The organism is Nocardia araoensis NBRC 100135 (assembly GCF_000308435.1).
GTDB lineage: Bacteria > Actinomycetota > Actinomycetes > Mycobacteriales > Mycobacteriaceae > Nocardia > Nocardia araoensis.
Genome location: NZ_BAFR01000056.1, coordinates 1 through 47,974, shown reverse-complemented (window position 1 = coordinate 47,974; position 47,974 = coordinate 1). Strand labels below are relative to the sequence as shown.

Annotated in this window: 47 protein-coding genes and 1 tRNA gene; 14 read left to right on the top strand and 34 right to left on the bottom strand. The window is 68.4% G+C overall.

Going from position 1 to position 47,974, the window contains the following annotated elements; all coding sequences use genetic code 11:
* Positions 1–929 (bottom strand): MFS transporter (locus tag ON21_RS07910; RefSeq protein ID WP_039796831.1); only part of this gene is annotated, 929 nt, incomplete at its 3' end.
* A 695-nt stretch (positions 930–1,624) separates the two neighbouring features.
* Positions 1,625–1,697, bottom strand: a tRNA-Asn gene (locus tag ON21_RS07905).
* Positions 1,698–1,899: 202 nt separating this feature from the next.
* Here ON21_RS07905 and ON21_RS07900 point away from each other — a divergent pair.
* Entirely contained in the window at positions 1,900–2,145 is a 246-nt protein-coding gene (locus tag ON21_RS07900) for a hypothetical protein (protein WP_039796811.1), read from the top strand.
* Between the two features lie 64 nt (positions 2,146–2,209).
* Here ON21_RS07900 and dnaG read toward each other — a convergent pair whose 3' ends face one another.
* The 3 genes from dnaG to ON21_RS07885 all read right to left on the bottom strand — a co-directional run bounded on the left by dnaG (position 2,210) and on the right by ON21_RS07885 (position 6,126).
* Positions 2,210–4,129: a DNA primase gene (gene dnaG, locus ON21_RS07895; RefSeq protein ID WP_039796809.1), complete on the bottom strand. Its 1,920-nt coding sequence runs from the start codon at positions 4,127–4,129 to the stop codon at positions 2,210–2,212.
* A 96-nt stretch (positions 4,130–4,225) separates the two neighbouring features.
* Positions 4,226–4,975, bottom strand: coding sequence for a Mut7-C RNAse domain-containing protein (locus ON21_RS07890; RefSeq protein WP_039796808.1), 750 nt, complete (start codon positions 4,973–4,975; stop codon positions 4,226–4,228).
* Positions 4,972–6,126: an FIST signal transduction protein gene (locus ON21_RS07885; protein WP_039796807.1), complete on the bottom strand. Its 1,155-nt coding sequence runs from the start codon at positions 6,124–6,126 to the stop codon at positions 4,972–4,974. The genes ON21_RS07890 and ON21_RS07885 overlap by 4 nt, the downstream gene beginning before the upstream one ends.
* Before the next feature lie 2,520 nt (positions 6,127–8,646).
* Here ON21_RS07885 and ON21_RS38240 point away from each other — a divergent pair.
* Positions 8,647–9,219: a hypothetical protein gene (locus tag ON21_RS38240; protein WP_157170754.1), complete on the top strand. Its 573-nt coding sequence runs from the start codon at positions 8,647–8,649 to the stop codon at positions 9,217–9,219.
* Between the two features lie 219 nt (positions 9,220–9,438).
* On the opposite strand, the gene ON21_RS07875 is transcribed toward ON21_RS38240, so the two are convergent.
* From ON21_RS07875 to ON21_RS07865, 3 genes are all read right to left on the bottom strand, one after another.
* Positions 9,439–10,698, bottom strand: a complete 1,260-nt coding sequence (locus tag ON21_RS07875; protein ID WP_039796805.1) for a deoxyguanosinetriphosphate triphosphohydrolase — start codon at positions 10,696–10,698, stop codon at positions 9,439–9,441.
* Positions 10,699–10,703: 5 nt separating this feature from the next.
* A complete protein-coding gene (locus ON21_RS07870) occupies positions 10,704–11,384 on the bottom strand; it encodes a YdcF family protein (protein WP_051020454.1) in 681 nt (226 codons plus the stop codon).
* A gap of 70 nt (positions 11,385–11,454) precedes the next feature.
* Positions 11,455–12,132 (bottom strand): MBL fold metallo-hydrolase, encoded by a 678-nt coding sequence (locus ON21_RS07865; protein WP_039796804.1) that lies wholly within the window; start codon positions 12,130–12,132, stop codon positions 11,455–11,457.
* A gap of 30 nt (positions 12,133–12,162) precedes the next feature.
* On the opposite strand from ON21_RS07865, the gene ON21_RS07860 reads away from it, so the two are divergent.
* A complete protein-coding gene (locus tag ON21_RS07860) occupies positions 12,163–14,136 on the top strand; it encodes a TPM domain-containing protein (protein WP_051020456.1) in 1,974 nt (657 codons plus the stop codon).
* Positions 14,137–14,189: 53 nt separating this feature from the next.
* Here ON21_RS07860 and ON21_RS07855 read toward each other — a convergent pair whose 3' ends face one another.
* Entirely contained in the window at positions 14,190–15,452 is a 1,263-nt protein-coding gene (locus ON21_RS07855) for a phthiocerol/phthiodiolone dimycocerosyl transferase family protein (RefSeq protein WP_245562503.1), read from the bottom strand.
* Positions 15,453–15,518: 66 nt separating this feature from the next.
* Here ON21_RS07855 and ON21_RS07850 point away from each other — a divergent pair, with 66 nt between their 5' ends.
* Both ON21_RS07850 and ON21_RS07845 read left to right on the top strand, forming a co-directional pair.
* Complete coding sequence (locus ON21_RS07850) at positions 15,519–16,127, top strand: TenA family protein (RefSeq protein WP_039796827.1); 609 nt, start codon at positions 15,519–15,521, stop codon at positions 16,125–16,127.
* 284 nt (positions 16,128–16,411) lie between these two features.
* Positions 16,412–16,798, top strand: coding sequence for a DUF1707 domain-containing protein (locus ON21_RS07845; RefSeq protein WP_051020453.1), 387 nt, complete (start codon positions 16,412–16,414; stop codon positions 16,796–16,798).
* 49 nt (positions 16,799–16,847) lie between these two features.
* Here ON21_RS07845 and ON21_RS07840 read toward each other — a convergent pair whose 3' ends face one another.
* A complete protein-coding gene (locus tag ON21_RS07840; protein WP_039796826.1) occupies positions 16,848–18,239 on the bottom strand; it encodes a glycine--tRNA ligase in 1,392 nt (463 codons plus the stop codon).
* Between the two features lie 195 nt (positions 18,240–18,434).
* On the opposite strand from ON21_RS07840, the gene ON21_RS07835 reads away from it, so the two are divergent.
* From ON21_RS07835 to ON21_RS07825, 3 genes are all read left to right on the top strand, one after another.
* Complete coding sequence (locus tag ON21_RS07835; RefSeq protein ID WP_039796803.1) at positions 18,435–18,785, top strand: ArsR/SmtB family transcription factor; 351 nt, start codon at positions 18,435–18,437, stop codon at positions 18,783–18,785.
* Between the two features lie 3 nt (positions 18,786–18,788).
* On the top strand, positions 18,789–19,223 hold the full coding sequence (locus tag ON21_RS07830; protein ID WP_039796802.1) for a Fur family transcriptional regulator: 435 nt from the start codon (positions 18,789–18,791) through the stop codon (positions 19,221–19,223).
* Positions 19,224–19,350: 127 nt separating this feature from the next.
* Entirely contained in the window at positions 19,351–20,310 is a 960-nt protein-coding gene (locus ON21_RS07825; RefSeq protein WP_157170753.1) for a hypothetical protein, read from the top strand.
* A gap of 97 nt (positions 20,311–20,407) precedes the next feature.
* On the opposite strand, the gene ON21_RS07820 is transcribed toward ON21_RS07825, so the two are convergent.
* A complete protein-coding gene (locus ON21_RS07820; RefSeq protein WP_039796800.1) occupies positions 20,408–21,379 on the bottom strand; it encodes a hypothetical protein in 972 nt (323 codons plus the stop codon).
* A 104-nt stretch (positions 21,380–21,483) separates the two neighbouring features.
* Here ON21_RS07820 and ON21_RS07815 point away from each other — a divergent pair, with 104 nt between their 5' ends.
* Complete coding sequence (locus ON21_RS07815) at positions 21,484–22,089, top strand: TetR/AcrR family transcriptional regulator (protein ID WP_039796799.1); 606 nt, start codon at positions 21,484–21,486, stop codon at positions 22,087–22,089.
* A gap of 16 nt (positions 22,090–22,105) precedes the next feature.
* Here the strand turns inward: ON21_RS07815 and ON21_RS07810 are convergent, their stop codons facing one another.
* From ON21_RS07810 to ON21_RS07785, 6 genes are all read right to left on the bottom strand, one after another.
* Positions 22,106–22,711, bottom strand: coding sequence for a response regulator transcription factor (locus ON21_RS07810; protein ID WP_039796798.1), 606 nt, complete (start codon positions 22,709–22,711; stop codon positions 22,106–22,108).
* A 12-nt stretch (positions 22,712–22,723) separates the two neighbouring features.
* On the bottom strand, positions 22,724–23,908 hold the full coding sequence (locus ON21_RS07805; RefSeq protein WP_051020452.1) for a sensor histidine kinase: 1,185 nt from the start codon (positions 23,906–23,908) through the stop codon (positions 22,724–22,726).
* Between the two features lie 234 nt (positions 23,909–24,142).
* Entirely contained in the window at positions 24,143–24,916 is a 774-nt protein-coding gene (locus ON21_RS07800) for an ABC transporter permease (RefSeq protein WP_039796797.1), read from the bottom strand.
* Between the two features lies 1 nt (position 24,917).
* Positions 24,918–25,859, bottom strand: a complete 942-nt coding sequence (locus ON21_RS07795; RefSeq protein ID WP_051020451.1) for an ABC transporter ATP-binding protein — start codon at positions 25,857–25,859, stop codon at positions 24,918–24,920.
* Between the two features lie 76 nt (positions 25,860–25,935).
* On the bottom strand, positions 25,936–26,346 hold the full coding sequence (locus tag ON21_RS07790) for a YbjN domain-containing protein (protein WP_039796823.1): 411 nt from the start codon (positions 26,344–26,346) through the stop codon (positions 25,936–25,938).
* Between the two features lie 14 nt (positions 26,347–26,360).
* Positions 26,361–27,170, bottom strand: a complete 810-nt coding sequence (locus tag ON21_RS07785) for an isoprenyl transferase (protein WP_174372144.1) — start codon at positions 27,168–27,170, stop codon at positions 26,361–26,363.
* A gap of 130 nt (positions 27,171–27,300) precedes the next feature.
* Here ON21_RS07785 and ON21_RS07780 point away from each other — a divergent pair, with 130 nt between their 5' ends.
* On the top strand, positions 27,301–27,681 hold the full coding sequence (locus ON21_RS07780; protein WP_051020450.1) for an Aca2/YdiL-like domain-containing protein: 381 nt from the start codon (positions 27,301–27,303) through the stop codon (positions 27,679–27,681).
* Positions 27,682–27,836: 155 nt separating this feature from the next.
* Here the strand turns inward: ON21_RS07780 and recO are convergent, their stop codons facing one another.
* The 5 genes from recO to ON21_RS07755 all read right to left on the bottom strand — a co-directional run bounded on the left by recO (position 27,837) and on the right by ON21_RS07755 (position 31,172).
* Complete coding sequence (gene recO / locus ON21_RS07775; protein ID WP_039796796.1) at positions 27,837–28,610, bottom strand: DNA repair protein RecO; 774 nt, start codon at positions 28,608–28,610, stop codon at positions 27,837–27,839.
* Between the two features lie 372 nt (positions 28,611–28,982).
* The gene (locus tag ON21_RS07770; RefSeq protein WP_039796795.1) at positions 28,983–29,183 is read right to left on the bottom strand and encodes a DUF6186 family protein; all 201 of its coding nucleotides are present in this window, start codon (positions 29,181–29,183) and stop codon (positions 28,983–28,985) included.
* Positions 29,180–29,593, bottom strand: coding sequence for a hypothetical protein (locus tag ON21_RS07765; RefSeq protein WP_157170752.1), 414 nt, complete (start codon positions 29,591–29,593; stop codon positions 29,180–29,182). Before ON21_RS07765 ends, ON21_RS07770 begins: the two co-directional genes overlap by 4 nt.
* A 120-nt stretch (positions 29,594–29,713) precedes the next feature.
* A complete protein-coding gene (locus ON21_RS07760; RefSeq protein ID WP_039796793.1) occupies positions 29,714–30,319 on the bottom strand; it encodes a TetR/AcrR family transcriptional regulator in 606 nt (201 codons plus the stop codon).
* A complete protein-coding gene (locus ON21_RS07755; RefSeq protein ID WP_039796792.1) occupies positions 30,306–31,172 on the bottom strand; it encodes an alpha/beta fold hydrolase in 867 nt (288 codons plus the stop codon). Before ON21_RS07755 ends, ON21_RS07760 begins: the two co-directional genes overlap by 14 nt.
* Before the next feature lie 213 nt (positions 31,173–31,385).
* Between ON21_RS07755 and ON21_RS07750 the strand changes: the two genes are divergently transcribed.
* Positions 31,386–32,813: an amidase gene (locus ON21_RS07750; protein WP_039796791.1), complete on the top strand. Its 1,428-nt coding sequence runs from the start codon at positions 31,386–31,388 to the stop codon at positions 32,811–32,813.
* Positions 32,814–32,981: 168 nt separating this feature from the next.
* Positions 32,982–33,446 (top strand): NUDIX hydrolase, encoded by a 465-nt coding sequence (locus tag ON21_RS07745; RefSeq protein ID WP_039796820.1) that lies wholly within the window; start codon positions 32,982–32,984, stop codon positions 33,444–33,446.
* On the opposite strand, the gene ON21_RS07740 is transcribed toward ON21_RS07745, so the two are convergent.
* The 4 genes from ON21_RS07740 to ON21_RS07725 are packed head-to-tail and all read right to left on the bottom strand — an operon-like array spanning position 33,443 to position 37,181.
* On the bottom strand, positions 33,443–34,915 hold the full coding sequence (locus ON21_RS07740) for a B12-binding domain-containing radical SAM protein (protein ID WP_039796790.1): 1,473 nt from the start codon (positions 34,913–34,915) through the stop codon (positions 33,443–33,445). The genes ON21_RS07745 and ON21_RS07740 overlap by 4 nt on opposite strands.
* On the bottom strand, positions 34,884–35,681 hold the full coding sequence (locus ON21_RS39920; protein WP_245562502.1) for a DNA glycosylase family protein: 798 nt from the start codon (positions 35,679–35,681) through the stop codon (positions 34,884–34,886). The genes ON21_RS07740 and ON21_RS39920 overlap by 32 nt, the downstream gene beginning before the upstream one ends.
* A 54-nt stretch (positions 35,682–35,735) precedes the next feature.
* The gene (gene tmk / locus ON21_RS35655; RefSeq protein WP_051020449.1) at positions 35,736–36,698 is read right to left on the bottom strand and encodes a dTMP kinase; all 963 of its coding nucleotides are present in this window, start codon (positions 36,696–36,698) and stop codon (positions 35,736–35,738) included.
* Between the two features lie 3 nt (positions 36,699–36,701).
* Positions 36,702–37,181: a hypothetical protein gene (locus ON21_RS07725; RefSeq protein WP_051020448.1), complete on the bottom strand. Its 480-nt coding sequence runs from the start codon at positions 37,179–37,181 to the stop codon at positions 36,702–36,704.
* Between the two features lie 227 nt (positions 37,182–37,408).
* Between ON21_RS07725 and ON21_RS07720 the strand changes: the two genes are divergently transcribed.
* A complete protein-coding gene (locus ON21_RS07720) occupies positions 37,409–38,752 on the top strand; it encodes a helix-turn-helix domain-containing protein (RefSeq protein WP_039796789.1) in 1,344 nt (447 codons plus the stop codon).
* Here ON21_RS07720 and ON21_RS07715 read toward each other — a convergent pair.
* From ON21_RS07715 to ON21_RS07680, 8 genes are all read right to left on the bottom strand, one after another.
* On the bottom strand, positions 38,725–39,282 hold the full coding sequence (locus tag ON21_RS07715) for a GNAT family N-acetyltransferase (protein WP_051020447.1): 558 nt from the start codon (positions 39,280–39,282) through the stop codon (positions 38,725–38,727). The genes ON21_RS07720 and ON21_RS07715 overlap by 28 nt on opposite strands.
* Positions 39,283–39,438: 156 nt before the next feature.
* On the bottom strand, positions 39,439–41,001 hold the full coding sequence (locus ON21_RS39585; protein WP_245562501.1) for a serine hydrolase domain-containing protein: 1,563 nt from the start codon (positions 40,999–41,001) through the stop codon (positions 39,439–39,441).
* Between the two features lie 149 nt (positions 41,002–41,150).
* Positions 41,151–42,068, bottom strand: a complete 918-nt coding sequence (gene era, locus ON21_RS07705; RefSeq protein ID WP_039796788.1) for a GTPase Era — start codon at positions 42,066–42,068, stop codon at positions 41,151–41,153.
* Entirely contained in the window at positions 42,061–42,447 is a 387-nt protein-coding gene (locus ON21_RS07700) for a cytidine deaminase-like protein (protein ID WP_039796787.1), read from the bottom strand. Before ON21_RS07700 ends, era begins: the two co-directional genes overlap by 8 nt.
* Complete coding sequence (locus ON21_RS07695) at positions 42,444–43,808, bottom strand: hemolysin family protein (RefSeq protein ID WP_039796785.1); 1,365 nt, start codon at positions 43,806–43,808, stop codon at positions 42,444–42,446. The genes ON21_RS07700 and ON21_RS07695 overlap by 4 nt, the downstream gene beginning before the upstream one ends.
* Positions 43,805–44,359 (bottom strand): rRNA maturation RNase YbeY, encoded by a 555-nt coding sequence (gene ybeY / locus ON21_RS07690; protein ID WP_039796783.1) that lies wholly within the window; start codon positions 44,357–44,359, stop codon positions 43,805–43,807. Before ybeY ends, ON21_RS07695 begins: the two co-directional genes overlap by 4 nt.
* Before the next feature lie 62 nt (positions 44,360–44,421).
* A complete protein-coding gene (locus tag ON21_RS07685) occupies positions 44,422–45,483 on the bottom strand; it encodes a PhoH family protein (protein WP_039796813.1) in 1,062 nt (353 codons plus the stop codon).
* A 154-nt stretch (positions 45,484–45,637) separates the two neighbouring features.
* Positions 45,638–46,540 carry a LysR family transcriptional regulator gene (locus ON21_RS07680; RefSeq protein ID WP_039796781.1) on the bottom strand — a complete coding sequence of 301 codons (903 nt, stop codon included), beginning with the start codon at positions 46,538–46,540 and terminating at the stop codon, positions 45,638–45,640.
* Between the two features lie 99 nt (positions 46,541–46,639).
* Here ON21_RS07680 and ON21_RS07675 point away from each other — a divergent pair, with 99 nt between their 5' ends.
* Entirely contained in the window at positions 46,640–47,890 is a 1,251-nt protein-coding gene (locus ON21_RS07675; protein ID WP_083880459.1) for an MFS transporter, read from the top strand.
* Positions 47,891–47,974 lie beyond the last annotated feature (84 nt).

Here is a 47,974-nt window from a genome sequence, read left to right as displayed (position 1 = left end):
AGCAAGCCGGTGGCCAACGGGCTCAGGCCACGCAGGTTCTGCAGATACAGCGGCAGCAGGATCATCGACCCGAGCATGGCCATGAACGCCACCGACATCAGAATCAGCGCCTTGGCGTAGATGCCGGACAGCAGGACGCGCAGGTCGAGCAGCGGAGTGCCGGTGCGCTGCAGGCGCAACTGACGCCACACGAACCCCGCGATCAGCGCCGAACCCGCGGCGACGATCAGCCCCGGCTCGGTCAGGTTGTCGCTCTCGAAGCGGCTGAGCCCGAACACCAGCCCGCCGAACCCGAGCGCCGCCAATGCCACGCTGGCCACATCGATCTGCCCCGCTTGCGGTTCACCGACGTTCTCCAGCTGCCGCAGTCCCAGCCAGGCGATCACACCCGCGATCGGCAGCACCAGCACGAAAAGCCAACGCCACGACCCGATCTGCAGCACCGCACCGGAGATCACCGGACCCATCGCGGGCGCCACCGAAATCGCAAGGGTGACATTGCCCATCACCCTGCCCCGGTCGTGCTCGGCCACCACCGTCATCAGAGTGGTCATCAACAGCGGCATCATCACCGCGGTGCCGAAGGCCTGGACGATCCGGCCGAGCAGCAGCACGGCGAACGACGGCGCGATCGCCGACAACGCGGTGCCCGCCAGGAAGACGCCCATCGCCGCGGCGTACGCCTGCCGGGTCGAAACGCGCTGCAGGAACCAGCCGGTGGTCGGGATGACCGCCGCCATCGTCAGCATGAACGCCGTCGACACCCACTGCGCGGCCCGGTCGGTGATCGCCAGATCCTCCATCAAGCGCGGAATCGCGTTGATCATGATGGTCTCGTTGAGGATCACCACGAACGTAGCGAGCACCAGCACCCGGATGACGGTCGGTGTCCGCCCTCCCGAGGCTGGAACGGATGGTGCGGCGGACATCGGATACCTCCGGAGGCATGGGTCGTTGACAGAACATGTGGCCCGTTGCCGAGTCACCGGATCGCGTCCCGGCGCCACAGCTGTGAAGACGGTCTCGACTGCTCGAACTCATCGGGCGCGGGTCAGTATTCCGCCCGGCACCGACAGAAATCACCCGGTTTTCCTGCCGACCAGGTGCGCAATGTACTCGGAAACCACTGGTCAACTGTTCCTGCCACCAGCTGGCGAGACCGAATCGTGAGCCTGATCACTACCTCCGGACACGCCGAGACCGGCACGTTCTCGCGCTGCGGCGCGGTTGCCGGACAGCAGCACTGCGACACCTGGCGGCTCACGCTGCCCCGCTCGCATCATGAGGATGTTCCCGCACTGCGATCAAGAAGGTAGGGAATGGATTCCGGCGACTTCATTACTCGTTGAAGCGGTAAAGGAGACCCCACAGACGGTCCATCGGGCAGAATGCCGGCGGATTCTCGCTCGGCTACGGGAGGGAGTCGGGTCCGGCTCGCGTCGTGCCCAGCACTGCGAGGACCTCGAGCGGTAGCCCAACAGGGCCGGGAACAGCCGGTACCGCGCCGAAACACGCAGAAATGGACGCCGAGCGCCTTTTGAGAGACTTTCTGGACGTTTCCGGGTCCGGAAAGAATCCAGCCCCCGACCTTGCCGCAATATCCGCTGGTCAGGGGCTGTTTCTGCTCCCCCATCTGGACTCGAACCAGAAACCTGCCGATTAACAGTCGGCTGCTCTGCCAATTGAGCTATAGGGGATTGCCCTTGGCTCGTCCGGTTGGTATCGGGCGGGCCGAGGAGAAACTCTAGCGTATCGCTGGGCGGGAGCCCAAATCGCGTCGCTACCTGCTGACTTGTTCGCGAAGGCGGGGTGTCGCTACCGGGTGTCCGGATCGACAGGCGCGTGGGGCGTCGGGCAGGATGGGGGCGGCGAACTGGCAACTGGGAGGAGCACATCGAGATGCTGCGGTTGATCATCGGCGTGGCGGCCGGCTACGTACTCGGCAGTAAGGCCGGGCGGGCTCGCTACGAACAGATCAGCGCCGCGACCCGCGCGCTGACCGAGAGCCCGGTGACCCGCAAGCTCGTGCTCGTCGGCAGGCAGAAACTGGCGGACAAGCTCAGCACCCGCCCCCGCTTGGAGCCGATGGAACCGATCGATGAGCGGACCACCGTCCTGGTGCCGCACGACCAGCTGCGCCGCTGACCCCACCTATGCGCTGCTCGCACCAGCCGGGCCGTGGGTGAGAAATCAAGGGGGCTGATCGGCGCTAGGCCCCGGTGGCGAAGTCCCCGTGGTTGCCCATCGCCTGGGTGAGCAGGCTCTTGCGGTACTGCTCGAGGGCGACGAGGTCGCCGAAGAGGGCGAAGTAGGCGTCCGGCTGTTCGGTCGAGGAGACCCGCTGGAGCTTGGACTTGAGCTCGGCGATCTGCCTGCCGACCCAGGCCTCCTGGGTGCGTGCCAGCACACCCGCGACGAAGCGCGGGATGTCGGCCTCCGACTTCACCGGCAGCGGCTCGGTGGCCAGCTCGGACAGCAGTGCGCGCATGGTGAGGTCCTCGGTGCGGTCGGCGACCGAGTTGACCCATTCGGCGCCGCCGAGCCCGGCCGCCGTACCGCCCGCCTCGGCGATCAGGCCGCGAAGGACCGTGTAGGCGGGGTGGGTGAAGGCTTCGGCTTCGAGCGCGTCGAAACCGGCTCCGGCCATCGCCGGGTACTGGAGGGCGGCGGCGAGTGCCTGACGTTGCGGCAGGAGAGTGGGATCGTTCGGATTGGGCCGTGCCGCAGGATGTTCGGCGACCACCTCGCGCGGCGCGCGTGCGGGCACCGTGCCCGCACGGCCCCCGCCGTTGCGGTGCCGTTTGGCTTCTTCGCCGACCCGGCGCACCACGGTCTGGATGTCGTCCCAGCCGACCCACCCGGCCAGTTTGGTGGCGTAGGCCTTGCGCAGGGCGTTGTCCTTGATCTGCGCGACCACCGGTACCGCCCGGCGCAGTGCCTCCACCTGGCCCTCCGCGGTGTCCAGGTTGTGGTCGGCGAGCAGACCGCGAATCACGAACTCGTACAGCGGGGTGCGGCGGGCGACCAGATCGCGCACGGCGGCGTCACCGGAGTGCTGCCGCAGTTCGCACGGGTCCTGCCCGTCCGGCGCGATCGCGATGTAGGTCTGACCGGCCAGCTTCTGATCACCCGAGAAGGCCTTCACGGCCGCCGCCTGGCCTGCGGCGTCGCCGTCGAAGGTGTAGATGATCTCGCCGCGCCAGAAATTGTCGTCCATCATCAGGCGGCGCAGCAGGGCGAGATGCTCGTCGCCGAAGGCGGTGCCACAGGAGGCGACGGCGGTCTTGACTCCGGCCAGGTGCATCGCCATGACGTCGGTGTAACCCTCGACCACGACCGCCTGGTGTCCCTTGGCGATCTCGCGCTTGGCGTGATCCAGGCCGAAGAGCACCTGGGATTTCTTGTACAGCAACGTTTCCGGAGTGTTGATGTACTTGCCCGGCATGGTGTCGTCGTCGAAGAGCTTGCGCGCGCCGAAGCCGATGACGTCGCCGGACAGGTTGCGGATCGGCCACAGCAGCCGCCGGTGGAAGCGGTCGATCGGGCCACGCTGACCCTGCTTGGACAGCCCTGCCGCCTCGAGTTCCTTGAAGTCGAAACCTTTGCGGAGCAGGTGCTTGGTGAGTGTGTCCCACCCCGCCGGGGCGTAGCCGCAGCCGAAATGGTGCGCGGCCGCGGCGTCGAAGTTGCGATCGGTGAGGTATTTGCGCGCGGCTTCGGCTTCCGGCTCCCGCAACTGCGCGACGTAGAACTCGTGCGCGGCCGCGTTCGCCGCGACCAGCCTGGAACGGGTGCCGCGGTCGCGCTGCACCGAGGTGCCGCCGCCTTCGTAGTTGATCTGGTAACCGATCCGGTCGGCCAGCTGCTCGACCGACTCGACGAAACCGACGTGCTCGATCTTCTGCAGGAAGGCGAACACGTCGCCGCCCTCGCCGCAGCCGAAGCAGTGGAACAGTCCGTGATTGGGTCGCACGTGGAACGACGGCGACTTCTCGTCGTGGAACGGGCACAGGCCCTTCATGGAGTCCGCTCCGGCGCGCTTGAGCGCGACGTACTCCCCCACCACGTCTTCGATCCGGACGCGCTCGCGTATTGCCGCGATATCGCGATCAGGAAGTCGTCCGGCCACGGCAGAGAGTCTAGGCGAAGGCGGGGGCGACGCGCCCGGGCGGCTGACGCACCGCGAGTTCCGTCCGAACCTGGCCGCGAGCGGGACGGGCGCAGATCACGAGCGATCCAGTTCCGCGCGGATCGCGGCAACGGTCTCGGCCAGATTTGCCTGGTGTGAGCCTTGCCAATAGATCCGGCCGCAATCGCGGCACTGCCGGAAGGTGTCGTAGTAGCGACGGGTGAGCGGTTGGAGGCGATCCTCGACCTCGGCTTTGTCGACCTCGACGACGACGCCGCCGCAACGCAGGCAGCGGGTGAACGGATCCAGGCACGCGACGAGGTCGAGCCGCCGGATCACTTCCACGACCTGGTCGACCGGCCGATCCGACCAGATGTAGACGCCGTGCGTGACGTTGCGGCGCTTCAGCAGCCCCCGGTCACGGGTGAGCAGAATGCGGTGCTCGGCCGCGGACGCCTCGGCGAGTTCGGCGTCCTCGGCGTCCCACCGGCAATGCACGTCGAGCCCCATCAGCCGCATCAACTTGGCGAGACCGCCGAGGTTCACGTCCGCGAGAAAGCGCGGCTCGCGCAGCGGATGGGGGCGAACCAACGTCACCGGGCCGATGTCGAGGGTCTCGAAAACGGGATACGCGGTGATCCGTCCGCCGGGGCGGGGGTGATGGTCGAAGTCGACCGGTTCTCCGTCGACCAGGACCAGGTCGACCTCCGTATGCGGGATCCCCGCGGCCTCGATGACGTCTTTGACGGTCTGGTGCGGGCGGCACGGCCGTCGCAGGACGGCGTATCGCTCGCGGGGCCGCAGGAAATCGTTCAGCTCGGCGTAGACCCGGAGATCGACGCTCATTCGACGAACAGCGCCATCGACGCCGTGAATCCGTGCAGCGCGTTGCGACCCGCGATGGGCCCGATCTCGCCGGCGGCGAAGAAGCCCGCGAGCGGGATGCCGTCGAGCAAGTCCTCGATGGTCGTGGCGTCGTGGTCGGCGACACCGAACATCCGGCGGCCGCGTCCGTTGCAGGTGAACAGCAAGGCGCCTGCCGCACGTCCGGAAAGGTCGGTGCGCGCCCGCGCAAGCGCCGCCCGGAGATCGTGATCGGCTCCGATCGCGTCGCGGACCTGGAATTGGACGGTGGTGCCGACCTCCACGACCTCGCCCACCTCGATCGCGCCGCTGGCCGGATCGGCGCCGAGCAGGCCGCGGATCAGGAAGTCGCCCTGTCCTGGCTCGGCCAGATGTTCGTCGACGACGAACCCGATCTGCAGGCCGCGCGCGAGCTCTTCCTGCTGGTCGGGTGGCAGCACGGCGACGATCTGGCGCAACCGCTCGATCGGGGGCAGGCCGCCGAGCCCGGTGATCACCGTGCCGTCCGCGCCGGTGACGGTGTAGGGATACCCGATCGGACGGCAGCCCTGGGACACGATCGGCACGTTGTGCAGGCCGGGAAGGCGAACGCCGACCGCGCCCGAGGTCACCACGGCGTGGTCGCGGAACAGGCGGCTGCCTTCCGGACCGTGGCCGCCGCTCACCAACCCGCCCATCACGACGGTGCCGGGCAGATCTGTGTTCACGTACTCCAGCAGCAGATCGGCCGGGAAGGAGTAGGGGTCGGGCAGCAGCAGGTGGAAGTCGCGTGCGGCTTTGTCGAAGCGATAACCGGCGAGGAGTCCGCCGCTGGCCGTGCGAAGGAAGTCCAACTGGAAGGTTTCGGCGGCGGGCAGTCCGGAGGCCAGCCACACGGCCACCGCGGGCTCGTCCTCGATCTCGCGGCGGCCCGCCACCACCGCCTGGGCCACGCACCCGATCAGGGCGGGCACCCGGACCGTCCGGTGGACGCCGGACAGCACCTCCACGGCGTCGTCGGTGTGCGCGCGGGACGCGAGCAGCACAGCGAGCGACGGCGCATCGCCCGCGATCTCGTCGCGGGCGCGCGCCGCGGCTTCCATGCCCGCTCGCCGCGCTTCGGGCGCGGTGGAGAGCCCTACTCCGATCCGCACCCTTCCATGGTAGCCAACCTGGGGGTAGTGTGAAATACATTGCAGCACTGCACCTTTCGCAATGGTGAAACGAACTGCCCCCGCCAGCAGGCCGATGTGCAGGTGGAAGACCGAAGATCCGTCAGCTCCACGACCGGAGCGGCGGAGGTGGCGGGCAGGTTGCGAACCGATAGCTGTTGAGCGGCAGCCGCCGCATCATCCCTCTTCCCAGCCCGGAGAGGTCCGGCGAGGTGAGCGACAATAGCCGAAACCACAGTCTGTTTTCGGTCACCCGAGATCAGAATGTCGGCGAGGCCGGCGCACCGCGGCAAGACCTGATGAGGACAGGCGGGAGACATCGTGAGTCAGCCGTCGCGGATCGACACAGGCGAGCTGCGCACGATGGTATCCACCTTGGAGCGGCTCATCGCCGACGCTTCCCGGACGGTCGGCGAACTGAAGGCGGCCATCGCCTCCGCCGAAGGGCTGGTCACGGGCGACCGGCTCGACCGTGCCGAAGAACTGCCTGTCTCGGCGCCGGAGACCCGAGCGCTCCCGCCCGATTCCTCGCCCGCGCCCAAGGCGAGGCCGACGCCATGGTCCCGCAGAACTCAGGAGACGCCCTGGTCGAGGCGCGTGGTCCGACCATGTCCGACGGCGCCGGCCGCACCGGTTCTCGTGCCCGCGTCGCGCGAGATCGGCGTCCCGGCGGCAGAACTGTCCACGCCCTCACGTCGAGCGGCCGTGGGGCGCCATCCGGAAGTCGAGCCCGCAAGTCGTGCCGACACGGTCGATGAGCCGGTATCCGTCCGGCGCGCCGTTGTCGCCGACGGCCCTACCGCCGTTGCTTCGGCGTCGCTCCTGAGGACGAACCCTGGCGAACACTCCACGCCCCGCCGTCAGGTCGATGCCGCACCTGCTCGTCGAACGGATTCCCCGGACGGCTCCCCACCGGATCAGCCGACCGGCGCCGCAACCAGCGTCGAGAGCGCGGACATCCCGAAGAGGGGGACTACGCGCCACCACGTGTCGGCTCCAAGATCCGGCGCCGCAGGCGGTCTTCCGCCTCGCCCACGGATCGACAGAGCCGACGACTCGATACCGCTACCCGAGAACGCGCAGCCGGCGACCCCCGCACCCGTGCCGAACGAGTCTGCACCGGACCGGGCAACCGGTTCCACCGATACGCAGGCACCGACGAGCACCACCGCTGAGGGACACCAGCCCTCCTCGCGGCGGACCGATGCCGAAGACCACCACGAACCCAACCGACAGTCGAGCGGCACGCACCACCGGGAACCGATCCGCCCGATATATGTCACAGAAGCCTTCGCGCCGCCGCGACATATCGGTACTGCTGGTCACTCCCCGTCCACTCCGGAGACCGGCCCCTCGTCCCTTCCAGAGCCAGTCCCGCACACAGAACCGGTGCCGCCGGAACGAACCGGCATCGCCGACGAGCCCACACCCGTCGCACCGAATATCGGGGACCCGCAGGCGCCCTCGGAAGGAACCGGCGTCGACGACTCGGCACCCGACCCGCAAGCGGCCACTGCCGGGCAGGCGACACCGACACCGCAGACAGCCACCACGCGCCATCCCGAGCCCACCCGCCAGGTCGACACCACCGACCACCTCACAGCCGAACAGCAGACGACCTCAGCACCCGACCAGTCGATCGGCAGGGCCGATCTTCCCCGCCACCAACCCGCAATCGGCACCGACGAGTCGGCACACACTGCCGAGCAGGCGGCATCCGCCCCGGCGGCTACCGCACTCCGCCCACAGCCCATCCACAAGATCGACGCCACAGAGCACTCCGCGGCCGAGCAGCGGGCGGAGTCCGCACCCATCCAGCAGGCGGACGCCACTGACGAACCCGTATCGCGGCGAACAACCGAGACCGCTCCCGGCTCGGCCACCCCTCCATGGATCGACGCCCTGCGCTTTTCCTGGCTCGACCCCTCGCAGGCACACCAGTCCATCCCTGCGAGCGCTGGAACGACGGACCCCGTCCCGATCCACCGGACCGAATCTCACCCACAGACCGATGCGCCAGGCAATCGAAAGCCCGGCAGCACGGCCCACCCCGCGACCGGCCTACAGGGCGATTCCACGTTCGTTCCCCCATTCGACCGCACCGGCGCTGCCCCGCTCGACCGGCGAACCGACGAGCGTAGCCAGCCCACACTGATCGACAACAGCGCTACCGCGCACCGACCCGGACATATTCGGCAGACGGATATTCCCGACGACAATCAGGCCGACACTGCTCACGCCCCGAAACGATCGCCGCGAACAGACGGCGAGCACCCGCGCCGGCACAGCCCCGACAACTCCACCTCGGTTCACCGGAGCGATTCGGCAACTCCGCAGCGAACCGGCAGTGGAGGCGACGCACCGGTTCGGCGGACCGACCCTGCATCCGCCCGGAAGAACGGTCGCGCACCTATCGAACGCAGCGCCGCCGCACGCCGCCACACAGTAGCCGAACAGCCCGATCATCCCGACCCGGCCGAGGCGCTTCGAATCGCGCGGGAGATGTCGGCGCGGCATGGATTGGAAGTCGTCGGGTTCGACACCGCGAATATCGGTGTCCAGGTGATTCGCGAGATCGCCTCCGCTATCGACGAGCTGCTCACGAAATACCCGATGCCGCTGCGGGGCGTCGAGCTCACCGCCGACGCGGAACCTCGCCCTAGACCGGAGCGCGAACCGACGGCGGAGCAGTCGGCCGATGCGGCGATCTGGATGCTTCTCGATCGCGCCGCCTTGTCGCCGCCGCGGTCGGCTCCGGTGGAAACACGCAGGATCTTTCGTCGCCGCGGGCCTGCCGAGCGGCCGGTGTACACCGCGGTGGCGCGCGAGTTCGCGGGGGCGCTGGACGTCGCCGGTGGGTTCCGGGCCCGGCAAGAAGCTCTGCGCACCTTGATCAACGAGTCGCTGCGTGGCGGCGGCGGTGGTCTCGGTCTGCTGGATCCCGGCCGGGCCTTGATCGACGGCTTCACCGAGGTGGTGCTGCGGGGCGAGCGAGCGAGCGCGTCGGCCAAGGAATTGCACGGCGCGCTGGTGAAAATGGCCCGAGCGGAGTCCTCCGACGACCTCTCGGCGTGAAGGCGGAGGTACGCACCAACAACACAGCCGGACGTAGTCCGCCCTCAACCCGCGCATGGCCGGAGCGAAGGCGGAGGTACGCCGAAAGAACACAGCCGGACGTAGTCCGCCCTCAACCCGCGCACGGCCGGAGCGAAGGCGGAGGTACGCCGAAAGAACACAGCCGGACGTAGTCCGCCCTCAACCCCGCGCATGGCCGGAGCGAAGGCGGAGGTACGCCTAAATGTGCAACTCCCCCGCAACCCGCTCCAGCCGACTTTCGGTGTAGGAAGCGATCTGGTCGACCACGACGCGCACGCGGGCGGTGTCGTCGGTCGCGGCGTTCCAGAACGGCAGCAACAGCGGATCCAGGCTGCCGGGAGCGGTGGCGAGCAAGCGATCGGCCACCGCGAGGATGCGTTCGCGCTGGGCGGCCTGCCGTAGCCGGTGCGCCGGGTCGGACATCACGTAGCGCAGCGCGACGGTCTTCAGCAGCGCCACCTCGGCGGCGACGATGCGCGGCACCTCCAGGTCCGCGCTGTACCGGGACAGCGGCTGCGGCCCGGCCACCTCCTTCGTCGCCATGATCGCGGCGGTGGCGAAGCGGCCAACGAGCTCGCTGGTGAGGCGCTTCAGCGCGACCGAGGCGGTGAACGTGCCGTCGTATCCGGACGCCGCCGTGACCACCGGCAGTTCTGAGAGCCGTTGGGCGGCGGCGATCAGCTCGTCGGCGGCCAGCGAGTGCTGGAACTGGCCGAGCGCGGCCAGCGCGTCCTGTTCGGCGGGGTCGGCCAGCGCGCGCAGATCGATCCGGCCCGCGATGACGCCGTCCTCGACGTCGTGCACCGAGTAGGCGACGTCATCGGACCAGTCCATGATCTGGCATTCGAGGCTGCGGCGCCGGTCCGGCGCGCCCTTGCGGATCCACTCGAGACGCTCGGTGTCGACCTCGTAGGCGCCGAACTTGGTTCCGGGACCGGTTCGGCCCCAGGGATATTTGAGCGCGGCGTCGAGTGCGGCGCGGGTGAGGTTGAGGCCCGCGCTGGTGCCGTCGGACTCGAGCACCTTCGGTTCGAGGCGGGTGAGGATGCGCAGGTTCTGCGCGTTACCTTCGAACCCGCCGAAAGCGTCGGCGAAGGTGTCGAGGGCCTTTTCACCGTTGTGGCCGTAGGGCGGGTGGCCGATGTCATGGGCGAGACCGGCCAGATCGACCAGGTCCGGATCACAGCCGAGGCCGTCGGCGATGCTGCGGCCGATCTGGGCGACCTCCAGGGAGTGGGTGAGCCGGGTACGCGGAGTGTCCGCCTCGCGCGGGCCCATGACCTGAGTCTTGTCGGCCAGTCTGCGCAGCGCCGCGGAGTGCAGCACGCGGGCCCGGTCACGGGCGAATTCGGTCCGGTGGCCGGTTTCGAACTCACTGCGCGGCGGGCCGAGCCCCGCGGTCTTGGCGCCCTCGACGACGAGGCGTTCGGTGTCGTGATCGGTGTACCGGGCGCTCATCGAACTCACTGCCCCGCCGTGTAGGCGAAGTCCGCCGAGAAGTGTGTGAGCTGGTACCACAGCAGGGCGCCGGTTTCCCTGGCGATGCCGTGCGCCTGGGATTCGCGGGTGTAGACGGCGGGGCCGGTTCTGGTGGGGGCGGTCCACGCCGCCAGCCCCTCGTCGCGGGCCATGGTGCGGGTGCGCAGCGAATGCCAGGGATCGCTGACCAGCACCGCCGACGACATATCCCGCGCCCGCATCGCGGTGACCACCGCTTCGATGCTGCGCAGGGTGTCCGATCCGGTTTCCACGGCGAGGATCTTGTCGGCGGGCACGCCACGTGCCTGCAAATAGTTCTTGCCCGAGGCGGCTTCGGTGAACAGATCGCCCTCCTGTTTACCGCCCACGGTGATGACACGCGGCGCGACACCGGCCCGGAACAGCTTGTACGCCTGGTCGAGTCGCGCCTCGAATACCGAGGACGGCGTGCCGGAGTACTGCGCGGCGCCGAGCACGACGATGGCGTCGGCCTTCGTGTAGTCCTCGATGCGCGCGACCTGCCACACGCGGAAGGCGGTCCCGCCGACCAGCACCGCGCCCATGACGACGGAACCGACGACGAGCCGCCGCGCCCAGCGCAGCAACCCGGCGCCGAAGCCCTGTGGCCGGGCGGATTCGGGCGCAGGGAAGGCTCGGGTGCGCATCGTTGGCAAATTCACTCCCCAAGTCTGCCAGGAGCGGCGCAGGCCCCGGACCGGTTACCGTCAGGGGCGGTTACCAGCCGCGGTCTCGCCAGGCCGGAAGGCTGGGCCGCTCGGCGCCGAGCGTGGTGTCGTCGCCGTGGCCGGGGTAGACGACGGTGTCGTCGGGGTAGCGGTCGAAGAGCTTGGTCGACACGTCGGTGAACAGCGAGGTGAAGTCCGCCGGGGAAGTGGTGCGCCCGACGCCGCCGGGGAACAGCGAGTCGCCGGTGAACAGATGCGTACGCCCCGCCCCGTCGGTGAGCGCGAGGGTGATCGAGCCGGGCGTGTGGCCGCGCAGGTGGATGACCTCGAAGACCAGATCGCCGATGGTCACGGTGTCGCCCTCGGCCAGCAGCCGATCGGGGCGAACCGGCAGCGGGTCGGCGTCGAGCGGATGCGCCGCGGTGGGAGCTCCGGTGGCCGCGGTGGTCTCCCGCAGCGCCATCCAGTGGTCGCGGTGCTGGTGGGTGGTGACGATCAACCGGACCTGCCCGGGCGCCTCCTGCTCGACGAGGGCCGCGATGCGGGGCGCCTCGTTGGCGGCGTCGATGAGCAGGGCCGCGCCGGTGCCGGTGCACTGCACCAGGTAGCAGTTGTTGTCCATGCCGCCGACCGACATCTTGACGATGCGGGCGCCGGGGACGTCGCGCTGCTGCGGGTTCGAATCCGGTGACACGTGGCCGCTGTACGGGCGATCGATGGTGATCACGAAACGATGCTAGCGAGCTACATTCGTGCCATGTCACTGCCGTCGCGGATCCGCTTCGTTCGCCTGCTCGCGATCAGCGTCCTGGTGGCCGCGATCGCCCTGCTGGGCGCTCCGACGATCGCGGCGGAACCGCCGCTGCGGATGAACACCTATGTGGAGGATCCGGCCGGCGCGCTCGACCAGGGTCAGCTCGATCGGGTCCGCGGTGCGGTGGACCAGCTCTACGCCGACCAGCAGCTGCGGCTGTGGGTGGTGTACGTGCGCGGCTTCGACGGGCTGCAGCCGCGGGACTGGGCCGGGCGCACCGCCTCGATATCCGGCTTCGGCCAACGGGACCTGCTGCTCGCGGTCGCCACCGAGGACCGCGCGTACTGGCTGGAGGGCGAAGCGCCCCGTGAGATCAGCGATTCGGAGCTCGACGACATCCTGATCGGCAAGGTCGAGCCCGCCCTGCGGGACGGACGCTGGGCCGACGCGGGGGTCGCGACGGCCGACGGGCTGGACGCGGCCATGCGCGGCGGCGGGGTGAACGTTCGCGCCCTGTTCGTCATCGGCCTGCTGGTGGTTCTGGTGGCGGGCGGGCTCGTCTGGTACGCGCGCAAACGGCGGCGCGAACGGTCCGAGGCCGAGCTGGCGGCGGCACGGCAACTGGATCCGGAGAACACGACGGCGCTGTCCGCACTGTCGCTGGAGGCGTTGCAGGCCCGCTCACGGGAGACGCTGGTGGAGATCGACAACGCGATTCGCACCAGCGGCGAGGAACTCGAACTCGCCACCGGCGAGTTCGGCGCCACCGCCACCACGCCCTTCCGCACCGCCCTCGACAACGCGAAAGCGGCTGCTGCCCAGGCATTCGCGATCCGGCAGCGCCTGGACGACGCGATCCCGGAGACACCCGACGAACAGCGCTCGCTGCTGGTCGAGCTGATCGGCAAGGCGGGGCGCGCCGATCGCGAACTCGACGCGCAGGTAGCGGAATTCGACGCCATGCGCGATCTGCTGCTCAACGCCTCGGCTCGGCTGGACGCCCTCACCAGGGACGTCGTCGACGTGACCGCCCGGATTCCGGACTCGGAAGCTCAGCTGAGCACACTCGCCGCCACCCATCCGGCGAGTGTGCTCGCGCCGATCGAGGACAACGTGCGGATGGCCCGCGAGCGCCTCGCTTTCGCGGAGCAGAACGTCGGCGCGGGACGTTCCGCACTCGCCGAGCCGGTCGGCGAACAAGGCGGCGCGGTCGCCGCCATCCGGTCGGCCGAGGCCGCGATCGGTCAGGCTCGTTGCTTGCTCGACGCGGTCGACAACGCGTCGAGCGCCATCCAGCAGGCGCGCGACGGCCTGCCGGGTGTGCTGGACGAGTTGCGCCGCGACCTCGCCTCCGCCGCCGAGCTCGCCGACTACGGCGGACCGGAACTGGCCGCCGCCCGCACCGCCGCGCAGTCCGCACTGGAGCATGCGACGGCCACGGGTGACACCGATCCGCTGAGCGCCTTCCACGGCGCGGTCACGGCCGACGCCGATCTCGACCGTGCCGTCGCGGGGGCGACCGACCGCAAACTCGCCGCCGAGGACCTGCGACGCAGGTTCGATCGAGCGCTCACCGACGCCGGCGCCCGAATCGGTTCGGCCGCCGACTACATCAGCACCCGGCGCGGCGGCATCGACGCCGAAGCACGCACCCGCCTGTCGGAAGCACAGCGCAACCTCGACGAGGCGCAGCGGTTGAGCGCGAACGATCCCGCCGGCGCACTGCGGCACGCGCAGGCCGCGGCGGACCTGGCCGGGCGCGCGCTCCAGGCGGCGCAGGCCAGCGTGCGGGCATGGGAGGCGCAACGGGCGCCTTCCGGCATCGCCCAGACCGGGGCGGTGTTGGGCGGCATCCTGCTCGAAGGATTGCTCCGTGGGGCGGCGACGGGCGCCAGGCATTCCGGGGGCGGCTGGAGCCCCGGCTCGTACGGTGGTTCGTCCGGCTCCCGGAGAATCGGCCGCGGCGGCAGATTCTGACCTCGCCCCTGGCCCCGCCGATCGAGCGGGAGCAGGAATCGGTCCGGCACCGGTCAGCGGGCCCCGGCCGCCGATAACGCGGTCAGCTCCGCACGCACCGCCTCGGGCAGCCCGTCGGCATGCGCGCCGCCGCCGAGCACGCCGACGGTCAGCTCCCGTGCGAACGTGTAGGCCAGGAAGGTGACCGCGGCCGACGCGCCCGCGGACGGGCGAGGATGCGCCGAGACGTAGACGATCTCGTAATCGGTGAGCTCGAGATCGGCGGGCGTGTGGAATACCGGGACGACGCCGGTATTGGTCACCGCGATGTGCCCGGCCAGCGAGTGAATCCTGCTGGCGCCGTAGTAATCCGGGAAACGCAGTACGGACTGCTGCACGACGCCCTCGGACAGATCGCGGGTCAGCCGAGCCGAGATGCGTTGCGCCAATTCCACCGGACTGGCGGCCGGGTCCACCTCCGCCGCGAAGGATGCCATCCCGGCCATGTTGGTACCCGCCGAGGCGGCGACCGGCGGCTCCAGCCGATTGCGCAGGTCCACCGGGTACAGGAAGCCCAAAGACGTTGCGCCGCCGACTGTCTCACGGGCGTACGCGCGCAGCAGTGCGGCGGTGAGCAGCCCGTTGAACGTCACACCCGAGGTGCGCGCGAGATCGACGATCCGGTCGGTGGCCGCTCGGTTCAGGCGCACACGCACAGGACGGGCGAGCGTACTCGGCGCGGGTTCCGCGCTGTCGGTCGGCACGTTCCGCGCCTCCGGCGGAAGCGGTTCGGTCACGTCCTCGAATCCGGACCGCGCGGTCGCGGTGATGCCGCGGGCCGACACATACCACTCCAAGGATTGCGGAATGCCCTGTGGCGCAATATCTGTCGACCGTCCCTCGACATTGCCGGTATAGAAATCCCATAGTCGGGACAGCAGCTCTACGCAGTGGCCCGCGTCGGCGACGCTGTGGTGAGCGAACAACGTGACACGCCACTCCTCCCCGCCCGAGCCGACGACATCCAGATAGGCCAACTGCACCGCCGGATCCATCGCGGGAATGCCGATCGCCGCCAGGTCGCCCTCGCGCACGGAAACCGGGGCCCATGCCTTCTCCCGCGCGGCGAGCAGATATCCCTGCCCTTCAGCATCTTCCACGATTCTGCAGCCGATCACCGGATACGCGCACCGCAGCTGCGCGAATGCTTCCCGCAACGCCCCCACGTCGAGCACTCCCCGCACCGAAACCGACCGGCCCGTGTAGGTGCCATGCCGTACGAACCGCTGCTCCGACGGCGCCAGCACCCGAATCGAAGCGTCCTCATCCCACAACACACGGCAAGGGTGCGGCACTACCGGCGCGAGTGCAAACCGACCGGGCGGATGCGGAAGACTGCCGGTATGAGTCTCGCGGCGCGTCTGGAGCAGATCGGCCTTCCCGCGGTGGAGGAACAACTCGCCCATCCCACCGTGCTGGGTATCGCCCAGGGCACCCTGCCCGAACCGGTCTTCCGGTCCTGGCTGGAGCAGGACTACCTGTTCCTGCTCGATTACGTCCGGGTGTTCGCCCGCCTCGCCTGGCAGGCTCCGGCAGCCCATCTCGGCGACCTGGTCGACCTCGCGCACGCCACCTATCACGAGGAGCTGTCGCTGCACCGCTCGCTGGCCGCCGAGTTCGGCGCGGACCTCGACGGCGCGGTCAAAGGCGCTCCGTGCGCGGCGTACACGGCGTTCCTGCTGGACTCCGCCGCGTCCTACGGCGAAGGTCTCGCCGCGCTCTATCCGTGCATGTGGGGATACTCCACGCTCGGGGCGCGCCTGGCCGAGCACCCGCCCGCCGAACCGCGCTACCGGCGCTGGGTCGACACCTACGCCGATCCCGGTTTCGCCGCCCTCACCCGCCGCTGCGCGCAGATGATCGACGAGTCGGGGGCCGATCCGGCGCGGGCGGAAGAGCGGTTCCGCGAAGGGCTCGGGCACGAGCTGGCGTTCTGGGACGTTCCGCTCTGACCTCCGGACGGATTCCTCGGTCCGCCGATGACTCCCACGGAGTGGCTCCGTCTACCTGTACAGAGCACTGCCCCGACATCGAGGAGACCCCTATGAACCGCCCCGACGTGGCGTCACGCGAAGAATGGCTGGCCGCGCGTATCAGCTGGACAACGTCGGCCACCTCGCGCACCTGAACGCGCAGGACACCTCCTTCGCGGCCGTGTCGCGCTACGACAAGGCCCAATCCCCTTGCCACTGACGAACACACCGCGTCATCGGCCGAGTGGACCTAGTCTGACACCGTGAGTCAGGACCACGTGCGGGCCTCCGACGCCGATCGGGAGAAGATCATCGACCGGCTGCGCCTCGCGATGAACGAGGGCAGGTTGTCGCTCGCCGAATTCGACGACCGGCTGCAACAGGTGTATGCCGCCAAGACCTACGGCGAACTGACGCCGCTGCTGTCGGACCTTCCCGCGACACGGGAAGCACAGCCCGCGCGCGCCAGGGGCATCCCGCAGTGGATCACCATCATGTGGACGCCGTGGGTGTTCGTCAACGCGCTGTGCGTGGCGATCTATCTGGCCACCGGTGCGGGTTACTTCTGGCCGTTCTGGGTCGCGGTGCCGTGGGGCCTCGCGCTGCTCATCCCGACCACGATCGGAATCGTCACCCGCAAGAACGGCTGAACGGCGGCGCCCCGTGGCCGGGTCGACCACGGGGCGCCGCCGTCGGGGTTCAGGCGCCGATCAGGTGCTGGGCCAAGTAGCCCTCGACCTTGTCCAGCGCGATGCGCTCCTGGGTCATCGTGTCGCGTTCGCGGATGGTCACCGCCTGGTCGTCGAGCGTCTCGAAGTCGACGGTGATGCAGAACGGCGTGCCGATCTCGTCCTGACGGCGGTAGCGGCGGCCGATGGCGCCCGCGTCGTCGAACTCGACGTTCCAGTGCTTGCGCAGCTGCGCGGCCAGGTCTTTCGCCTTCGGCGTGAGATCGGCGTTGCGCGACAGCGGCAGCACCGCCGCCTTCACCGGCGCCAGGCGGCGGTCCAGGCGCAGCACCGTGCGGGTGTCGACGCCGCCCTTGGCGTTGGGGGCCTCGTCCTCGGCGTAGGCGTCGACCAGGAAGGCCATCAGCGAGCGGGTGAGGCCCGCCGCGGGCTCGATGACGTACGGGATGTAACGCTCGTTGGTGGTCTGGTCGAAGAAGCTCAGCTCGGTGCCGGAGTGCTCGGAGTGCGTCTTCAGGTCGAAGTCGGTGCGGTTGGCGATGCCCTCGAGCTCACCCCACTCGTTGCCCTGGAAGCCGAAGCGGTACTCGATGTCGGTGGTGCCCGCCGAGTAGTGCGAGAGCTTGTCCTTCGGGTGCACGAACAGCCGCAGGTTCTCCGCGGCGATGCCGAGATCGGTGTACCAGGAGAACCGGGTCTCGATCCAGTACTTGTACCACTCCTCGTCCTCGCCCGGCTTGACGAAGTACTCCATCTCCATCTGCTCGAACTCGCGGGTGCGGAAGATGAAGTTGCCCGGGGTGATCTCGTTGCGGAAGCTCTTGCCGATCTGCGCGATGCCGAACGGCGGCTTCTTGCGCGCGGTCGTCATCACGTTGGCGAAGTTCACGAAGATGCCCTGGGCGGTCTCCGGGCGCAGGTAGTGCAGGCCCTCCTCGGACTCGATCGGGCCGAGGAAGGTCTTGAGCATCATGTTGAAGTCGCGCGGCTCGGTCCAGCGGCCGACGGTGCCGCAGTTCGGGCACGCGACGAGCTCCATCGAGACCGTGTCCGGGTCATCGATCTTGTTCTTCAGCGCGTACGCCTCTTGCAGATGGTCCTGCCGGAAGCGGTGGTGGCAGTGGAGGCACTCGACCAGCGGGTCGTTGAACACGCCCACGTGACCGGAGGCGACCCACACCTGGCGGGGCAGGATCACCGAGGAGTCGAGACCGACGACGTCCTCGCGGCCGGTGACCATGGCGCGCCACCACTGCTTCTTGATGTTCTCCTTGAGCTCGACGCCCAGCGGCCCGTAATCCCACGCCGACTTGGTGCCTCCGTAGATCTCACCGCACGGGTACACCAGACCCCGGCGCTTGGCGAGGTTGGCAACGGTGTCCACCTTCGACTTGGGTGCCACGCGAGAATTCTCCATCCACTGCGAGTCGGATTTTTGCATTGCCCCGACACGATAGTTTTGTGTCGAGGCCGCGATCGTGCCCAGCCTATCGGCAGCACCCGCAGCGGCTTCAACCGCACGGTTCGGCGTGCCCGTTTGACATGCGCACCTGTGCATACGCAAACTGGTAATGCTTTCCATTAAGGAGTTGGTGACATGACCGCCGAGACCGCCGCGGCACCGCCGCACAACCCGTATCGGTCGCCGGGACCGGCGCCGGTACCCCCGCGAACCGTGCTGGAGGACGCGGGTGAGCTGCTGCGGGCGCTGGCCGCGCCGGTTCGGATTGCTATCGTGCTGCAGTTGCGCGAATCACCGCGGTGTGTGCACGAACTGGTCGACGCGCTCGGTGTCACGCAACCACTGGTCAGTCAGCATCTGCGTATCCTCAAGGCCGCCGGTGTCGTGCACGGTGAGCGTTCGGGTCGCGAGGTGCTCTACGAACTCGTCGACGACCATCTGGCGCACATCGTCGTCGACGCCGTCGCGCACGCCGAGGAAGGGTGATTCGTGCCAGACAACACGACCGTTCCGCAGAAACCGGTCGGCATCCGCAGCACCAGGCAGCGCAGCGCCATCGCCGCGCTGCTCGGTGACATCGATGAGTTCCGCTCCGCCCAGGACCTACACGACGAACTGCGCAAACGCGGCGAGGGCATCGGGCTCACCACGGTCTACCGGACGCTGCAGTCGCTGGCCGACGCGGGCATGGTCGACGTGCTGCGCACCGACTCCGGCGAGTCGGTCTACCGCCAGTGCTCCACCGGGCATCATCACCACTTGGTGTGCAGGCATTGCGGCCGCACCGTGGAGGTGGAGGGTCCGACGGTGGAGGCGTGGGCCGAGTCGATCGCGGGCGAGCACGGCTTCACCGAGATCAGCCACACCCTCGAGGTGTTCGGCACCTGCACGGCCTGCGGGACGGCGCGCCGCTGCGACGGGTGAGCGGCCCGATTCCCGGCGTGTCTGGTTAACGCGCCTGCGACCAGCGGAGATTCACCGGCGAGATCCTCGAAAGGCCGAGCCGATCCGGGCCCGCTACGAAGGATCCGCCATCTGCTGGGAGGGCAGCGTGTCAACGATCATCGACTCATCCGTACGCCCGGTGCGCCGCCGGGCCGTGACCGTCGCCGGGGCCGCGCTCGTCGTGGCCTCGGCGCTGTTGCTTTCGGCGTGCCAGGACGAGGACGGCACGCCGGTGGCGGCCCCGTCGACCACCGGAATCGCAGCCGAGCCGGTAGGGACGAACGGGCAGTCGACAGTCCGCACCGTGAACAAGATCGGCTGGTACGACGGATTCGACATCACCGTGGACAAGGCGACCGTGGTGCCGGACGAATACGGCGGCGCGAAGGTGCGCATCGACATCACCTACAAGAACACCACTCTCGACAACCACACGCTGAGCATCACGCCGTCACTGCTGGTCGGCAAAGAGGTGGACGGCGGCGCGATCTTCGACAGCCCGACGGTGCCCGGCAACGGCTCGGCCACCGGCACCGCGACCACGTCGGTGAAATCGGCCGAGGACGCCGAGCACCTCATCGACACGATGACCATCGTGTACGGCCAGGCCGCCGACAACCAGACCAAGATCCCGCTCGCCGCGACGGGCAAGGTGGACAGTGTCCAACCCAAGACGCTGGCCGTCACCGGCACCCTCGTGCAGGACCAGACGACCGTACAGATCACCGGCGGCCGGATGAGCCCGAGCTACACCGAGAACGAGAACGGCAAGTCCGATCTGGCACTGCGCATCAAGCTCGTCGGCGGTCCCGGCATCGCCGCGGGCGGGACCAACATCTACTACGACTACTTCACCGTCCGGACTCCCGATGGCAAGACCGTGCCCGCCGACGTCCGCGGCCCGATCAACGAGTTGCTCAACGCGAACGAGACCATCGACAACCCGAAGAACTACGTGATCTTCGTGGTTCCCTCCCCCGGCGCCGGCCCCTACACGGTGACCTACAACGCCCAGAAGCAAGAGGGCGCGGCCACGGCGCCCACACTGTCGTTCACCGTCGGCTGATTCGATCGACCGCAGCCGTTCTCACCGGAGTTCGCCCCGGCGAGAACGGCTGCGGTGGCGCAGGGCCGTTGCTCGCGGACGACCCCGTGCAGATGATTCAGCCGACCGGGACCGTGTCCCGGGCAGATGCCGGCGCCTGCGCCGGACGACCGCGCACCGCGGCCACGCCGAGCAGCGCGAGCGCGACCGCGCTCCAGACCAGCAGCACCAGCAGCGGACCGGTCGCGGCGGCGCCGTCGAAGAACGCGACCGAGCGCAGCAGCGACGCGGCGGCGCCGGGCGGCAGCAACTGGCCGACAGCGCCCCACGGCTGTGGCAGCAGCTCGGGCGCGGAGGTGGCCGCCGAGAACGGATTGCCGATCAGCAGCATGGTGAGCGCGGCGATGCCGATGCCCGCTCGCCCGATGACGGCGGCGAGGCCGACCACCGCGCCGGCGACCGCGAACGACACCAACCCCCCGATGGCCGCGAGCACCGGATACGAGCCGGGCACGACCGACAGCCAGCCCTGGATGATCGCCATGCTGAGCAGTCCGCCCGCGACGCCGAAAGTCACCAGCCCGAGTACCTTGCCCCCGATCGACGGGATCAGCAAGGCCAGGAGCACGCCCGCCGCGATGCCGGACATCACCAGCGGCAGCACCATCGCGCCGAACGCCGCGCCCCGGGGATCGTCCGAGTCGGCCGCCACCACGTCCTCGACCCGGGCGGCGGGCGCGCCGGAGAGCTGCTGCCCGATCTGCGTGAGCTGTTGTGCGACAGCAGGACTCGCCCCGGAGGCGACCAGCACACGCGGCGGCCCGTCGCCGGTGACGATCGCCCCGTAGACCTCTCGGTCCTGAATGGCGGCGCGGGCGGCGGCCTCGTCCGCGGGCGTGGTGATCTCGAAGGCGCCCGGACTGTGCTCGGCGAGCTTGCCGGTGATCATCGCGGCCTGCGGACCGGTCACGGCCAGCGGCAGGTCACGAGGCGCGATGTTCGCGGCGGGCCAGGCGAACGCGATCAGCATCAGAGCCTGGAGCAGGGTGGCGCCGAGGCCGACAGCGAACGCCCGCTGCGTGGTGTTCATGACCTTCTCCCTAAAAATCGAATGCTCGTTCTTTTTAGTTTCGTCCTACGGTCGCATGAGGCCGTGCAGTTGTCAAGAACGGATATTCGTTTTATTTTTGGCCCATGCCCCGAGTCAGCGAAGAACATCTGGAACGCCGCAGGCAGCAGATCATGGACGCCGCGCGCAGCTGCTTCGCCCGCAAGGGGTTCCACGAGACCTCCATGCAGGACGTTTTCGCGGAATCGGGGCTCTCGGCCGGTGCCGTCTACCGCTACTTCAAGAGCAAGGACGAGCTGATCACGGCGCTTGCCACGGAGACGACGGTGGCCTTGCGCATCGCCATGGACGAGGCCATCCGCCGCGATCCACTGCCCACGCCCGCCGAACTCATCACCATGATCGCCGAGGAGGTCGTGCGGCGCAGCGGGCCCGACGGGCCGGTGCGACTGGCGCCGCAAGCCTGGGCCCTGGCCCTGGTGCATCCCAGGGCGGCGGTGATGGTCCGCGAGACGATGCTCGCGATGCGCGCGCTCTGGGTGACCTACGCCGAGCGCATGCGCGACAAAGGCTGGCTACCCGCGGACGCCGACGTCGACGCCGTGGCCAAGGCGATCATCGGACTGCTGCCGGGATTCATCCTCCAGCACCTCATCCTCGGCGATCTCGACCCGCAGACGCTGGCGCTCGGCGTGCGCACCCTGCTCCCCTACGGCGAGCCCGCCCGATAGCAGGATGATCCGCCCGTCACAGCCAGCCGAGACGTTCCGCCGCGCGTACCGCTTCCGCGCGTGTGCTCGTGCCGGTCTTGCCGATCGCCGACGATAGATGGTTGCGGACAGTGCCTTCCGACAGGTGTAACCGCTTGGCGATGGCGCTCGCGGGCGCGCCGTCGGCCGCCGCGGCGAGCACCTCGCGCTCTCGTGCGGTCAGCGGGGAGGTGCCCGCCGTCAACGTTTCCGCGGCCAGGCCCGGGTCGATCACCCGCAACCCCATCTGTGCGCGCCGAACGGCGTCGGCCAATTCCCTGGCCGGAGTGTCCTTGACGACGAAACCGCTCGCGCCCGCGTCGATCGCGCGGCGCAGATAGCCGGGCCTGCCGAAGGTGGTGACCATCAGGATCCGCACGCCCGGGTGAGCGGCGTGCAGCTTCTCGGCCACCGTGATGCCGTCCATCCCGGGCATCTCGACATCCAGCAGCACCACATCGGGACCGGTCCGCGCGACCGCGTCGAGCACCTCGTCGCCGCGCCCGACCTCGCCGACCACCTCCAGGTCGTTCTCCAGCCCGAGCAGCGCGGCCAGCGCGCCGCGCACCAGGGCTTGGTCGTCCGCCAGCAACAGCCGGATCATGGCACCCGCTTCCTATTCCGGGATCGTGGCGCGAACGCGCACGCCCCCGCCCTCCGGCGTCGACAGCGTCAGTGTTCCACCCGCTGCGCGCACGCGCTCCCGCAACCCGGCCAGCCCCGAACCGGACGCGCTGTCGGCGGGGAGGCCGCGGCCGTCGTCGACCACCTCGATGGACGTCGCGGTGACGGTCACCGCGCAGCGGCCCGCGGCGCTGTGCCGGACCACGTTCGTCACCGCTTCGCGCAGCACCCAGCCCAGCAATTCGCCGGACGGGGTGTCCGGCAGGCTCGCCGGTTGCGGTAGTTCGGCGTCGATGCCCGCGGCGGCCAGTGCGGTCCGCGCATTGGCCAGTTCGCCGCGCAGCGATACTTCCCGCAGCCCGCCGACGGTCTCGCGCACCCCGGCCAGCGCTTCGCGCGCGAGCCGTTCGATGTCGGCCAGCTCGGTCCGCGCCCGGTTCGGGTCGACGTCGAGCAGCCGTTGCGCGAGTTCGGTTTTCACGGTGATGACGGTGAGCGAATGGCCGAGGATGTCGTGCACGTCCCTGGCGACTCGATTGCGCTCCTCGATGATCTCCAGTTCCGCACGCTGCCTGCGCGCCAGCTCGGCGAGCCGGTCGCCGCGCAGCCCGAGCTGTCTGGCCAGCCACACGGCCACGGGAATGAACGCGAGGTAGAACGGCGTACCGCCCAGATGCCACGCCGGCGCCGCGACCGGAGCCAGCAGCATGATCGCCATGATGGCGACAACGACAACGGCCGAGGTGCGCAGCGGAAGCACGAACACCGCGACCACCGCGACGTAGATCGCCGTGGGCAGTGCGTCCCCGCCGAGCAGCGCCCCCATCGCCGCGGACAACGCCCCCATCGCCGCCAGCAGCAGCCAAGCCCTGCGGTCGACCGGTAAGTCGTCGGGCACGCCCTCTCCGGCATACCTGCGGAACACGACGAACGCTACGACGATCAGCGCCGCGAAGGCGAGCACGCAGACCATGGCGGCCACCGCCCGCGCGTGCTCGCCTCCACTCCAGTTCCGCCTGATCGGCCCGATCAGATAGACCAGCCAGACCAGCGACATGACAGCGCCGAACCACCCCCTGCGCCGTCCATCGGGACCGAACGACTGCCAGTCGAGCATGCCGTCCACGAGACCGGCGGACCTACTCGTCCGCGCACTGCCCGAGGTCTTCACATCCATGCGCCACCCCAATTCTGCCGAGTGGGACAGAGGCGGCGGTACGCAGCTCCCCGGTCGTGGTCGATCACGGGAAGCGACGCTACCGAACCCGGTTCGCCCAAGGTTCGCACGTCCGTCAGGTCCGAGGGCTCCTGGAGTTTCTTTGCGCCTAGGCCGGGGAACGCCGTCCCACCGCACCGGCCGCGAACGGCGGAACCGGCCGTCCGGGTGGACGACCGGTTGCCCGGCCACGGTTCAGCGAGCGGTGTCACGCCGGAACAACGCGGCCGCGCCGAGCACGAAGACCGCCGACCAAACCGCGATATTGACCACCGCGGCGATGACCGACCCGCCTCCGGTGTCGCCGAACGGCAGCCGGGCCAGCGTGCCGACGCCATAGGTGGGGAACACCTTCGACACGGTCTCGAACCAGCCGTGCGGCTGGACGAACAGTCCGCCCGCGAACGACAGCCCCGCCAGCACCGGCCCGAGCAGCTGCATCACGTTCTCCGACGGCAGCAGATAGCCCACGAACAGGCCGAACGCCGCGAATACGAGCGAGCCGACCCAGGCCAGTAGGAAGCACTCCGCCCACGCGGCGGGCGTCAGGTGGGCGCCGAGCGCCGCGCCGACCGCGAACACCGCGGCCACCGAGATCAGCCCGAGCACCATCGCCACCGCGACCTTGACCGCGATGTACGCCGTCGGCCGCAGCGGTGTGAGCCGCAACTGGCGGCTCCATCCCTGCGCGCGCTCGACGGCGACCATGGCGCCGCCGCCGGTGGTGGCCACCATCGCGCCGTACACCGCCATCGACACCATGACGTAGCCGGTCACGTTGCCCGAGCCGTAGGACTGGGTCCGGTAATCGGATTGCAGTCCGAAGATGACGAAGAACAGCGGCGGCATGATCAGTGTGAAGATCAAGGTGCGCCGGTTGCGCAGCAGGCGGCGCAATTCCAACCGGAGGAAGCCGAGGCCGAAGCCGCCGAGCGCCTTCTTGGCGGGCCGGGATACGAGAGTGGTCATGTCAGTGATCTCCGGCCGTGGTCAGAGCGAGGAAGGCGGTTTCCAGATTGTGCGCGGCGATCTCCAGGTCGACCGCGGCGGTGTGGTTCAGCAGGAATCGCGCGACGACGTCGGAGTCCTTGGCGTGCACCAGGATTCGGTCACCGCGCAACTCGACGTCGTCGACGCCGGGGATCGCGAGCAACCGGGCCGGGTCGGCCCCGGGCAGCGTCGCGGCGACGGTCCGGCCCGCGGCCAGGTTCTTGATCTCGGCCGCGCTGCCGTCGGCGACGACCCGGCCCGCGCGCACCAGCACGATGCGGTCGGCGTAGGCGTCGGCCTCGTCCAGATAGTGGGTCGCGAACAGGACGGTGCGGCCGCGCCGCGAATCCTCCCGCATCGCGTTCCAGAACTCGCGCCGCCCTTCGACGTCCATGCCGGTGGTGGGCTCGTCGAGCACGATCAGATCCGGGTCCGGCAACAGCGCCAGCGCGAACCGGAGTCGCTGGCGCTGGCCGCCGGAGCACTTGCCCACCATGCGATCGGCGATCCCCGCGATGCCCGCGCGGGCGAGCACCTCCTCGACGGGGCGGGGACTCGCGTGCAGCGTGGCCACCAGCCGCACCGTCTCCGCGACGGTGAGATCCGGCAGCAAGCCACCCGATTGCAGCACCGCGGATACGCGGCCCGCGGCGACGGCTCGCTCCGGCTCCGCGCCGAAGACCGAGACGGCGCCCGAGTCCGGGCGCGCCAGGCCGAGCAGCAGGTCGATGGTGGTGGATTTCCCCGCGCCGTTCGGACCGAGGAACGCGACGATCTCCCCCGGCTCGATCACCAGGTCTAGGCCGTCGACGGCGTGCACCACGCCGGCCGGGGTGGGGAAACTCTTGCGCAGGTCGCGCAGCGCGACAGCAGGCGCATGCCGCGTCGGGCGCTGGAGCGCGGTGGTCGTTGCTGAAGTCATGCCTCTACGGTCGCGGGAAATCGGGTCCCGACCCCCGCACGGCTGTCACGACTTCGGCATGACAGATGTCATGCCCTCAGGGCAGCAGGCCCTGCCTGGCCCGGCTCGCGTTGGACAGCACCAGCAGCAGCATGGTCGTGAGCGCCTGATCGTCCAGCCCAGCGCCGGGGAAGGTGTAGCGCAGGATGACGTCGGCCAGCTTGCCGTGGCCGATCACGGTGAGCGAACCGAATTGCAGCGCGTTGTTGCGTTCGGCGACCCGCTTGTGCAGCTGTGGCTTCAGCGGGCGATCCCAGGCCAGCACGCAGGTGAGGCTCAGCACGTCCAAGCCGGGCGCCAGATTCACCGCGCGCAGCGACGAGAGGGCGCCCTCGTACTCGAAGCCCAGCGACCCTTCGGCGTCGACGCGCACGTCGATGCCGTAACTCGACAGACAGGCTCCGGCCCGTGCCTGCAACTCCCGGTCCGGGGTCACCGCCGCGTCCATCTCCGCGCCGCCGCTCACTTGGTGCCGCCGAAACGGCGGTCGCGCGCGGCGTACTGGAGGCAGGCCTCCCACAGGTTCCGGCGATCGAAATCGGGGAAAAGCGTGTCCTGGTAGACGAATTCGGCGTAGGCGGACTGCCAGAGGAGGAAGTTGGAGCTGCGGAACTCACCCGACGGGCGCAGGAACAGATCCACGTCCGGCATGTCGGGCTCGTCGAGGTATTTCGCCACCGTCGCCTCGGTGACCTTCTCCGGGTCGATCTCGCCCGCGGCCACCCGGCGCGCGATCTCCCTTGCGGCGTCGGCGATTTCGGCGCGGCCGCCGTAGTTGACGCACATGGTCAGCGTCATCACCGTGTTGTTCCTGGTGAGTTCCTCGGCGACCTCCAATTCCTTGATCACGCTGCGCCACAGGCGCGGTCGCCGCCCAGCCCAGCGCACGCGGACGCCCATCTCGTGCATCTCGTCCCGGCGCCTGCGGATCACGTCGCGGTTGAAGCCCATGAGGAAGCGCACCTCATCGGGGCTGCGCCGCCAATTCTCGGTGGAGAACGCGTAGGCCGACAACCATTTGACGCCGATCTCGATACAGCCCTCCACGGTGTCCATCAGCACCGCCTCGCCGCGCTCGTGCCCGGCGGTGCGCGGCAACCCGCGCTCCTGGGCCCAGCGCCCGTTGCCGTCCATGACGAGCGCGACATGGTTGGGCACCAGTTCCGGCGGCAACTGCGGCGGCCGAGCTCCCGACGGATGCGGCGCGGGCGGACGCACGGCGCCCGCGGGCTCGGGGTCGATCGCGGTGGCGGAGTCTCGGCGGAGGATCACGGCCTCTATCCTGCCTGATCGCCTTCGCCGCCCCCACTGCCGCGTTGCTTCCTGACGAATTCCACGGTTCCGACCGCCACCGGTGACTTATTCTTTCCCTATCGTGATACTGGGGAGGGGTTTCTCGAACGTGACCGATTTACCAGGCACCGGCACCGCGGCGGGTTTCCGGGCCACTCGTGAGTTGCTCGGTCTCCCGGTCCCGTGGTGCGCGCGGTTCTTCGCGGTCGCGGAGCGCACCGTCGAGCGGTGGGAGAAAGGGGCCTTCCAGATCCCCGACACCGTGGCCCGCGAACTCGCCGCCATCGCGGACGAGACCGAACAGGTGGTCGAGGCCATGGTCGACGCCATCGACGCCGGGGAGATCTCCCCCCGCTTGCACACCTACCGGACCAACGACGACTACTCCAAGCACGAGCCGGACACCCGCTACCCGGCCACCTGGCATCGCGCCGTCTGCGCCCGCGTCATGAACGAGCTGCCCCAGGTAGAGCTCCAGTTCGTGGAGTAAGCGGCTGCCTCGCCTCCGCTCGGCCCGGCGCGGACTGAGGACGGACTACGCCCGACAGCACTCTTTCAGCGGCTGCCTCGCCTCCGCTCGGCCCGGCGCGGACTGACGACGGACCACGCCCGACAGCACTCCTTCAGCGGCTGCCCCTCCACCACTCAACCCCGCGCGGCCACCGGCGGGGTTCGTGCGGCGGTGTCCTTGGATCGCTCGATCAACGGCAGGGTGCGCAGTTGACGTTCCAGGTGCCACTGCAAGTGCGCCGCGACCAGTCCGCTGGCCTGCCTGCGCATCGCCTCGGGCGTCGCCTCGACCTGCTCCCACTCCCCGCGCAACAACGCGACCAGCAGGTCGAGCACCCCGGGGGCGGGCGTCGCCGCACCAGGTGGACGGCAATGCACACAGACCGCGCCCCCGGCCGCGACATGGAAGGCTCGATGCGGGCCCGGTGTCGCGCACTTGGCGCATTCGTCCAACGCGGGCGCCCAGCCCGCGAAACCCATGGCGCGCAACAGGAACGCGTCCAGGATCAGTTCGTGCGGACGCTGCTTGGCCGCGATGGCGCGCAGGGCGCTCGCGGTGAGCGCGTGCAGCCTGGGCGCGGGCGCACGCTCCTCGCCCGCCAGGCGTTCGGCGGTCTCCAGTACGGCGCACGCGGTGGTGTAGCGCCCGTAGTCATCGATGATGTCGGCGGCGAACGCCTCCATCGTGTGCACCTGGGTAACGGTGTCCAAGGTGCGCCCGGGGTGCAACTGCACGTCGATGTAGGAGAACGGCTCCAACCGGGCCCCGAACCTCGACTTGGTCCGCCGCACCCCCTTGGCGACCGCGCGAACCAGTCCGTGCTGTCGCGTGAGCAGCGTGACGATGCGATCCGCCTCACCCAGCTTGTGCTGGCGAACTACTACCGCCTCGTCCCGATACAACCGCACGGAGTGAGTCTAATGCTGTGTTTGTTTGTCCAGCGCCTGCGGCGCTGGGTGTTCGCGGCCCCTTTGTGGCTCGCGTTTGCGCGGCCGCCGCTGGCGACTTCGTCGCGGACGCGGCGGCCGCGCAAACGCGAGCCGGGCCGCGAACGGAACAGGCTCGATCTCGCTTCGCTCGAAAGACGGGGTTGTGGTGCGCTGGGCGCGTCGACATGGAAGCTCACTACCTGGCGCACGGGGTAGCAGTGGCTGGCTGTCGACCCGGGGCAACTGCCGACTGCGAACTGCGGGCCTGCTCCTTCGTCGTCTACGCGGTGGCCACGCACGCGCACCGGGCCGATGTGGGCACGCATGAGCGATTCGGCGCACGCACGGGCGTCACCGGGCCAGGAAGTGCCAGCCGAGCCACGCCCACACGAACACGGCGGTGATTCTCGTCACGCGGGTGCCGGTCAGGTATGCGATCGTCTCGCCCAACGACGCGACCAGGTCCCGGCGCAGCCGCGCGACCGCCGCCGCGACCAGTGCGGCCGCCAAGAGCAGGCCGAAGCCGAGGAGGATGACGGCTCGGTCGCTCATCGCGACACCAGCCACCATCCGGCGGCCAGCCATACCAGCCATCCGGCGAGCCGCAGCGGCCATTGTTCGAGCGCCGGGTCCAGCAGTGTGGACAGTGTCGGTTGTTCGTGACTCGGCCGGTTCAGGGCGGGCTGCCGCAGAAGTGCGTAGACCTCCCACAGCGACGCCGCGACCAGCAGCGCCGACCACACGGCCACGCCGCGCGTGAGCCGGGCGGTGCGCGGGGGCCGCTCGATTCGTACGCGGAACGCCGGCACCACCGCCGCAACTGCCGCTACCGCCACCATCGCGGTCGCCTGCCAGGTGAACGGCCGGGTCGCGGCACCGCCCACAGCCAGCAGGAGTCCCACCATCAGCGGCGCCGCACGCCACCGGAGTCGATGTGCCGAGCGCGCCGGTTGCCCTGTCACATGCGCAGGATAAGACCCGAGTGGGCCGCATCGGGGCAGGCAGCTACGAACTCCCCTCGCGTGCCGTCCGGAGCCGACAGCTCTCGATCGCCGAACACGACCCGGCGCGCTCGGACCCGTTCAGCGGTCGGCGCGCAGCAGTCCTGAGATCAGGAGCAGCACCGATTGCTGGGTTTGGGCACGCGCCAGGTCGGAGTCTTCGGCGTGCGCGACGATCAGCGCCGCCTCGCTGACCACGCTGACGACCAGCTGGGCCAGAACGGAAACGGGCGCGTCGGCGATCAATCCGGCGGCGCGGGCGCGCTCGAGTTGCGCGGTGATCAGGCCGAGGCCGTGAGCTGATTCGAATTCGCGCCAAGCCTGCCAGCCGAGCACGGCGGGGGCGTCGGTGAGGGCGATCCGCAGCATCGCCGGGCGCTGGCAGATCTCGAGAAACAGGCCGAGCCCTGCCGCCATTCCGGCCATCACATCGTCGGGATCGACTGCGGCGATGGCGTTCTCGATCTCCTCGGTGATCTCGACCTCGATCTGCTCCAGCACCGCGAGGAACAGTCCGCGCTTGTCGCCGTAGTGGTGGTGCAGCGCGCCCCGGGTGACGCCTGCCTCGGTGACCAGTTCCTCCGCGGAGGTCCCCGCGAAGCCGCGTTCGGTGAACAGGCGGCGTCCCGCCTGTTCGAGCGCGGCCTTGGTCGCTCGGGAGCGGTCTTCCTGGCTACGGCGCGGCATGCAGCCGAGTGAACTCCAGAATCGATGCGGCGAGCAACTCGGGCTGGTCCTCCGGCAAGAAGGTGTAGGAATCGTCGATCAGCTTCAACTCCGCGTTCCGCAGATCGCGAGCAAGGCGTTCGGCGAACGACACCGGGAACAGCCGATCCTCCCGCGCCCAGGCCAGCAGAACCGGGAGGTCGACCTCCGCGAAGTGGCGGGCGGCCTCGAGGGTGTACCGGCGCTGCGCCGATTTCAGGAAGCGCCGCAGATCTTTCCGGATCGCGGCGGACTTGCGGCTCGGCAGCAGATAGGAGTCGACGATCTCCGGCGGAACGGGCCGCTTGGTGACCCAGCCGAAGGCCACCGGAAGCCGGTGCAGCGCGCGGATGCGCAGCAACTCGGTCAGCGGGCGCAGCGAGCCCGGGATCCTGGCCAGCAGCGGCAGCGTGGTGAACGGCTGCGGCAGGAAGCCTTCGTAGCTGTCCACCGAGGCGAGCACCACCCGGCCGACGCGGGAGCGGTCGCGGGTCAGCAACACCTGCGTGATCGCTCCGCCGGTGTCGTTGGCGACCAAGGTGACGTCGGTGAGGTCGAGGCGTTCGAGGAACGCGGCGATCAGGTCGGCCACGCCGGTCGGAGTCAACTCCGCGTCCGGGACCGGGATCTCGTGCGAGCCGAGCGGCCAGTCCGGTGTCAGGCAGCGGTACCCGGCGGCCGCGATGGCGGGCACCACCTTGCGCCAGAGGTCGGCGTTGACGAGCAGGCCGTGCACGAAGACGACCGGGGCGCCCTCCCCTGTCTCGTGGTAGCGAATGCGGCCGCCGGGCAGGTCCACTTCGTGGGTGCGGCCGAGTGCTGTGCTGGTTGCCATGGGTCCTCCCGGTAATCGCTGGTCCCGACCACTGTTACATACATACCGTATGTATGTCTAGAGCTGCGACGGATCAGCTGAAGACCGCCTTGACCGCGCCCTTCGACGTCGACTACTCCTGCTATCAGGAGCTTTTCTCATCACACACAGCGATATGGACGACTGACCAAATTGCCGCTACCGTCTGGTGGACCACGACGAGACGGAGCTCACATGACGGTGTCCGATCCCGCTCCCGCGCCCGGTGCGCCGGAACTGGGACTGGCCGAACTGGCGGCCGCCATCGCGAGTGGCGCGATCACCTCGACGACGGCGGTCGGCGGCGTCCTCGACCGGATCGACGCCGCCCAGGGCACGCTCAACGCCTTCCGGATCGTGCGCCGCGATCGGGCGCTCGCGGAGGCCGCCGACGCCGACCGGCGACTGGCGGCGGGGGAACGCCTGCCGTTGCTGGGCGTGCCCGTCGCGGTGAAGGACGACACGGATATCGCCGGCGAGCCGACCGCGTTCGGCTGCGGTGGCGACTTCGCGCCGAAAACCGAGGACGCGGAATCGGTCCGGCGCCTGCGTGCCGCCGGCGCGGTGATCGTCGGCAAGACCAATACCTGCGAACTCGGGCAGTGGCCGTTCACCAGCGCCGCGTGGTTCGGACACACGCGCAATCCGTGGGACCGCACCAGGACGCCGGGCGGGTCCTCCGGCGGAGCTTCGGCGGCCGTCGCGGCCGGATTGGTTCCCGCCGCCCTCGGTTCCGACGGCGCGGGCTCGATCCGCATCCCGGCCGCATGGACGAACCTGGTCGGCATCAAACCGCAGCGCGGACGCATCTCCACCTGGCCGGAAGCCGAAGCGTTCTATGGGCTCACCGTGAACGGGCCGTTGGCGCGCACCGTCGCGGACGCGGCGCTGCTGCTGGACGCCGCGGCCGGGCCGCACCAGGGAGATCTGCACACCCCGGAGCCGATCACCGCGTCCGACGCCGTCGGCCGGGACCCGGGGAGGCTGCGGATCGCCCTGTCGCTGCGCATCCCCTTCACCGCGACCAGGACCGCGCTGGATCCCGAGATCGAGCGAGCGGTGCGCCGCACCGCCGACACACTGCGCGCCCTCGGACACACCGTGACCGTGGCCGACCTGCACTACGGCATCCTGATCGGCGCTTCCTTCCTCCCGCGTTCGCTCGCCGGGATCCGGCGCGTGTACACCCGCATGCCCGGCCTGGAAGTCGATCCGCGCACCACCGCCAACGCCCGGATCGGACGCATGCTCGACGGCCCGGCGCTTTATGCGGCACGGCAACTGGAGCCGCTGCTGCACAAGCGAATCGGTCACTTCTTCCGTGACCACGACGTCGTCCTCTCCCCGACCACCGCCACCCCACCGCCGCGCGCCGAGGAAATCGACGGCATCGGCGTCAACGCCACCAACAACCTCATCACCGCCGCCTGCCCCTACACCTGGCCATGGAACGTCCTCGGCTGGCCGAGCATCAACGTCCCCGCGGGCTTCACCGACTCCGGCCTTCCCATCGGCGCCCAACTGATGGGCCCGGCGAACTCCGACCCCCTCCTGATCTCCTTGGCCGCCCAACTCGAATCCGAACTGAACTGGCAGCGCCACCGACCCACACCTTGGTGGTGAGACGACACCGACCAACGCTGTCCACCAGTAATTTCGGTGCGTTCACCCCGCTTCTGAGCCGCCAACTACTCGCGTAATCGCCCGCGTCGATGCCCTGGCGGGTCCGCTGGTGTGCCGATCACCGATGCCGTATGGTCTCGGCCGACCGTGCAACGCGAGGAGATGCCGATGGCCGATCGTCACCTGGTGGACGTTCACATACTGCTCGTGCGCGACGACAAGCTACTGCTGACTCAGCGTCGGGGAGATATGTTCGCAGGCAGGTGGCACCTGCCATCGGGCAAACTGGACGCGGGCGAGCCGATCACAACTGCCGCCGTCCGAGAAGCCCAAGAGGAAATCGGTGTGCTCATCGACCCGGCCGACCTCAGATTTGTTCACGCTGTCCACGCCGCCGGTTCAGGCCCGGAACCACGGCTGGGTCTGTTCCTTCAAGCACGGCGGTGGGTCGGCGAGCCGGTGAATCGGGAACCGGAGAAGTGCGCGGCCGTGCACTGGTTCCCGATCGATCACCTGCCTGATGACTTGATCGAATACCCTGCCGTCGGGATCCGCGCGTTCCTCGACGGGCGAGCGCCGTTCAGCGAGCACGGCTGGGATATACCGCACGCAGTCGCCGACATCGGCGTCTAACCGGCGGCAGCGCGCACGTGTTGGGCGTGCGCCAAGTCGACCAGTTTGGCACGGATGTAGCTGGTGGGCGCCTCCGCGAGCTGGAGATCGACCGAGAAGTTGAACTCGTCGCGGGCCAGCATCGACTCGTCGACACCCCCGCTGGTCAAGTCCACCGGCGAATAGTTCAGAAGTTGTTCCGCCTGGTAGCGACCTGTCGCCATGAGTCGATGCCATTCCGGTGTTCCGGGGTAGGGGCGAAACTCGAACACCGATGCGCGGAATCGTCCGGGCAGCTGATCGGTAGCTTCCCATAGCCGGTGGATCAGCCGCTCGGTGGCGTCGATCTCTCGGCGGGTCTCACCGGGAAATCCGAGAATGAAATATCCCTTCACGCCGATGCCGCGTTCGGCCAGCCGGGTCACCACACCGACCGCCATTTCAGGTGTAATGCGTTTGTCGATGTACTCGAGCATGCGGGCGCTGCCGGACTCGATACCGAGCGCGACTTCACGCAGACCGTTCGACGCCAATAGATCCAGCGTCGCATCGTCAGCTCGATGCAACACGTTGATCCGGCCGGTGGCATCCCAGCGCGCCCAGTCGCCGACCTGTTCGGTCGCGAAGGCACGCATCATGGTGTCGATTACGCGGCGTGCCCCGAGAAACAGATCGTCGACGAACCGGAACGCGGTGACGCTGCGCTGTTCACGAAGCCCAACCATTTCATCGATGATGTTGCGCGGGTCGCGAGTTCGGATGGTGACATCCGGGTTGGCGCTGACCGCCGCTCCGCAAAAGGAGCAGTTGTATGGGCAGCCCCGAGCACCGACCATGTTCGCTTCCCACCGCGCATGCTCGTAGTGCGGGTCCTGACACAGATAGGTCCGGTCGACGAACGGCAAGGTATCGATGTCGGGTGCGAGATAATGCGTTGCGCCCGGCACTCCACCGGTGACCGGTACTCGCATGATCGGGTCCAGCCACATTACGCCTGGTAAGCGAGATCGGTTGCGGTGATCATCGAGCAACTCGGAGACTCGGCTCTCGGCTTCGCCGAGTACCAGTGCGGCGCACCGCGTCATGCGCGGATCGGTCAGTATTCGGCGCGGCATGGCTTTGGCGTGATGCCCGCCGAGCATGACCTTGATGTCCTGGTCGAGCCCGGCGGCGATGCGGGCGCTGATCTCGTATGTGGGGGCGAGCAGGTTGAACCCCGCCCACCGTGGCTTGGTGGCATTGATGAGGTCAACCGTCTGGTCGATGCCCAAGCCATGGGCTTCGGCGTCGAGGACACCGACGTTGAATCCCTGCTGTGCGGCGTAGGTGGCGATATAGGCCATGCCCAGCACGGGAAGCGTGAAGTCGTTGACTCTGGGACGCAGACTGTAATCACGCAGTGGGGCGTTGACGAACAGCGCATCGACTGGGTGATTCGTGGCGGCTCCGGCGATCAGGTCACGGCAGGGCCACTTTGGTGAGGTCGGCATTGTTTGTCCCCCATGCGAGAGTGAGCAAGGTCCACGCGGACAACTGATTTCCCGCCAGCTTTTGCCATTGTGCCGCGAACCCGGGCTCGTCGTCATGCCACATTCGCTCCGGCGAGAGCCGCTTCGCCCAGGTGCGGACAGCTAGATCCGCGTACGGGTACACAGAGAAGTCGTTGGTGAAGTCGGCCACCGCGGCGCCAGCGGTCCATGGTCCGATCCGCGGAACCACTTGTAGGGCGTCGATCAGTGCAAGACGCTCACCGGCAGACTCCGCCATTGCAGTCCACTCCTTGCCGTGTTCGAGGTAAGCCCGAGCAGCGGCCTGAAGCGCGGGCCGTTTGAACGCGACCCCAATATCGGAGAACGTCTGATCGGGCAGTTCGAGGATCTTCTGCGGTTCCGGGAACAGCCATGCCGTGGTGTCGCCGTGACTCACCCGCTGCCCATGGGCCCGGCTGAACAACAGATACAGCTTCCGGGCCTGCCCGGCCCGAATCACCTGCCGCACAATCGCCGTAGCCAAGGCATCCCACAAGCTCGGATTCGCCAGCCGTGTGACCACGCCGGCGGCTTTCAATCCCATCAACATGTCATCGGCACCGGCTAGCGCAGCAGGATCGAACTCATCCGATCGCAACCACGCTTCGGCCGCTCCGGCATCGGTGACGATCGCGGTGTGGTGGCCGTCGGTCACGGCGCGGTAAGCCACATCATGGCTGACCTGCACCCAGCCTGGGTGGTCGAGCATCATCCGGCCGAAGATCATGCACTGCTCCCTTCAGTGGTTCGGGTTCGGTCATCATCGTCGCTTCCTTGCTATTCAAGAAGTGGACCGCCCTGGTCGGTGCCAGGGTGGCGCCTGAATGTGAGCCATGATCAGGTCACCGATCGCGCGGGCAGTGTCGGACTGACGTCGATGTGTACAGTCGAACTCGGCAATCGGCCAGCCGATGTCAGCTAGTTCGGCAGCTACTTCATGGAATCGTTCGGATTGGGCACTGCTGCTGTCGCTGTCCCGTTCGAACCGATCGTGCGCACCGCGCACGGCGAGCCGTGCCGCCAAAGTGCGGACGTCAGCATGCAGCACTACCGCCAAATCCGGCTCAGGCACCCCCCGGTTGAGCTGCCACACCATTTCCGGGTCGACCCCATCAAGTGTTTGCAGCACAAGCGAGGACGGCAGATACCGGTCACATACCACCACCATGTCTGCCTCGAGCGCAGGAACGATCTCGCTGAGAAGTTGATGATGCCGATCGCCGGCAACCAAACAGGCAAGGGCGATCCCCCGGTAGGTATCGGCATGAGCGCGTATGAACTCGCCGAGCGCGGTGGGACTAGGCTGGGCTGTGGCATGCACCCGAACGGCTCGGCTGCGCAGATAGTCGACGAGTGTATGAGCGATACTGGACTTGCCGACTCCTCCCGGCCCATCGAGCGTAACCAGCATGCCTGTGCTGGACGTGGTGTTCGCACTATCGGGTCGTCTCAGGTGACTCATTGTTCCCTCTCCGATCATCACACGAGCGGCTCTCGCCGAGCCCTGCCGCTCGACGATCCTGGTTCGGCCCCTCCAGATAAGGCGTTCAGTTGGCAATCGGGGCAATCCGGCGGGGTCTCCGGGTATCACGGTCACAGCACCCTGGTGGTGGTAGGCGCGCCATTCCTGCACGAAGCGCTCCGCTGCGGATGCGCAGGCGGCGAAGTCCAATCGCAGATCATGGAATTGGATCGACAGCTGGACATCGTCCTCTTCGGGCCTTGGCGACAGTTGGGGTTCCATGCGTCACCACCTGCGCTGCGGTTGGCATGCTCGGATCGATTCGATGACGGTCATGCCGGAGGGGCGGAAGGCGTCGGGGGGTGGTGCGACCCAGACACGGAATCCCGCCTGGCGGGCGCCTGGTGACGGCAACGCGATTTGTGCGCCGCAGCGTGACACCGAGGCGTTGAGCCGGAACAACTCGGCGAACAGCCTGATCTCGTCAGGCACGTCCGGGACGATCAGGAACGTCCATCGTTTCGAACGCGGATGTGAAACGATCGGGCCGAGTCGCAGGCCGAGCCCGTGCATACGGCGCTTCACCGCAGCGCCGAGCTGATGCGGCATGGTGATCGCGCCGACGCTGCCCGCAGCCACGACGATGCTTCCGATCTCGGGTTGGACCCTGGCGGGTAGTCCGCAGGTCTCACGGTAGAAGCGGCATCGCGTCACTGGCGTGTCCGCTCGCACCGGCGGCAGCACCTGAGTGTCCTCCAACCTCATCCCTGTGTCTCCCCTGCTCGTGATCTGATGAGCACCCGGCGCCGAGGAGCATGCGCCACCGATCGACCGCTCACAGCCGGTCAGTGTGCCGCTGGGCGAAACGGCATCTACCCGGCGCCGGATGCAAGACCAGGATCCGGTGTCGAAGCGACGTAATACAGGTACGCGGCAGGCATTTCGGTCCTACTCTTCCGGTATTCGACACGTCGATGCGAGGGGGCAAGCGATTGATCGACAAATGGACCGGCGCCGATGTTCTGGCGCTTCGCACGGCGATGCGACTGACGCAGGAGGAGTTCGCGGCGGTCTGCGGGCGTGCGGTGCGCACGGTCGGAAAGTGGGAACAGCAGGGCAAGGAAGCCGCGCTGAGTCCTCGGTCGTCGGATGCCATGGACACGGTGCTGGACGGTCTCAGCCCCGAGCAGGCATACCGCTTCTACAACGAAGGTGCATCACCGACGCGTGCGATCGCCACCTCGTCACCGTCGATCCGCCTACACTTGTCTCCGGATGCCGAACTGAGGACGTGGGTCGAGATGAACCGACGTGAATTGCTTCGCCTGTTCGGCGGCGTCTCCGGCGGACTACCCGCTGTCGCTGCTATTTTGGCGGGCCTGAATCCAGACGAACAACGACGCGTCGGTGAAGTGCTCGTGCAGCCTGGCCGAGTCGATGACGCCACCATCGGCCATATCGAAACCGCGATGAAGATCGCATTGGCACAGGAGGACCTTTACGGTCCCTACGCCGTACTTCCGATGGTCTCCGCTCAGCTGGCCATCGCCTCCGCTCTGCTGCGGGAAGCACCGGACCACTTGCGGCTCCGATTGCTCACTGTGCACAGCCAACTCGCGGAGATACTGGGATGGATGCGGTTCGATATGCGCCAATTCGATTCCGCGAACTCATGTTATGAGCAGGCCCGCGAATCGGCACATGCGGCAGGCGACGATGCGCTCGTGACTCTGGTCCTGTGCAACATGAGCTACCTCGCCATCTGGCGTGGCTACCCGCGCACAGCAATCGACCACGCGGTGGCTGCCAAGAACTGGGCACGATCGGCGGATGATGGCCTGCTTCGCTCTTATGCCGATGTCATCGCGGCGTTTGCCTACGCCGGTACCGGCAGCCGGGACGCATGTGTCGCAGCGCTCGATGCCGCCGACGCCACCTTGACCAATACGCCGCCAGCTGACAATTCCATCGCGTACTTCCATGGGCCAGGGCTGTCGCTGTCGTTTCGAAGCGACTGTATGTATCGGCTCGGTCGTGCGGCCGAGGCACAGCAAGCAGCCGAATCGTCGCTCGCTCTCATCGGCGACAACTTCACGCGCAATCGGGCGGTGGCCTACGTCGATCTGGCACACGCCCACATCGCGGCGCGTGAGATCGACGAAGCGGCACGGGTGGTCGGTGAGGCAGCGGGGCTGGCGGTGTCGTGCCGTTCCGACCGTCTCCTCGGCATGATCTCCGATACGCGATCAGACCTTGCCCCATGGTCGGACGCGCTGTGCGTGCGCGAGCTGGACCAAGTGCTGGCGGACTATGGACTCCTCAACTCCCGGACGTAGATGTCGAACTCAGGGGACACGAATGCTGGTGTGTCTTGCCGCCCTACCAGGTGCCAGCCACCGATCGCCCGATAGAACGCATGTGCGTCTTCCGCCTGCGGCTGGACCGCCAGCGTCGCCCGTTGCTCGGGTCGGCTATCCAGCAGGGTGTCCAGCAATCGGCGGCCGAGGCCGTGTCGACGTGCCGACGCCTGAACCGCCAGATCGATCACAGCGAAGGTCCTACCAGGCCATTCCTGTGTGATTTCCGGCGGTACCTGCTGCTGGAACCCTTCCCACCACCCGGTGTCGGTGGTCAGAGTGGTTCCGTACACGAATCCGACCAGGGCGTCACGGGATGTCGCGAGAGCCACGCCGAAGCCCTGCCTGGTGATCATGTCGCTGAGCATCTGTCGATGGCACTGCGACTCGGTGTCCGGCCAAACATACGGTGCCGCCGAGAATGCTTCGTCGTACAGCTCGCAGATCGCATCGAAATGCTGCCGTGCGTCATCGGCGCTTCCGAGCCGGACCGCATTAGCGTCATTCATCTACCCGACCATAGATTCGGGATGCCAACATGAGTCGAAAACTTCGGTCGAGCATGCGAATCGGGCTATCTCCAACTCACTGAGTTCGAGATAGCCCGATTCGGTCTCACCCGATGCACACCGGAGCGACGCTCAACTTGTGCAACTGACAAGTATTCAGCCTGTCGGCTGGGCCGGGTCGGCCTGCCCGCCGCAGAACACCTCGTCGACGAGCCTCTGCGTCGCCTTCTGGAACGCTACGGCCAGGGACAGCGCGGCGTCGTCCGCGTAGTTCAGCGTGGCGGTCATGGTCTTCTCGCCGTCGGGCGTGCTGTACATCAGCGCCGCGTGGCCCGCCGCGCCGCCGTTGTGGGTGACGAGGGTGCCGCCCAGGCCGGTGTCCTGTACGAACACCCCCAGGCCGTAGCCCATGTTCGGGATGGGCGTCGGGTGCGGCGTGCGCATCTCGGCCAGCAGCGGGGCAGGCAGCAGCTTGCCGGTCACCAGCGCGGAGATGAACGTGTGCAGGTCCTGGGTGGTCGAGATCATGTCACCGCCGCTGGAGATCCAGGAGGGGTTGTGGCTGGTGACATCGACGATCTTCTCGTGTCCGGCCTCCTGGTACCGGTAGTAGGCGTGGGCGTGCGGCTCGGGGAGCTCGGTCTGGGTGGTCGGCGCCACGGTGCCCGACAGCCCGAGCGGCCCCAGGATCGACCGCTGCATCTCCTGGGCGACCGGGCGGCCGGTGACCTTCTCGATCAGCAGCCTGGCGAGAACGTAGTTGGTGTTGGAGTAGCTCCAGTCCGTACCCGGCTCGAACCGCGCGGGCTTGGACAACGCCAGCCGCACCAACTCCTCCGGTTGGTAGGTCTCGAACCGGTTGTCCACCCACTCCTTGCCCGCGGTGGTGGCGGGGATTCCCGGCACGACGGTCCCGTCTTCGTAGTACTCGCCGGTGAAGTTGAACACGCCGCTGGTGTGCTGCAACAGCATCCGCACCGTGATCCGCGGGTCGAGTCCGAACTCGGGCAGGTGGTCGGCCGCCGGGTCGTCCAGTCCGAGCTTGCCCTCGGCCACCAGTCGCAGGACCAGGGTCGCGATGAAGGTCTTGGTGTTGCTCCCGATCCGGACGTGCCCGTCGGCCGGCGGCTTCGCGGTCTCGCCCAACTTGCTCACCCCGGCGCTGCCGACCCACTCACCTCGCTGATCGTGCACGCGCAGCGTGATTCCGATGAAACCGGAAGCGACGATGTCTTCGAGTGCCTTCTGGAGTTCCGGGCGATCCGGCCCGGCAACAGCCACCGGCACCGCCCCGCTGTCCGCGGCGGCGTCGAGGGCCGCGGTGATCTTGCGGGCCATCGCGGCCGTGGTCGGTTCACCTCGGCGGGACCGGGCGGCCGCTTCTACAGCGATGAGGACGGTGCTGCGGAAGTTCTCGGCCTCCGCCGGATCCTGCCGCGCGAGCAGTTTCATGGCCGCGGTCAGGGCGGGCAGTACCTGGTCGGCGAGTTCGGCGACGGTCTTGCCCGGCAACTCGATGTCCTTGGACTTCGCGGCGAGCACGTGCCCGACCAGGCCGGTCGCCGACGTCAGGGCGATGGAGCCGCTCGTGGCGGCCGTGTGCGGCGTGCCGGTGGCGGCCAGCAACGACAGGGCGCCGTACGCGGCGGTCCGCAGGGTCCGCTTGTCCTGGTCGGAGAGGGTGATGGTGGTGGAGGTTTCGATTGCTGTGCTGTTCACATGGCTACTGTCGCCGGCCCCGCTGATACCGAGCTGACGCCGATCTGACACGACCGCTGACACCTGATCGCAGCCGGCGAGGTGAACGACCGTCGGCAGCGAACTCGAACGCGGAGATCGATCGAGCAGGCCGCCGACGACCGAACCGGTCAGAAACCGAGCTTGCCCAGCTGTTTCGGGTCGCGCTGCCAGTCCTTGGCCACCTTCACGTGCAGGTTCAGGTAGATCCGGGTGCCGAGGATGTGCTCGATCTGCTTGCGGGCGTTGGTGCCGACCTCTTTCAGCCGGGAACCGCCCTTGCCGATGACGATCGCCTTCTGGCTGGGCCGCTCGACGTAGAGCAGGGCGTGCACGTCGAGCATGTCCTCGCGGTCCTCGTACGGGAGGACTTCCTCGATGACGACGGCCAGCGAGTGCGGCAACTCGTCGCGCACGCCCTCGAGGGCGGCCTCGCGGATGAGCTCGGCCATCAGCGTTTCCTCGGGCTCGTCGGTGAGCTCGCCGTCGGGGTAGAAGGCCGGGCCCTCCGGCATCTTCGACGCGATCACGTCGACGAGCACCTCGACCTGCTCGCCCTCGACCGCCGACACCGGCACCACGTCGGCCTCGGGGCCGAGCAGTTGGGAGACGGCGAGCAATTGTTCGGCGATCTGTTCCCGGCTCACCTTGTCGATCTTGGTGACCACGCCGAGCAGCGTCGTCTTCGGCGCCATCTGCCTGACCTGCTGCACGATCCAACGGTCGCCCGGCCCGATCTTCTCGTCGGCCGGGATGCACAGCGCGATCACGTCGACTTCCGAATACGTATCGCGCACAAGGTCGTTGAGGCGCTGGCCGAGCAGGGTGCGCGGGCGGTGCAAGCCGGGAGTGTCGACCAGGATCAACTGGGCGTGCTCGCGGTGCACGATGCCGCGAATCGTGTGCCTGGTGGTCTGCGGGCGCGAGGAGGTGATCGCGATCTTCGCGCCGACCAGCGCGTTGGTCAAGGTCGATTTGCCGGTGTTCGGACGACCGACGAAACAGACGAAGCCGGAACGGAATTCGTCCTTCTGCCGCGCGTCAGCCACCGTGGACCTCGCCGGATTCGGCACTCACCGCGTCGGCCGCGTCCGCGGAGTCGTCGACGATCTCGAACACCGCGCCGTCGCGATCGGTGAAGATGATCCGCGCCTCCGCCGAAACCTCCCGCACCGCGGTCACACCGAAGTCGGACAACCGGCCGCCGACCACGACGGCCGCCTCGAATCCCTCCGCGCCGCTGGACAATGCCGCGGCCACGGCGGCTTGCAGGGCCGTCAACCGCAGCGCGGTCAGCGTGACCTCGCCCGCGGCGTAGGTGCGGCCGTCGGTGTCGCGGATGGCGGCTCCACTCGCCCCGCCGGTGCGGCCGAGTGCGCCACGGGCCAGCACGACCAGCTTGTCGTCCTCGGCGTCCAGTTCGGTCATTCGCTGTCTCCGTCCTCGTCGCGATCGGCCGCGATCTCCCGCTCCGATCCGTTCGCCTTGCGCTTGCCATTGGGATTGTCCCCGTTGGTCTTGCCCGCGGGGACCTTCTCGCGCGCTTTGCGTACCACCACGGTGTTCACCCGCATCCGGCCCCGCGCATCCGGGCCGCCCTCGCCGCGCAACACCAACCCGTGCGCCTCGATCTTCGAACCGGGCAGCGGCACCCGGCCCAGTTCGTGCGCGAGCAGGCCGCCGACGGTGTCGACGTCCTCCTCCTCGATCTCCAACCCGAACAGCTCGCCGAGATCCTCCACCGACAGCCGGGCCGACACGCGATAGCGGCCGTCGCCGAGATCTTCGACGGGCGGAGTCTCGTCGACGTCGTACTCGTCGGCGATCTCTCCGACGATCTCCTCCAGCACGTCCTCGATGGTCACCAGACCCGCGATGCCGCCGTACTCGTCCACCAGCAACGCCATGTGGTTGCGCCTGCGCTGCATCTCGTCGAGCAGGCTGTCGAGCGGTTTGGAGTCCGGCATGAAGACCGCGGGGCGCATCACCTCGCGCACCCGCACCTTGCGGCTGCGCTCGGCGAACGGCACGAGGTCTTTCAAATACACCACGCCGCGAATGTCGTCGACGTTCTCGCCGATCACCGGGATTCGGGAATGTCCGGAACGCACCGCCAGCGACATCGCCTGTGCGGCGGTCTTGTCCGCTTCGATCCAGACCATCTCCGTGCGCGGCACCATAACCGCGCGCGCCGCCGTGTCGCCGAGTTCGAAGACCGACTGGATCATGCGTCGTTCGTCGTCGGCGACCACCCCGCGCTCACCGGCCATCTCGACCACCTCGCGCAACTCGATCTCGGAAGCGAAGGGCCCGTTGCGGAAACCCTTACCGGGGGTGATCGCGTTACCGATGAGAATCAGCAGCCTGCTGATCGGACCGAGCAGCGCGCCGATGAACTGCAGGGGCAAGGCCGCGGCCAGCGCGATGGAGTACGCGTGCTGCCTGCCCAGTGTGCGCGGGCCGACACCGATCACCACGTAGGACACCAGCACCATCACCAGCGCGGTGATCAGCAGCGCCCAGTTCCTGCCCCAGAGCGTCATCAGTCCCGCCGCCAGCAGCACCGTCGCGCCGATCTCGCACAGGATGCGCAGCAGCACCATGAGATTCACGTAGCGGGCCCGGTCGTCGACGACCCTGCTCAGCCGCACGGCGCCGGACCGGTCGGCCCGCACCAGGTCCTCGACCCGGGCGGGCGAGATCGTGTTCAGGGCGGAATCGACCCCGGCGAAGACCCCACCCACGAAGATGAGCAGGACCGCGAGCAGGACGAGGGTCAGGGAATTCACGCGGGACCCAGGGACTCACCCGGTGTGGTGAAGCCCGCCTTACCCAGCAACCGCGCGTCGCGTTCGGCCAGTTCGGCGCGCCGCTGCGCCTCCCGCAGGCTCTCGTACCACTCCTCGAGCAGCCGGGCCTGCAGCGCGAACATCTCCTTCTCCTCCTCCGGCTCGGCGTGATCGTAGCCGAGCAGGTGCAGAACACCGTGCACGGTGAGCAGGGCGAGTTCGTGATCGAGGGAGTGCCCCGCCTTGCGCGCCTGTCCGGCGGCGAACTCCGGGCACAGCACGATGTCGCCGAGCATGGACGGGCCGGGTTCGGGGCTGTCGGGCCGCCCGCCCGGTTCGAGTTCGTCCATCGGGAAGGACATGACGTCGGTGGGGCCGGGCAGGTCCATCCAGCGCATGTGCAGGTCGGCCATGGTGTCGAGATCCACGAGCACCATGGACAGCTCCGCGGCGGGGTGCACGTCCATTCGGGCGATCACGAACCGTGCGACGCTGACCAGCTCTTCTTCGGGTACGTCGATACCCGACTCGTTGGCGATCTCGATGCTCACCCGAACAGCCTACGATCCCGCCGATCGTGTCGGCGGAGCGGAGCCCCGCCGGGCGGGACGAGTTATCGCCGGTCGGACCGGCTCGCCGCGCGGCGCTGCGCGCGGTTGCCGCCGTAATGTGGGGCGACCTGCGGACGCGACTGGGCCTCGAAGCGGTCGTAGGCGTCGACGATGTCCGAGACCAGGCGGTGGCGGACCACGTCACTGCTGGTCAGCTCCGCGAAGTGGATGTCTTCGATCTCGGTGAGGATCTCGCTGGCGGCACGCAGACCGGAACGCGCGCCGGTCGGCAGATCGACCTGCGTCACGTCACCGGTCACCACGATCTTGGAGCCGAAGCCGAGGCGGGTGAGGAACATCTTCATCTGCTCGGCGGTGGTGTTCTGCGCCTCGTCGAGGATGATGAACGAGTCGTTCAGGGTCCTACCGCGCATGTACGCCAGCGGCGCGACCTCGATGACGCCGGCCGCCATCAGCTTGGGAATGGCCTCCGGGTCCATCATGTCGTGCAGTGCGTCGTAGAGCGGGCGCAGGTACGGATCGATCTTCTCGTTCAGCGTGCCGGGCAGGAAGCCGAGCCGCTCCCCCGCCTCGACGGCCGGGCGGGTGAGGATGATCCGGTTGACCTGCTTGGTCTGCAGCGCCTGGACCGCCTTGGCCATCGCCAGATAGGTCTTGCCGGTACCCGCGGGGCCGATGCCGAACACGATGGTGTTGGCGTCGATCGCGTCGACGTAGCGCTTCTGGTTCAGCGTCTTGGGCCGGATGGTCTTGCCCCGCCGGGACAGGATGTCCAGGCTGAGCACCTCGGCGGGAGACTCGCTGGAGCCCTCGGTGAGCATCGAGACGGTGTGCCGCACCGCCTCGGGCGTCACCACGCGGTTGCGGCCGGTCAGCGCGACCAACTGCTCGATGACCCGCTCGGCGAGCGCGACATCGGCCGCCTTGCCGGTGAGGGTGACGGAATTGCCGCGGACGTGAATGTCCGCGTCGAGCAGCGTTTCCAGTTCGCGAAGATTCTGGTCGGCCGAACCGAGGAAGGGGAACACGGATTCGGGAGCGAGTTCGATGCTCGAGCGCACGGTGCGCGCTGCGGGACCCGAACCGTTGTCGCCGGCGCCGATGCCCGCCGCTGGGGTGGCCGGGTCGCCGATCTCGCCTTGTGTTCTCAAAAGTGGCTATAGCCTGCTTTCCGGTCTCGACTGGTGCTGTATGGAGAAAGTTTAACCCGCCCCACCGACACCGCCCAGTGAATAAGCCGCGAGCAAAACCGACCCTTCACGGAATTCCCCCACGTCGCCGCGCCCAATCCTCGGTGAAATCACGAAAACGTCGCACCGCGTCCGATGGCGTGGTCGCGGCGGACCAGACCAGCCCGACCGCGCGAGCGGCGCCCGCGTCCGCCAGCGGCACCGTCACCGGGCCGGACAGCGGTCCCGTGGACACCGGATCCTCGCGGGGCAGGATCGCCACCCCCAACCCCGCCGAGACCAGCCCGGCCACGGTGACGAGATCACTCGATTCGAACGCGATCCGCGGCCGGATGTCCGCGGCGGCGCACAATTCGTCGAAGATGCGCCGCATTCCGAATCCGTGGTGCATGGTGACGAACTCCGCGTCGGCCACCTCCGCGAGGCGAACCTGCCGCCGCCCGGCCAGTCGGTGTTCCGGCGGCATCGCGAGGACCAGCGGCTGGCGCAGCACGGCGTGCCAGCCGACGCCCGCGACGGCGGGACGGGGCGAGACGATGCCCAGATCAGCTTCCCCCGCGAGCACCCGCTCGGTCACCGCCGCCGCCGCGCCCTGCCACAGCGTGATCGTGATCCGGCCGGAGACGCGCCGGAAGCCGCTGATCAACTGCGGCACCAGCGAGCCGCCGAAAGAGTGCTGGAACGACAGCCGCACCACGCCCCCGGCCGGGTTGACCCGATCGGCGAGGGCCTGTTCGGCCGCGTCCAGCTCGGATCGCGCGCGGCGGGCGTGCTCGTAGTAGATGCGGCCGCACTCGTTGAGGACGATCCGCTTTCCGTGCCGATCGAACAGTTCGACGCCCACCCTGCGCTCCAGACGGGCCAGCATGCGCGACAACGTCGGTTGCGCGAGGTGTAGTCGCTCCGCTGCGGCGCCGACCCGCTCCAGTTCGGCGAGTGTCGTGAACCACTCCAGATCCTCGCCCAGCACCGCTCTACCTCTCTATATGCGCCTGCGGAATGAACACAGTTTCCATTATTCATTTCCTTCCGGAAAACGGCCTGACGATGCTGGACGAAAGGAGGAGCCATGACCACGACACGGACCGAAGCGGTAAGAGACGTCGCCCACGAACGCAGGATCACCGTCGCGCTGTTCGCGGCCGGTCTGACCACCTTCGCCTCCATGTACAGCGCCCAAGCGCTGCTGCCGAGCCTCTCGGCCGCGTTCGGCGCGACGCCCGCGCGGGCGGCACTGGCGGTGTCGCTCACGACGGGGTTCCTCGCGCTGGCGATCATCCCGGTGAGCGCGCTCTCCTCGCGGATCGGCCGGACCAAGGTGATGATCGGTTCCGCCGTCGCCGCGGCGGTGATCGGACTGCTGCTGCCGCTGAGCCCCTCGTTGGATCTGCTGCTGGCCGGACGCGCGGTGCAGGGCATCGCACTGGCCGGTGTGCCCGCGGTGGCCATGGCCTATCTGGCGGAGGAGATCGGCGGGGACGGGCTGGGCGCCGCGATGGGCATCTACGTGGCGGGCACCACGATCGGCGGGCTGGCCGGGCGGTTGATCCCGGCGTTCGCCCTGGATCTGGCGTCCTGGCGGTGGGCGCAGGCGGCGGCCTCGATCGCCGCGGCGGCCTGCACGGTGTGGTTCGTCCGGTGGCTGCCGCACTCGCGGGGCTTCGTCGCGCGGCCCGCCGGAATCCGGACGGTGCTGGGCGACCTCGGCAGCCAGTTGCGCCACCGCGGCCTGCTCGCGCTGTTCGGGCTGGCGTTCGTGCTGATGGGCGGGTTCGTCTCGATGTACAACTACCTCGGCTACCGGCTGACCAGCGCGCCGTTCGGGCTGCCGGAGGCGGTGGCGGGGCTGGTGTTCGTGCTCTATCTGGCCGGAACCGCGGCCTCGGCGGCGTCCGGCCGGTTGACCGATCGGGTGGGCCGGTCCTGGGTGCTCGCGATGTCGCTGATCGTCATGGCGATCGGTCTCGTGGTGACGATTCCCGACCACATCGGCACCGTGATACTCGGCGTATTGCTCTTCACCGCGGGTTTCTTCGGGGCGCACACCGCGGCGAGCGCGTGGGTGGGGGCGATGGCCGAAGGCAATCGGGGCGCGGCGTCGTCGCTGTATCTGTTCGCCTACTATCTCGGCAGCGCGCTCGTCGGCGGAACGGCGGGCATCGCCTACGCCCGCTCCGGGTGGCTCGGACTGGTCGGCGGCATCGGACTGCTGATGGTCATCGCGGCACTACTGCTGGGGGTATCGCACCGGGCGTATCGCGCGGTCTCGGTGCGCACCGCCGCCGGTGACTTCCGGAAAGCGGCGCCTGTCGAGGTCTGATACGTCCTTCGATCGGACGCACATTCCCGGCCGCGCCGTGGCCGCCGCGCTGGAGGCGGGCGCCGTCGACGCGAGACCTTCACC

Coding starts and splice junctions, on each gene's coding strand:
- ON21_RS07820 (WP_039796800.1), bottom strand. CDS start 21,379: ATGAACACCACGCAGCGGGCGTTCGCTGTCGGCCTCGGCGCCACCCTG.
- ON21_RS07810 (WP_039796798.1), bottom strand. CDS start 22,711: ATGATCCGGCTGTTGCTGGCGGACGACCAAGCCCTGGTGCGCGGCGCG.
- ON21_RS07745 (WP_039796820.1), top strand. CDS start 32,982: ATGGCCGATCGTCACCTGGTGGACGTTCACATACTGCTCGTGCGCGAC.
- ON21_RS07870 (WP_051020454.1), bottom strand. CDS start 11,384: ATGCGCACCCGAGCCTTCCCTGCGCCCGAATCCGCCCGGCCACAGGGC.
- ON21_RS07860 (WP_051020456.1), top strand. CDS start 12,163: ATGTCACTGCCGTCGCGGATCCGCTTCGTTCGCCTGCTCGCGATCAGC.
- ON21_RS07750 (WP_039796791.1), top strand. CDS start 31,386: ATGACGGTGTCCGATCCCGCTCCCGCGCCCGGTGCGCCGGAACTGGGA.
- ON21_RS07715 (WP_051020447.1), bottom strand. CDS start 39,282: ATGAATGACGCTAATGCGGTCCGGCTCGGAAGCGCCGATGACGCACGG.
- ON21_RS07740 (WP_039796790.1), bottom strand. CDS start 34,915: ATGCCGACCTCACCAAAGTGGCCCTGCCGTGACCTGATCGCCGGAGCC.
- ON21_RS07700 (WP_039796787.1), bottom strand. CDS start 42,447: ATGACCGAACTGGACGCCGAGGACGACAAGCTGGTCGTGCTGGCCCGT.
- ON21_RS07835 (WP_039796803.1), top strand. CDS start 18,435: ATGACCGCCGAGACCGCCGCGGCACCGCCGCACAACCCGTATCGGTCG.
- ON21_RS07815 (WP_039796799.1), top strand. CDS start 21,484: ATGCCCCGAGTCAGCGAAGAACATCTGGAACGCCGCAGGCAGCAGATC.
- ON21_RS07890 (WP_039796808.1), bottom strand. CDS start 4,975: ATGAGCGTCGATCTCCGGGTCTACGCCGAGCTGAACGATTTCCTGCGG.
- ON21_RS07675 (WP_083880459.1), top strand. CDS start 46,640: ATGACCACGACACGGACCGAAGCGGTAAGAGACGTCGCCCACGAACGC.
- ON21_RS07770 (WP_039796795.1), bottom strand. CDS start 29,183: ATGAGCGACCGAGCCGTCATCCTCCTCGGCTTCGGCCTGCTCTTGGCG.
- ON21_RS07900 (WP_039796811.1), top strand. CDS start 1,900: ATGCTGCGGTTGATCATCGGCGTGGCGGCCGGCTACGTACTCGGCAGT.
- ON21_RS07850 (WP_039796827.1), top strand. CDS start 15,519: ATGAGTCTCGCGGCGCGTCTGGAGCAGATCGGCCTTCCCGCGGTGGAG.
- tmk (WP_051020449.1), bottom strand. CDS start 36,698: ATGGAACCCCAACTGTCGCCAAGGCCCGAAGAGGACGATGTCCAGCTG.
- ON21_RS07725 (WP_051020448.1), bottom strand. CDS start 37,181: ATGAGGTTGGAGGACACTCAGGTGCTGCCGCCGGTGCGAGCGGACACG.
- ON21_RS07800 (WP_039796797.1), bottom strand. CDS start 24,916: ATGACCACTCTCGTATCCCGGCCCGCCAAGAAGGCGCTCGGCGGCTTC.
- ON21_RS39920 (WP_245562502.1), bottom strand. CDS start 35,681: ATGATCTTCGGCCGGATGATGCTCGACCACCCAGGCTGGGTGCAGGTC.
- ON21_RS07805 (WP_051020452.1), bottom strand. CDS start 23,908: ATGGATGTGAAGACCTCGGGCAGTGCGCGGACGAGTAGGTCCGCCGGT.
- ON21_RS38240 (WP_157170754.1), top strand. CDS start 8,647: ATGTCGGCGCGGCATGGATTGGAAGTCGTCGGGTTCGACACCGCGAAT.
- ON21_RS07795 (WP_051020451.1), bottom strand. CDS start 25,859: ATGACTTCAGCAACGACCACCGCGCTCCAGCGCCCGACGCGGCATGCG.
- ON21_RS07755 (WP_039796792.1), bottom strand. CDS start 31,172: ATGGCAACCAGCACAGCACTCGGCCGCACCCACGAAGTGGACCTGCCC.
- ON21_RS07760 (WP_039796793.1), bottom strand. CDS start 30,319: ATGCCGCGCCGTAGCCAGGAAGACCGCTCCCGAGCGACCAAGGCCGCG.
- ON21_RS07875 (WP_039796805.1), bottom strand. CDS start 10,698: ATGAGCGCCCGGTACACCGATCACGACACCGAACGCCTCGTCGTCGAG.
- ON21_RS07790 (WP_039796823.1), bottom strand. CDS start 26,346: ATGGACGCGGCGGTGACCCCGGACCGGGAGTTGCAGGCACGGGCCGGA.